Below are 56,891 nucleotides of genomic sequence, written 5' to 3' on the forward strand. Positions count from 1 at the left end.
GAGTAAGCGCGGCGAGACGAGTTGAATGTCCTCTTTATGAGGCTACAACAAAGACTGCTGATGGCGCAAAAGGGTGGTTCGGAATGACCGCTTTGCGGCCCCGCTTTGCTCGATTCACCCTCGCCGAAGCCGTCACGGTCTCTCGCGAGGTCGCGATTCCGCCCGGTCACTCCCAACCGCCGCCGAGCGCCAGGAACAGGTCGATCTGGCGGTCGATGAGGGTGGTTCGGGCTTTTGAAAGACTGACCTGGGCGTCGGCGTGACTGGCCTGAGCGTTCAGCACATCCAGGAAGGGCGTGCGGCCGAACTTTTGGAGAGTTTCGGCACCACCGACGGCCACGGCCGGGTCGCCGATTTGACCCTGGCCCAGATCAAGGCCCTGCGGCTCAGAGCCGGGGCGGGCGGACCCGATGCGCCCCCGACCGACGCGGCGCCCCCGACCTTTGCGGAAGCCATGCTGGCGGCGCGCGGCGGGGTCCTCGTCAATGTCGACGCCAAGGGAGAGGTCAACCTCCAGGCGGTCGAGGAGCTTGAACGCCTGGGTCTGGTCGATCACGCCCTGTTCAAAAGCGCCGCCCCGCCGGAGGACCGGGCGCTTCGCCAGGTGCTGGACGGTCGCGACCTGTTGTTCATGCCGATCCTGCCGAGGTCGATGGAACCTCCCTGGTCACCACGCCCGACCGCTATGCAAGACGGCTACCTGCTTTCGAGGTCACCTTCGATACCGAGGACTACTTCCGGCTCGGCGCACCGGGACTGCGGGCCCGCGGCGCGCGTGTCTGGGTCAATACTCTGGAGCCGCGCCACGCAGCCGGCCATGTGGATGCCGACGCCCTGATCGCGCCCGACGCCCATTGGGGCCGACTGATCGACCTGGGCGCCAATGTCATCCAGACCGACGAGCCCGGACGGCTCATCGACTACCTCAACGCGAGCGGTCGCCGCTGAACGACGGCTGACGGGCGCGGCCGGGGCTCAAGGTCAAAGGAAGAAGCCCTGCTGCAGGGACAGGACGGCGGCGCCGAGCGACACGGCGTCGCCGGGGGCTTCGGCCTCGATCACCACCGGAAGCGGTCTGGGGCGTTGACGGCGATCGGTTCCCGCGATGACGATGCGGTCGGCCAGGGCCCTGGCCAATGGCGGAGGGATACGCCCGCCCAGCACGATCGCCTCGCAATCCGCCACGGCGGAGATGGCCGTAGCCACGACGGAGAAGGCTGGTCCCGCCTCGTCGAGCCAAAGCGCTGCCCCGCGCCAGTTCATGTCGAACGCCTCGATCATGGCCGACACGGATCCAAGGGGTTCATCATGATCGCTGACGAGGGTGCGGAGCCGCTCCAGATTGGGATGAGGGATTCCCATCGCCTGCCATACGGCGGCGTATTCCCCCGCATTGCCGAAGGTTCCCCGGTGCGGTCGGCCGTTAAGCACCAGGCCGCCGCCGAATCCGTTGGTCACCTGCAGATAGGCGAAGGAGGCATGGCGTCGTCCTGCGCCGAGGTAGGCTTCTCCGACGCTGGCGACGTTGCCGTCGTTATCGACGCTGACCCTGACCCCAAGGGTGTCCTCCAGGACGGCCGCGATATCGACCAGGGCCCAGTCGTCGAGCAGGGCCGGCGGATTCATCAACGGCCCATCGCCGACGAAGAAGGCGGAAACCCCGACCCCTGCGGCGAAGATCCTGGCCGGATCGACGCGCGTCTCGACCAGCATCTCCTGACGATAGGCCGCCAACTGGGCCAGGACACGCGGCCGCGTCATGTCCGGCATGGCCCGGCTGCCTCGCCATAGCAGGCGACCGGCGAAATCGATCAGGTCCATCGACAGGGCGTCGCCGAGCAGGGACACGCCAAGGCCGAAGGCATAGTCCGGATTCAGGGTCAGGGCGGCGCTGGGATGTCCTCTTCCGTTCGCGGTCGCGGGGCCGAGCCGGATCAGGCCTTCGGCCGCGAGGCCTGTTACCAGGCGCGAAACCTGGGGCTGGGTCAGATCCATGGCGCGCGTGATTTCGGCTTGAGTCGCCCGGCCGCGCCTGTGGATCAGACCCAACAGGCGACGTTCGCTGTCGGTCGGGACGTGAAAGGTGTGCGGCGTCGGGATGTTCAAGACTCGGCCTCGCTTGTTCTCCTTCGTCATAGCCATGCCCTCGGCTGTTGTCGTCAAAAATTCATGCGTGACGCATTGAATGCATGACGCATAAATATCTACAAGACGGTCCAGGCGCCGGGGTGCGGCGCAAAGGGGAACCTGGACATGATCCGTATTTCGCGCGCACGCCGCTCCATCCTGCTCGCCACCTCAGCCATGCTGATCGCCACACCGGCCTTGGCCCAGCAAGGCCCGGCCAGCGAAGAGCCGACCCTGCTCGACGAAGTCGTCGTCCAGGGCGTCAGGGCCAGTCTCGAAGCGGCGCTTGAAACCAAGAAGACGGCGGAGGGCGTGGTCGATTCCATCGTCGCCGAGGACATCGGGCAGTTTCCGCAGTCGAACCTCGCGGAGGCGCTGCAGCGGGTCTCGGGCGTCCAGATTCGACGCGATTTCGCCGGCGGCGTCGGCAATGAGATCAGCGTGCGTGGAATGCCGCCCGAGTTCACCCAGGTGCTGATCAACGGCCAATCGGCGCCGTCCAACGCCGAAAGCCGGGTGTTCAACTTCAACGTCCTGCCGGCCGAACTCTTCCGCCGCGTCGATGTGTACAAGTCGATCACCGCAGACGTTGACGAGGGCGGCATCGGCGGCACGGTGTCTCTGGAAACCATCCGCCCCAGGGACTTCGGCGACAAGCGGATGATCGCCTCGCTGGAGGGGGTCTACAACGAGATCACAGGCGACGCCTCGCCGCGCGCGACCCTGGTCTACGGCCGCGCCGGTGACAGAGGCGGCGTCGTGGTCGGGGCCAGCTATTCGGAGTTCTCGGCCGCCTCCCAGTCCTATGACGCGGTGCGCTGGACACGACGGAATTTCGACACCAACGGCGATCGGGTGAACGACTTCACCAATGTCTTCCTGATGGATCTCCCGCGCTATGTGCAGGAGCAGCAGACAGTGGAACGATTGTCCCTGACCGCGACCGGCCAGTATCGCCTGGCCGACAATGTCGAGGTCATCGTGGACGGCCTCTATATCCGCACCGACCAGCTTCAGGATCGCCTCACGCCGATCTGGGATTTCGCCGGGGCGAAAGTGTTGAACAGCCTGGTCGTCGAGGATGGCGTCGTGGTCGCCGCCGACTACGACAACGTCCGCTATCGCAGTGAAAACAATACCGACGACCGAACCACCGACCTCTACAAGATCGGTTTGAGGGGCGACATCGACTTCGGCCCGTGGCGCTTCGAGCCCTATGTGACGACCTCGCGGACGGAATTCGCCGGGGAGGCCTATCGGTTTTTCGCTGATCGTCGCGGCCGCGCCTCCTATGACATCCGCCAGGACGACGACTATTTCACCATCGTCACACCCTATGACATCGCCGATCCGACGTTGTTCACCACCAGCGAAGCGCGCCGCAACACCACCTCGGTGGTGGACGACGAACTGGCCTATGGGTTCGATCTTCGCCGTCAGTTCGGCGATCTGAAGGTCAAGTCGGGTTTCAAGCTGCGGGATCGGTCCAAGGAACGTATCCGCTTCTCGCGCACCCTCAGCGGCCTGACCGACCCCTTCGCGCCGGTCTCCAGCCTGTTCAGCGGGTTCCTCGAAGACGAGGATCGCGCCACGGGGCCCTCGTCCTGGGCGACCTATGACTTCGACAAGGCGATTTCTCTCTATGCACCCAGGCTGAATCTGGAGACGTCCGAAGAACGGAACAACTTCTACAAGGTCGATGAGCGGACCTACAGCGGCTATGTTCGCGCGACCCTGGATCGCGGGCCGTGGTTGCTGGACGCCGGAGTCCGGGCGCAGAAGACCGAAGTGACCTCTTTCGGCGAAGAACGACTTCGCCCCGCCAACCTCTATACGGAGCGGACGGTCGAGAGCGACTATTCCGACATTCTGCCCAGCGCCAGCCTCCGTTATCGCCTGACGCCGACGGTCTATCTCCGCGCGGCGGCCGCCAGGGTTCTTACGCGCCCCGGCCTGGCCAGCCTGGCCGCCTATCGCGAGATCAATGAGTCCAACCTGAGGATCTCGGCTCAGAACCCGGACCTCGATCCGACCCGGGCGAACCAGTATGACCTCGCCGCCGAATGGTATTTCGACGAGGGCGCGATCCTGTCGCTCGGGTATTTCTACAAGGATGTGACCGGCTTCATCGCCAATGAGACGACCACGGTCGATTTCAACGGCGCATCCTATCGTCTGACCCGTCCGGTCAACCTCGATGACGCCACCCTCTCAGGGTTCGAGTTCAACTATCAGCAGACCTTCGACTTCCTGCCGGCGCCGTTCAACGGCCTGGGCGTGGCGGTGAACTACACCTACACCGACACTTCCTACGAACAGGTCCTGGCCGGCGGTGGATCGGTCACCTACGGTCTGCCGAACAACTCCAAGGACAGCTACAATCTCGTCGTCTACTACGAGAATGAGCGGTTCAGCCTGCGCGCCGCCCAGAACTTCCGCGGCGTCTTCCTGCGCGAAGTGCCGAACGAACAGGATGGACTGAAATATCGTGACGACTATGCGCCCGTCGATGTCGCGGTTCGCTACAAGCTGAACGATCAGGTTTCCCTGACGCTTGACGTGCAAAATATCCTCAACGCTGTGCAAGAGGAATATGTGTTCGAGCGTCGCCTGACCGACGGGACGTTTACGACCGGCAGAACCGTGCAGTTCGGTCTGCGTGGCAAGTTCTGATCTTCTGATCCCGGCGGAGTGCGATCATGACCCTGAAATCCCTATTCGTCACGGCGGCCGTATCGGTTCTCGCCGGCCTTCCCGCCGCGAGCTGGGCCCAGACCGACCGGCTGGCGATGTTGCGTCACGAGTTTGCGCCCAACTCCGCCGCCGATCGGCCCGTCCTGGTCGTGGCCCATCGGGGCTGCTGGACTGACACAGCGGAGAACTCGCTGGCGGCGATCGAGGCCTGCATCGCCCTGGGCGTCGATGTCGTTGAGCTGGATGCCCGGCGAACCGCCGACGGCGCGCTGGTCCTGATGCACGACGCCACGGTGGATCGGATGACCAATGGTCACGGTCGGGTCGAGGATCTGACCCTGGCCCAGATCTCGGCCCTGCGCCTGAGAGGCGGCTCCGGCGGGCCGGCCGCGCCTTTGACCGAAGCGGCTCCGCCGACCTTCGAGGCGGCGATGCGGGCGGCCAAGGGGCGTATTCTGGTCAACCTGGACGCCAAGGCGGACGTTTACGACGACGCCTTCGCCGTCCTGGAACGCACCGGGACGATCGACCAGGTCATCATGAAACGCCGGGTCGCGGCGGGTGATCCGGCTTTGAACGGTCAGCCGCCGTTCGACCGCGTCCTGGCCATGCCCATCGTCGATCAGGCCGCCGGATCGGCGGATGCGTTGCTGGCTGGCCAGATCGGCCACGGCGCCGCCGCCGTGGAGACGATCTTCACGGACCTGAACTATCTCGCCGCCGTACGACGCGATACGGCCGCAGACGGAACGCGCATCTGGGTCAACACCCTCCGGCCCGAACACGCGGCCGGCCTTCAGGACCAGGGCGCAAGGCTTGACCCCGACGGCGTGTGGGGCAGGCTGATCGCCATGGGGGTCACGATCATCCAGACCGACGAACCGGCGGCCCTGATCGCCTATGTGGAGGAAATGGGGCGCCGACCGGCTGTCAAGCCGATGGCGCACGACTGATCCTTCGCCTCCGTATCATCTGCGCGTCGCAATCCAGGTCTGCGATCCCCAGAGGCGCACGTTGCCGGTCATCGCCCTTCGGTCCACACCACGGTTGGGGCCATGGGCGCTGCCTCCCTGCCGATATCAAGGGATCGTCTGCTTCGTAGCGCCGCCCGGCTGTTGCTCCCTCCGGCGCGCATAAGGGTCGAAATCTCCGCGTCTTAATCCCTCTGTATAGGAGGCGGTCAGGATTAAACGGGAGGAATGACCATCGCTTTGGGCAGATCAGACGGCTGGCAGGCGACGGCGGTCTATGGCTTCGCTCATCTGGGCAAGAGCCTGTTCTGGTATGGCTCTGAGCTTCTGTTCGCCTTCTACCTGACCGAACTGGTCGGCCTGCCCGCCTCGCACATGGGGATGGTGCTTGCCCTGGGCTTGCTGGTCAGCGCGAGCATCGACCTTGTGGTGGGCGGACGATTCGCCAGCAGACTGTCGGACGCCGGCCGCGCGGCCCGCCTCCAGTTCGTGGGCTCGATCTGCTGCGCGGCGGCCTTCACCGGTGTGTTCCTCGGCTTCTGGGTTCCCGAGGGCGCCAGGTTCGCCTATGCCATCGGGGCCGGACTGGTCTTCAGACTGGCTTATGCGGTCTACGACCTGCCCCAGAACGCCCTGATGGCCTTGGCGACCGACGACGCCGCCGGTCGCGACCGCGTCGCCGCCACCCGCATCTGGTTCAGCGGCGCGGCGACCCTGCTGGTGGCGCTCTCGGTCGGTCCTCTGATCGCGCGACGTGGCGTCGAAGGGGCGACGCTCTATGTGGCCCTGGCGCTGGCCGTAGCTGTTCCCGCCATCGCGAGCGCGAGCCTTCTGGCGCATACCTTGGCCCAAAGCCCCAAGGATCCGCCAGCGCCGATCCCGGTCCCCGGCGGGCCGGGCCGACCGCTACGGCTGTTCTGGCTTCTCCTCTGTCTTATGGTCGTCACGTCTCTGGCGACGCCGGCCTTTTCAAAGGTCGAGCCCTTCTTCGCCGCTTACGCACTGCGTTCGCCAACCTGGGGCGGCATGATCGTGACGGCCATGGCTCTTGGCATCATCCTGGGTCAACCGGTCTGGAGGATCTTGTGCGGGCGTTTCTCCCGGATCACCACGCTTGTGGCGGCAGCGACGCTCCAGGTGGTCGCTCTGTCGGCCTTCTGGCTGCTGCCGATGTCGTACCCGCTCGCATTGGCGGGCGCGGCCTTCGTGTTCGGGCTTGGCAACGGCGGCGTTGGGATGGCCCAGTGGGCGGGCTTCAGCGAGGTCGTCGCAACGGCTGGAAAAGGGCGGGAAGGTTTGGCCTATGCGGTGTTCACGGCCGTCTCCAAAGCCTCCCTGGGTCTGGGAAGTCTGGGCCTCGGCGTTGTTCTGAGCGGGTTTGACTACCGTGGCGGTGACAACAGGGGGCTCGTGGCGTTGATGACCACGATTCCGGCGGTCGGGGCCATCTTGTGCCTGGTGATCGCAGCCTTTTGGTCATGGGCCGACCGACGCAGTCAGATCAAGGCCTGACACAGATGCGCCCAACTCTCGAGCCTGCCCTGGATTCTTCGTCACTCCAGAGATCGCTGATATCGTAACAGGAGCCGCCGCATCTGATGACGGGCATAGCGATCCGGCTCGCGCGGCTTGTCATGCCGCATGAGCCTTCTATCGCGACCCTTTCTGAAGAATGTCGGCCGCGTTTTGCATGACCTTATTCAAGGCTGCCGTCAGCGGATCGCGGGCGCCTAGCCCAGTGTTTTAGAGGAGGTCGCGGCGGTACGGATGAGGGCCATCGGGTCGAGAGCTGGAACGGGTAACGCCACCGCCTCAACCGGATCAATTGACAGACCTTCCAACGCTGATGTTCGATGCGGATAGCCTCCTCAGTGTTGTCAGCCACCCGAATGCCCACCTGTCGCCAGCGAAGGCGCCCACCTTACGCCAACGAACTTGCACACTGTCTGAGGGAGCGAGGGCCACGGCGGCGCAGCTTACATACCGCGCAGCCGTCGTGGCCCTCGCGGGCGCACGACGGCTTTCAGAAGAACTATTTCACTATTGACTTGGCCCACGCCGCTTGTCTGCGGCGGGGTCGTGTCCCATCGCGTGGTGTAACTGCACCGGCGTGATCACCACGATCTCCGGCGGGGCCGGATTGTTCAGGTTACCAAAGGCGATATTTGAGACCGATGAGGATCGCCTGCGATCCGTTCAATCTGCGCTCACGGCTGCGGAAGTCCTGCGTCGTGATTTCTGAAACCTCATAGGCGTTCTGGACGATCCGCTGCGCCGAGACCGACAGGCTCAGGTCATCTGACAACTTTCGCCGCCAGACCGCGCTGACGTAAGCGCCTTCGCCACGTATCCCCTGGGCGATCAGGCTCGGTCCCCGCGCGTTCAGTGTAACGTTCAACTGGTCGGAGGCAGATAGGGTCCAATCGGCCGACCCCTGAAGGGTGTAGGACCAGCGAGCTTCGTCGCGTAGCACACCCCCCTCAATCGAAGAAAGTTCGGCGTGGAAGAGGTTTGCGGTGACGCTAAGCTTGAGCGCATTGGTTACCTTGCCGGCCAGGGTCCACTCGGTGCCATAGGACTGCGACCGACCCGCGTTCTGTTTGCTTCTCACGAGCACGTCGTCCGCGTTCAGTGTATATTCCTCGACGATCGTGTGGTCCGTATTGCGGTAATAGACCGCCGTATTGACGGTCCCGTGGCCACGGGAGAGGTCGTAGGCCAGTTCCACGCTGGAGACCTCCTGAGGTCTCAGGTCCGGATTCCCGACGGAGACATTGTCCGCATCGTTGTAGACCGCCACCGGGCTCAAATCCCTCGGGTCGGGCAGTTGCTGGTTTCGTGCGGCCGTAAACCGGAGGCGGCCCATCCCGAGCTCTCGCAACACCGACAGGTTTCCGTTCACGCCGCCAATCGTTTGCTCTGTGGACGGGCCAACTTTCGTCTCGTCTACAATGCGGACATCGACGGTTCGGCCGCGCGCGCCTGCCTGAAGCGTCCATCCCGCGCGCTGCGCCTGGACATTGAGGTATGCGGCGGAGGCGTTCTGGATCACCGTGAACTGCGACATCGGCGGGCCGGGTTGAAGAGGAAGGAGGGTTTGAAGATCAAGATCGATCCTGTCGTCGAGATAGCGGTTCTCATCGCGCCGCCATTCGAATCCTGCTGCATAGAGGAAGCCGTTTTCGAAGGACCGCTCGTAATCCATAGCGACCCGGTCCAGGCGAGACGCGCTGTGGTGCCGAACCGTCTCGGCCTCGGATAGGGGGCCCTCGGCGTCTTGTCGCGTGCTGTGGATCCGGTCGGACCGCCGATCCTCCGCCCCGTTCTGAGCGACGACCTTGAGGCCTCCGTCGCCGTTGGGGCGCCGCCGCTCGAAATACACTGTTACGTCATGACTGCGTTCGGTCAAACCGCCGTCTCTGAAGCGGAGGTAGTCGTCCAGCAATTCACCGTTCGAGTCGAACTCCGTGTGCTCTTCGGTCACGAAATTATGCAATCGGGAGCGAGCCAGATCGAAGGTGAAGCCGACATCCGTCCGAGGCGTCACGGCATAGTTGAGGTCACCATCCAGGGACTGGGTGCGGGGATGCGTCGGCATGTAGTTCGAGACGATCCGACTCCGGCCAATGCCGCCGTCCGCAGCCTCGTCCTCAGTGAGGATATAGTCGCGATCTGTAACAATCCTCGTCAGACGAACATCGTCGCGCAGGCTTGCATTGAGGTTGATTGCGACTTGGCTCCAACCATAGGAGCCGTTGAAGGCGGCGTTTCCCCTTCCACGGTCTCCGGCGTTGGCCGTCACGGTCGCGTGTGGTCCCAGATCGGCGCTCCTCTGCAGCGTAATGTTCAAGATCGCACCGCCGTTAGAGTCCACCTTCGCCGAAGGATTGGTGGACACCTCGACTGTGGCGATGCGGTCGCCCGACATCGCCTGAAGCCCGGGGCCGCGCGTAACGCTGGAGGGGCGGCCATCCACGTAGATCTGGACATTGCCATCGCCTCTGACAGTCACAGCTCCATCGGCGGACACCGCGACCGAGGGAACGGTGTTCAGGAGGTCGGCGGCAGAGCCTGACTGGGCCTGCGGATGGTCCCGCACATCGTACCTGACGCCGTCGATCGTCCGGGTGACCGCGCGCCTGCGGCCTTCGACGACCACATCCTCCACGACCGAGATCTGCGCGGGCACCGCTGGGGCCGTCGGCGGCGGGGACTGTGTCTGGCCCGCGGCAACGGCACCCCACAGTCCGGCGCAGAGTGTCACCAGCGTTCCCAGGAAGATCTTCACGCGCTCGCTCCATGACGGTCCGACCGACGATCAATCGCTCCCTCAACCAGAGCCGCGATGAGCTGTAGTTGTTTCAAGAAGGAGAGCAGAGATTCGTCCTCCAGCCCCACTCATCAATCGAGCAAAGGCTGGTGGGGTTTTCTATTCCTGGTGTGGCGCTGCGGACAATTGATGATAATAGTGGCAAGCCATTCATAAAATTCATATCTGGAATGACCCGGTCTTCCCTTCCTCTGAACGCGCTGCGCGCCTTTGAGGCTGCCGCTCGCCACGGGAGCTTCACCAGGGCTGCGATGGAACTCTGCGTGACGCAGACGGCGATCAGCCACCACGTCAAATCGCTGGAAGCGCGCCTGGGGGCCACGCTGTTCAAACGCGTGCCCCGCGGCGTCACCCTGACCGCTGAGGGTGAGGCCCTGCTGCCGCCTTTGAGAGACTCCTTCGACCGGATTGACGCCCTCTTCGACCGGTTCCAACGCGGTGCCCTGCGCGAAGTGCTGACCCTGGGCGTGGTGGGGACGTTCGCGGTCGGCTGGCTGTTGCCGAGGCTGAACGGGTTCCGGGAACACAGCCCCCACATCGACCTGCGCCTATCCACCAACAACAACCACGTCGATATCGCCGCCGAGGGTCTCGATTACGCGATCCGGTTCGGCGACGGGGCCTGGCATGGAACCCACGCGGACCCCCTGTTCGACGCACCCCTGTCGGTGCTTTGCACACCTCGTACTGCCGAGGCAGTCCGCGCGCCCGAGGACCTTTTGGGACGATCTCTCCTGCGATCCTACAGGGCGAACGAATGGGACGCGTGGTTTCGGGCGGCGGGCGTGGACCAAAGGCCGTCGCCGATCCGGAGCATGACGTTCGACTCGTCGCTCGCCATGATGGACGCCGTCCTCCAGCACGCGGGCGTGGCGCTGGCTCCACCCCTGATGTTCGAGCGCCACCTGTCTTCCGGCGCGATCATCCAGCCGTTCGATATCGAGGTCCCGAGAGGCGGTTACTGGCTCACCCGCCTGCAGTCGAAGGCGGAGACGCCCGCAATGACGGGATTCAGATCGTGGCTGATGGATTCACTACCTGCGTTGTCAACGCCGGCCCGGGCGTAGCTTCATCGCGGGCATTGGCCCATAAGGGGGCGCTTCGAGGTTTGCTACATGGAAGGCGTTGAGCTGGACATACCATGAACAGGCCGAAGCTCAAGACGGATGGCGCCACCTCGGCCTGGCCCGACCACACACCGGCTACGACCGATACGCCCACACCTTCATGTCCGCCATAGCCATCGCCGCAACCGTCATCTTCTGGCTATGACGAATGAGTCCTGAGCCCAGGGCTGATGACGCGCTCAGATGCGCTTCGACGCTACAGAGCCAGCTTCATAGGGCGCTGCGCGAACCGTAGGCGACAAATCGCCCACAATCTTCTGAGCAGTCTCAGAGAGATCTAATTTTGTACTAGACGTGTTCCCGAACAGCTGGAGAACGAGCGACGTCCACGATGCTGTGGTGTTGTTCTCTGTCTTCCAAAGGCGCTCGGCTTCGGCGAATTTCGTATCGGATTTGGCTGAGGAACTGCCTTTGGCCTCACTCATATATTCCTTGAGTTGAGACTGTGCTGAAACATTAGCTTTCCAGCTCTCAACACTCTCATATCTCCTGACGTTTCCTTTCAGGTTAGGGCTGATAACACTGTCAAATAGTATTTTTTGCTCTTCGGCAGAGTGACTGTCGAAAATATCGACCATCACAACTCCTAGACCCCGACGATCTGACTCATTCTGAGCTGCTACCGCGCTTGTATAGCCTGCCTGAAGGTCATAGATCTTCTTTCCAAGCTCACTATAAGCGACTTTGTTGAGCAGGGCCCGTCCCTCAGCGCCAGAACCGTAGAATTGCCCATTAACACCCATGCGCTTAACCTGCACGTAGGCTTCGTACTTGGCGCTGGCGCTTGTTTTGCCGCTTTCATCCGTCACGACCTCAGCCAATCTGGCCAGCTTCACCAGGTTCTCGGCCAAATTCTCTGCAATCTGTGGACTGGCAGCTGCAGACTGAGCTTTGCTCCCCGCGGGAACCGCATCAATTGTGGCGGACATTCTTGGGCCCCGAAGCTAAAAAATAGACCGCAGGTTGTGGTCTCTTCACTTAAAAATTTACTAAGATCAAAAGCCCGACATCGTCGCATCTGCGTAGTACTTGCCGGTGGCGGGATTCGTCGATGTAGGGACGAACGTGCAGACCGTTGTCGCGCCGGTACCGTAGGGCGTAGCTGTGAATCTGAACGACCACCGTCCTGTGGAATTAGAGCGGATCATTGTCGTGGTGAATACGCATCCATTTCCAGTTTCCTGGCGCTCGTAGACAAAGCTGCCAAGGTAACTTGTTCGGCTGAGTTGTTGTATATGAAGTAAGTCCCTTCGGCTTGGGCAAGGGCGGCGCCCGCAACAGAAAGGCCGACGGCAAGCGAGGCTAACGCAATGACTAGTCGGCGCATTATGGCACTCCTCCAGGTTGAATGCGAACGACGTTCGCCGCAGGAATTAGGACGAAAGTCGCTTGCGAAGGCTCAGCTGAGCCATTGCGAGGCCAGGTCCGTGCGGCTCCGAACGAGCCCCGGCCGCTGCCGATAGTCGCAACGGCGAGGTCGTGTCCGGACAGCCGTCACGCCAGCTGCTCGTCTCGCGTCCGCAGCCTAGAGCGCCTAGGGCTGCGCGATGCGCCAAGCGCCGTTGAGGAAGCCGTCGCCGGTGATGTCGCCCGGCTTGGCGTCCTTGGTCCAGGTGTAGAGGGGGCGGCCCTGGTAGGCCCATTGACGGGAGCCGTCGTCCCGGATGACGACGCTATAGCTTCCGCTCGCTTGCGCATCCGCATCGACGGCGAAGGGCGGCCAGTTTGCGGCGCAGGGTCCATTGCAGACCGATTTGCCGTCGCTGTCCTTATCGAACGTGTAGAGGGTCATGCCCTGCGCGTTCGTGAGCGCGGGACCTTTTGCGGTTTCCCCCGTTCTGGCCGGATCAGCGGCCAGCGCGGCGGTGGATACGGACAGCGCGAGCACGGTTGCGATGATGGCGCGGGTTATCACAGGTCAACTCCTTCTGTGGGCTGGACCTGCAATAGACAGCCGACGCACGGCGATTATTCCCGACCCCCTGATTAAATCTCGCGCGGACTGGTCGACAGAGGTTTGAGAGCTGCCGGGAAATCCCCTTCCGCCGGCTGTCCGCCCCCATGGCGAGACCCGGCGTGGAGCTCCGCCAGCGCTCGCCCCCCCCCCACGTCAGCCCAACCCTCCCTAAGGCTGCGGCGACGTGCTCGTCACCACGGCCGTGCCGTTGGACGCCGCCGGCCGGACCGCCGTCGCCCGCTCCACAACAATCGGTTCCGCGGCCTGGGCTTCCGCAGCCCGCGCTTCCTGCGTGGCGCGGACGGCGTCGGCGCGCGCCTCCATGGCCTCGGCCTGGGCGATGGCCACACGATCATTCACAGTCGCGCTGGTCGCGGTCACGGCGTTCGCCGCCGTCGCCTGGGCCTCCGCTGCGGCGGCTTCGGCCTGGGCGAGGCGAAGGTCGGTCATATCGTCCGCGCCGTCCGGCCGCGTCAGCAGCCACACGGCGACGACCAGGACCAGCGAACACAGGATGCCGACCGCCCACCAGCCGGCGCTGCTTTCCCGCTGGATGACGATGGTTTCCTCGACCCGCGGCAATGTGCTGGTCAGCGGGATGATGACGTTCGGATCGTCTCGCTTGAACTCGTCCACGGCTTGTCTCCTCAGGTTTCAGCTCAAACCGCAGGGCGGCGGCAATGGTTCCGCTTGAGGCGACGCCGCCTTCCCGCCCCCATCGGCCTCAGCTCTGGTCCAGGTCGTCGACGTCCTCGTCCTTCGCGGTGGTCGGGACCGGCGTGCGGGGATCGGCGCTGAGGGGGCCCTGGGGCAGGTCGCCTTCGGGCTGGCGGCTGGACGACGGGCCTTCCTGCAGCCGCTGCGTCAGGGGGTCCGGCCCGATCTGGCCGCCCGGCCCTATTCCGCCGGCGCGCAGCCGCAGCTCCTCGGGCGGGGTGTTCAGCGATCGGCCCCGGGCGACGCCCTGGGGCAGGGCGTCCTCGGCCTGTTGCTCGCGGTTGCGGTCGGTCATGGTCTGTCTCCTGGGTTTCAGGAAATAAGACCCGCGCGCCGCCGATGTTCCCGCACCGCGGCGGCGGCTCAGCCCTCGGTCCAGCGCTCCACGTCGGGCTGGAGCCCGATCAGGGCCAGGCCGGCGGCGATGGATTCGAACTCGCCGCCGGTCTCGATCCGCGATGCGCCGAAGCGACGGTGGAACAGGGCGCGCACGGCCGGGGTCAGGGAGGTGCCGCCGGTCAGGAAGACCCGGTCGATACCCTCCAGCGGCAGGCCCGAGGCCTGAAGCGCCTCGTCCAGGGCGGTCTCGATGGCGGTCAGCTCCGGCGCGATCCAGGCCTCGAACTGGGCGCGGGCGACTGGAGCCTCGATCCGCACCCCGCCGGCGACGAACGAGAACTGGGCCGTCTCGGCGCGCGACAGGTCCTGCTTCAACGTCGAGACGGCGCGGTACAGGGCGTGGCCGTGGTTGTCGTCCAGCACCTCGATCAGCCGCTCGATCTTCTCGGGCTCCAGCGATGTCGAGGCCAGGCCCCGGATGTCGCGCATGTCGCGCGAGGCCCGCAGCAGGGCCAGCTGGTCCCAGCGGGCGAAGGCGGAATAATAGCGCTGGGGCGCCGGCAGGGTCTTGCCCAGGCTGGTGTAGAAACTGCCCTTGCCCAGTTCCGGCGACACCAGATTGTCGATGATCCGATAGTCGAAGGCGTCGCCCGCCACCCCCACGCCCGACCGGGCCAGGGGCGTGGACTTCAGCCCGTCAGGCGTGTGTTCGAAACGGATGATCGAAAAGTCGCTGGTGCCCCCGCCGAAGTCGGCGACCAGGACGGTGGCGTCCTGTTTCAGGGTCCGCGCGAAATAGAAGGCGGCGCCGACCGGTTCATAGGCGTAGCGGACGTCCTCGAAGCCCAGCCGCTTGAAGGCGGTCTCATAACGCTCCAGGGCCAGGGCCTCGTCGGGCCGGCCGCCGGCGAAGGTGACGGGCCGGCCGACGATGACGCGCGGCGGCAGGTCGGCCATGGCCGCCCCCGCATGGTGGCGCAGCTTCAGCAGGAAGGCGGACAGCAGATCCTCGAACGTATAGCGACGGTCGTGGATGCGGGTCTCGGTGAAGGCGGCGCTGGCGGCGAAGGTCTTGAACGACTGGATGAACCGGGTGTCGTGCGGATCCTCGACATAGGCCTCGATGGCCCAGGGGCCGGCCTCGACGATCCGTTCCGGCCGCCCCTCGCCCTCGGCGGCGTGGAACTGGAAGCTGAGGGCCGAGCGGAAGGTGGCGGTCTCGCCGCCCTCGATCGCGAACTGCACCAGGACGGCGCCCGTCTTCGGATCGGCCAGGGCGACCACGGAATTGGTCGTGCCGAAATCTATGCCGATCGTCAGCGGCTGTGGCGTGGTCATGACCCGGCTCCTCGAAGGGCGGGCTTCCTACAGCGTCCGGGCGCAATAGGAAACGCCGGATCGGCGCTTTACCGGCGGTTCGTCGCCTCGGCGTGTCGCGCCAGCAAGGCTTCGGCCTGGTCCAGGTGCAGGCGTTCGACCATGGCCCCCCCAACCCGGATCGCGCCCCGCCCCTCGGCCTCCGGCGCGGCGAAGGCTTCGACAATGTCGCGCGCCCGGGCGACCTCGGCCTCCGACGGCGAGAAGGCGGCGTTGGCGGCGGCGATCTGCGACGGATGGATCAGGCTCTTGCCGTCGAACCCGTACAGCCGCCCCTGCGCCGCCTCGGCCGCCAGTCCGTCCGCATCCTCGATCCGGTTGAACACCCCGTCCACCGCGAGCAGCCCATGCGCCCGCGCCGCGACGACCAGGGCCGCCAGCCACGGCTTGAACGGCTCGCGATCCGGCGAGGCCCCGGTCCCCAGCGCCTTGGCCAGGTCGTTGACCCCCAGCATCAGCCCGTCCAGCCGCCCGCCCGCTGCAGCAATGTCGTTCAGCGCGATCAGCCCGCGCGGCGTCTCGACCATGGCCCACAACGCAGCCTCCGGCGCACGAACCGAGATCGCGTAGACCGTCTCGACCGTCTCCACCTTGGGGGCGACGATCAGGTCGGCGCCCGCTTCAGCCAGGGCGTCCAGATCGTCTTCGCCCCAGTCGGTATCCAGGGCGTTGATCCGCACGCCCAGCCTCGGCCCAAACCCACCCGCCTTCACAGCCGCGACCGCCGCCGCCCGCGCTTCGCTCTTGGCCTCGGGCGCCACCGCGTCCTCCAGGTCCAGGATCGCCACGTCGCAGTCCAGCGTCCGCGCCTTCTCGACCGCCCGCCCGTTCGACGCCGGCAAATAGAGGACGCTGCGGACCAGATCGCCCCGCATCAGACCCGCCCGGTCACAGGCACCAGGGCCCCGGTCATGGCCCGGCTCTCGGGCGAGGCCAGGAACAGGATCACCGCCGCCAGATCGGCCGGCGCCACCCAGGTCGCCGGATCGGCGTCCGGCATGTCCTTGCGGTTGGCCGGGGTGTCGATGATCGAGGGCAGGACGGCGTTGACCGTCACCGACGTCGTCTTCAGCTCCTCCGCCAGGGCCTGGGTCAGGGCGTGGACGCCCAGCTTGGCCGCCCCATAGGCCCCCATGCCCGCGCCGGGCTTCAGCGCAGCGGCCGAGCCCACATTTATGATCCGCCCGTCCGGCGCCGCCTTCAGATAGGGCAGGGCCGCGCGGCTGGCGTTCAGGGCGGTGGTCAGGTTCAGCGCCTGCATCCGGTCCCAGGCCGGCGCCGCGTCGTCCGTCGTCTGCCACACGAAGCCCCCGGCGATATTGGCCAGCACGTCCAGCCGCCCGAACCGGCTGATGACCGAGGCCACGGCCCCCTCTGCCTGGGCCGCGTCGGTCAGGTCCACCCCGCCGATCTCCAGCACCCCGGCCGGAACCGGATGGCCCTCGGCGTGGTCGATGACGGCGACCGCCAGCCCCGCCGCCCGCGCGGCCTCCAGCACAGCCCGGCCCAGCACCCCGTGCCCGCCGGTGATCACCATCACCCGTTGCGTCATCTCGTCCTCCATCCCTTCCCCCTCTTGTTCTTCAACTCAGCCGGCGGCGAAGACCCTGGCCATCAGCCGCTCCAGCCCCGCCTGGTCCACGGCGTCGAAGGCGGCCGGCGTGGTCGCGTCCACGTCGAACACAGCGATCAGATCGCCCTTGGCGTCCAGCACCGGCACGACGATCTCGCTGGCCGAACGGCTGTCGCAGGCGATATGGCCGGGGAAGGCGTGGACGTCCTCGACGATCTGGGTCTGGCGCGTCGTCGCCGCCGTCCCGCACACCCCGCGCCCGAAGGCGATCCGCAGGCAGCCCAGCGTCCCCTGATAGGGCCCGACCACCAGTTCATCCGCCTTGTCCGGCACCACCACGTAGAAGCCCGTCCAGAAGAAGTCGTCGAAGGCGTCGGCCAGCATCGAGGCGACCGTCGCCATCCGCGCCGTCAGATTGGGCTCCCCCTCCAGCACGGCCAGCACCTCGGCCTCGACCTCGGCGTAACGGTCAGCCTTGTCGGCGGGGCGGTCGTCGCGGGCGACGTGGGACATGGGCGGCTCCTTCGATTCGCAGCCGATATAGGGGGCGGTCGTCTCCGACGCGAGCTTTCGTCTCAGGACCGAATTTTCTAAGCATCGGAAATCAAACAACAAGGTTCTCCGGCCTGAAAATAGGGGCTTGCTGCCGCACAGCTTTGTCGCAAAACAGCGTTAACCATGATGAACGATCGGACCTGTCGGCGCACGTGGGCGTCGTCCTGCGTCATGGCGTACACAGGATTACCGGGGGCGACAGCGACTGATGAAGGAGCACGACAAAACGGCGCACGACCCCTTCCGTCTCCAGCGGCATCGCACGCCCCTGGCCGGCGGCGCCCTGGCGATCGTGGTCCTTCTGATCGCCGTTCTGCTCCTGGCCAGTTGCGGCGACGGCCGGCCGGGCTTCTGGCGTCGGGGCGGCCAGAATGACGCCGCCCTCTCCTGCCCCCGCCCCGCCTCGGTGACGGGGTCCGAGTTCAACGCCCAGGAGGCCGGTCTGCGGGCCCTGCGCCGCGCCGCCTTCCGCGGCGACGTCTTCGCCCAGCTGGAGCTGGGCTCGCGCTACGCCGCCGTCCGCGCCACCGACAAGAATATCGAGGACCCGATCGAAAGCGCGGTCTGGTACGCCATGGCCCTGGCCAATGACGAGGGCTACGCTCCGATCAACCGGGTCGAACGCAACAGGGGCGGACTGTTCGGCGCCGGCGGCTGGCGCCCGCTGTCGCGCTACGACGACTGCCGCGCCTTCGAACGCCACCGCGCCTATCAGGTGCTGGACCGCCAGCTGTCGCGGATGAGCCGCGAGGAGCAGGAGGCGGTGCGCGACCGGGTCATCTACGTCCTCTCGACCCAGGACGCCGAGGGCTATCGCACCCTGGCCCGGCTGCATGACGGTCTGTACGGCCCGTTCGGCGAGCCCGAGGACAATCCCGAGGCGCGCGAGGCCCTGGGCCGCGCGCCCGACGGCCAGGGCCTCGGCCAGAAGCGTCCGCGCGGCGGCTACTGGGCCGCGATCAACCTGTTCCAGCGCAACGACGTCGACGCCTATCTGTACAACTATCTGGCGGTCCAGACCGGCGACGTCGGCGCCTATGTGCTGATGAAGGATTTCGAACGTTCCTCGCCCGGCCGCGCCCAGTACGCCGGCTTCGTCGAGGCCAAGGCGCGCCAGTGGACGCCGCCGTTCGAATTCTATCCGCTGGAGGCCCCGGCCTCGGGCGTGCCCTTCTCGGACGAGAGCCGCCCGCGCGGCGACGCCTATGAATACGCCCTGTCGCGGATGCAGGGCGAACTGCCCTTCGTCCACGTCGGCCGCGCCCTGCGCTATCTGGGCGTGACCCCCGAGGCCGTCACCGCGCCCGAGCAACTGTCCCGTCAGCAGATCGAGGCCTTCGAGGCCATGATCGGCCATGCGACCGAAAGCCGGCTGTCCCCGGTCGAACGGGTCCGCGCCATCCAGCTGGCCGCCGTCAACGGCTCGTCCGAGGCCCAGCTGGTGCTGGCGGTCATGTACGCCGAGGGGATCGGCCTGCCGGCCGACTACGCCCGGTCGTTCAAGTGGTTCGAAGAGGCGGCCCGCCAGGGCAGCCCCGAGGCCAAGTTCGCCATGTCCACCTATTTCGCCCTCGGCGTCGCCGGGGTGGCGGATCAGGACAAGGCCGACGCCGTCGCCTACCGCATCGAATCCGCGCTGTCGGGCTTCGGCCCCTCGGCCTCGCGCCTGCAGGCCCTGCTGTCCCAGGTGTCCCGCGCCCAACAACAGCGCCGTTAACAGGGAGGGTCTGGTCGCATGAACATCCGCTCGCTCGCGAAAGTCTCGCTCCTCGCGGCCTTCGCCCTATCCACCCTGGCGGCCCTGCCCGACCCGGTTCAGGCTCAGGTCGCCGCCAAGGTCGAGGCCCAGACCCGGCCCAACTTCGGCGTCCTGCTGGACCCGCCGACCCGCAGCCGCCCGCGCGCCCATCGCCGCTACGACTACGGCCGTTATCGCGGCCCCGACTGGCGGCCCCTGCCCCGCCCCCCTCATCAGGAAGAAGTCGTCCTGGTCGACTGCGGCGGCAATCCCGGTTCGGGCGCGATCGAAAGCGCGGTCCAGCGCGTGCGCCCCGGCGGCACATTGATCATCCGCGCCCGGGCCGGCGCCTGCGTCGGCTGGCTGAACATCGACAAGCCGATGACCGTCATCGGCGACAGCGGCTTTGATCCGCGCCGCTGGGATGCGGCGACGCCGACCCTTCAGGCGCCGGACGGCCTGCCCTGCCTGACCGTCGCGCCCGGCGTCCGGGTCGAGGTCCGCGACCTGGTCTTCGCCTCGCCCCGCGCCGGCGATGCGGCCTGCGTGGTCGGCTATAACGCCGAGATCGTCATGAGCCGGGTCGGCTTCCGTCATGTCGGCGACGAGGCCGCCCTCTATGTCGACGGCGGCCTGCTGGACCTGCGCGACGTCCTGATCGACGCCCGCACCGTCTCGGCCGCCATCGTCGCCGACGGCGCCGCCGTGACCCTGTACGAGACCGCGGTCGCCGGGGCCCAGTCGGGCGTCGACCTGACGCCGGGATCGGGCGCGCCGTCCACCCTGACCTCGGTCACCCTGATCGGTTCGGAACAGCCGAACAATTTCGGCCCCCGCGCCATCGGCCTGATCGTCCGCGCCGCGCGCGACTACGGCCAGGTGGCCGTCAGCAACGCCAAAATCTGCGGCTATGTCGAGGGCGTGGCGGTCGAGGGCGCCTCGGTCTCGGTCTCCAACAGCCGGATCTGCAAGGGCGACAAGGGGGCGGTCCTCTATAACGGCGAGCTGCTGTTCGATCAGAACCGCGTCCGCGTGAACCAGGTCGGGGTCGCGGCCGCCTCGGGCCGGGCCGTGGTCACGGGCAACAGTTTCGCCGGCGTCCGCGACGCCATCTACGCCGAAGAACGCGCGACCATCCAGGCGCGCGGCAACAGCGTCTGGTCCCGCGATCTGTGCCGCCCCCGCTTCGAGAACCGCTACCGCGACCGCTACGCCCCGTCCTGGAACGGCAACGACGGCGGGTACGACTGCCAGCAGACCCCCTACCCCCGCGACTGGTGGGAGGCGGAAGACGGTCCCTATTTCGACCAGGCCTACGTCCTCGACGGCTACGACCGCTACCAGCAGGGCTATGGCTGGTACGACCGGGACGGCCGCTACATCCCCGACGACCGCTACCGCGGCGACGACCGCTGGCGCCGCGGCGGCTGGTTCTAGGTCCGCGCCCCCTCCGTCTCGCCGGCTTCGCCGGCGATCCACCTCCCCCAAGGGGGGAGGAATGCGAGCACCGAAATCCTCCCCCCTTAGGGAGGTGGCGCGGCGCAGAGCGCCGTGACGGAGGGGGCCCGAACGGCGCCAACTGTCACAATGACGCTGGTCTCACTCCAATGATTCCAACCCCTTGCCAGATTCTCGCCCCGACTTTCCCGCCAGGGTTTCCCCACCCCCTATAGTCACGCCCGGTCTCGTCGCTTGGAGGGCTCGCTTGGCCTGCGACCTTGCGGCGGCGAGAGCGGATGGAACGGGAGCGGGGGTGTGATCCCTCCGCGCCGACGGCGTCTCAGGACGCCGTCGGAGGGTCGAGGGGGATACTCGGCCGCACTCGGGACGGTTCTTCGCAGGGACCGCCGACCCGTCGCAGGCTTATGGGGTTAGGCGATAAGACCGCCACCGCTCGGCGCCCCGAGCTTGCAGGCCAACCATTCGCGCGGGGCGTCAAACCTTCGTCGAAACGGTACTCAAAACACAAAACTCCGGGCGAAGGCCCGGCGCCCCGCCCAGCCCTCCATAACTTCGCAGCGAAAGCGCGAAGATGACGCCAATTCTACCCGACGCGACACTGCGTCATCTTGTCAGACGGGGCAAAGCGCCCCACCTGAACCTATCCAAAAATCACCCCTTCGCCCGCGACAGGAGCCTCGATGCCGCATGCCGACAGCCTGATTCTCACCCTGGTCGGAGGATTCGTCCTCGCCTTCGTGTTCGGCATGTTGGCCAATCGGCTGAAGCTGTCGCCCCTGGTCGGCTATCTGGTCGCGGGAGTGGCCGTCGGCCCCTATACGGGCGGTTTCGTCGCCGACACCGAACTGGCGCCGCAACTGGCCGAGATCGGCGTCATCCTGCTGATGTTCGGGGTCGGACTGCATTTCTCGCCCAGGGATCTGATGCAGGTGCGCAAGGTCGCTGTGCCCGGCGCCCTGGTCCAGATCGCCGTCGCCACCGTCCTGGGCTGGGCCCTGGGCCGGGTGGTGCTGGGCCTGGGGGATGTCGAGGCCCTGCTGATGGGCTTCGCCCTGTCGGTCGCCTCCACCGTGGTCCTGCTGCGCGCCCTGGAAGAGCGCAAACAGGTCAAGGGCGAGGTCGGCCGCATCGCCGTGGGCTGGCTGATCGTGGAGGATCTGGTCATCGTCATCGCCCTGGTCATGCTGCCCATGATCATCGTGCCCGCCGGAACCCAGACCGACCTCGCCGCCCTGGGCATGGGCATCGGCTGGACCCTGCTGAAGGTCGCCCTGTTCGTTGCCGGCATGCTGGTCGTCGGCGGCAAGCTGATCCCCTGGCTGCTGGTCCGCATCGCCCACACCCGCTCGCGCGAGCTCTTCACCCTGGGCGTCCTGGCCATCGCCCTGGGCATCGCCTGGCTGGCCTATTATCTGTTCCATTCGTTCGCCCTGGGCGCCTTCCTGGCCGGCCTAGTGATGAACGCCTCGCCGCTGGGCCACAACGCCGCCGAACGGTCCCTGCCCCTGCGCGACGCCTTCGCCGTGCTGTTCTTCGTCTCGGTCGGCATGTTGTTCGACCCGATGATCCTGGTGCGCCAGCCCTGGGCCGTTCTGGGCGTCCTCGGCATCGTCATCATCGGCAAGTCGCTGGCCGCCCTGGCCATCGCCCGCGTCTTCAGGCTGGACCGGTCCACCGGCCTGACCGTCGCCGCCTCCCTGGCCCAGATCGGCGAGTTCTCCTTCATCCTGGCCGCCCTGGGCGTCAGCCTGGGGGCCATGAGCCGCGAGACCCACGACCTGATCCTGGCCGCCGCCCTGCTGTCGATCTCGCTGAACCCCTTCGTCTTCCTGTTCACCGACCGGATGGGCGGCCGGCCCCGCCCGCCGGTTTCGGGCTCGCCCGAGGCCAAACAGGCCGCCATCGATCACAAGGCCGAAATGGCCGGCCCCAACCCGGCGACGGCGTGAAACTGTCCTTGGCCTCGAACCCCGATCATCGTTAACTGACCCCATGGACGCGACGAACACGACACAGGCCGCCCTCCACTATGGCGACGGCGAATTCGCGGTGTTGAAACCGGGACGGTTCGTGCGCTGCGCCGTCACGGAAAAGCCGATCCCGCTGGAGGTGCTGCGCTACTGGAGCCCGACCCGGCAGGAGGCCTATTTCGGCCCGGCCGAGTTCATCGCCCGGATGACCGCCCCTTGATCGGCCGCCGCCCGCTGCTGCTCGGCTTCGGCGCGGCCCTGGCGACCCCGCACAGGCTGGGCGCCTCGGCCCCGGCTCAGGGCGCGGTCGATCTGGTCCTGAACGGCGCCTGGCGTCAGGGCGGCTACGCCCTGGGACGCACCGAGCCGCGCGCCCTGATCCTCGTGGACGGCGAGGCCCTGTCCACCGCCTCGACCGACGGCCTCTTCATCGTCGGCTTCGACCGCGACGCCCCCGCCCTGGCCGAGATCGAGGTCCGATCCGGCGCCCGATCAACCCGCCGCGTCCTGGACGTCGCGCCCTACGCCTTCCCCTCGACCCGCGTGGACGGCCTGCCGCCCGCCACGGTCGAACCCAGCGATCCGGCGCTTCTGGACCGCATCCGCCAGGAGGTCGCCCTCAAGACCGAGGCCTTCGCCAGCCGGGCCGAGGCCGACGACTTCCGCGACGGCTTCATCTGGCCGCTCGAAACCTACCGCATCTCCAGCGAATGGGGCGCTCAGCGTATCCTGAACGGCACGCCGGCGCGGCCCCACTACGGCGTCGACCTGGCCGCCCCGGCCGGGACCGTGATCCGCGCCCCGGCCGACGGCCGCATCATCTTCACCCGCCCGAACATGCATTTCGAGGGCGGCCTGACCCTGATCGACCACGGCCAGGGCCTGATCAGCGCCTATCTGCACCAGTCGCAACTGGACGTGACCCCGAACCAGCCCGTCCGGCGCGGCGATCCCCTGGGCCGCGTCGGGATGACGGGCCGCGCCACCGGCCCCCATCTGTGCTGGCGCCTGAAATGGCGCGACCGCAATCTGGACCCGTCCCTGCTGGTCGGCGCCCGCGCGCCCCGGCGTCTGGCCTGATTTTATGGCTCAGCTTGCGAGAGTAAGGATAAACACGTAGTTTCCCCGCCTCGCTTCGGGGGCTCCGATGTCATCGCTTCAATCGCTGGCCGTTCTGCTGGTGGACGACAATCAGCATATGCGCGCCATCACCTCGGCCGTGCTGAATTCCGCCGGCATCCACAAGGTTCACGAAGCGCCCGACGGCGCCGTCGCCCTGGACATTCTCAGCCACCAGCCCGTCGATCTGGCCATCGTCGATTACAACATGTTCCCGCTGGACGGCGTCGAGTTCACGCGGCTGGTCCGCACCGGCCCGGACAGCGCCAATATCTACCTGCCCATCATCATGATGAGCGGCCATGCCGAAAAGAGCCGCATCTATGCGGCCCGCGACGCCGGCGTCACCGAATTCCTAGTCAAGCCGATCACCGCCAAGGCCATCCTCGACCGGATAAACGCGGTCATCCTCAAGCCCCGCGCCTTCATCAAGACGAGCGCCTACTGCGGTCCCTGCCGCCGACGTCGCGACGTCGAGGCCTATGCCGGGCCGTTCCGCCGCGCGGCCGATTCCAGGCGATCGCCCAGGGCCGCATAGACCCTGTCCGGCCAGCGCCGGTGAACCCAGAACCAGTCCTCCGGAACCTCACGAACCCGATCCTCGACGAAGCGGTTCACCGCCTGGACGCCCGCCAGCACGTCAGCCGCCTTGTCCGCGGTCTCGGGGATCATGATCGGCTCATGCGCCGTCACCCGGAACCGCACGCCGGGCAGACGCACCACCGACAGGGGCTGAATCACCGCCCCGAACTTCAGCGCCAGTCGCGCCGCCCCCGGCGAGGCGTTGACCGGCTGACCAAAGAACTCGACCTCCGGCCCCTGATTGTATTTCTGATCGACCAGAAGCGCGATGGAATCGCCCCGCTTCATCCCCGCCATCAGCTCGCGCGTCCCGTCGCCCTTGGGCGCGAACAGGCGAATGCCGTAGCGCTCGCGGCTCTGGCGGATCAGGGCGTCCACATAGGGATTGTTCGCCGCGCGATAGGTCACCTGGCACGGCAGGCCCGAGGCCATGATCACCGCCGCCATGACTTCGAAATTCGCCAGATGGCCCGAGATCAGCACAGCCGCCTTGCCGCTGTCACGCAGTGCGTGCAGCCGCTCCATCCCGACCACCTCGACCCGCCCGCCCTCGGGCGTCAGCTGATCCATGACCGCCAGTTCGGCGAAGGTCCGACCCGTCCGGTCCCACTGTTCCAGCGCCAGGGCCTCGCGCTGGGCGTCCGCCATGTCGGGGAAGGCGATCCGCAGATTGCGCATCACCGTCTTCTGGGTGCCCGTCTTCGGTCCCAGCGTCCGCAACAGCCACCCGCCCAGGCCCGAGGCGCGCTCGACCCCGAGCAGACGCAGGAACGAAAACAACGCCTGGAAGGCGACGGCCTGCAGGCGCCAGATCAGATCCTGCCGCACGCTTGTGGCGCTGCCGCCCTTCGGGCTGTTTGAGCGCGCCTCTGTGGCGCGTTCAAACTTCGGCTCTTCTCGCGTGTTTTCACCAGGCAATCGTCAATCCACCGTCCACCACAAGGGTCTGCCCCGTCACATAGGCCGAGGCGGGGCTGCACAGATAGACCGCCGTGCCGGCGATTTCATCCGGCTGGCCGATCCTTTTCAGCGGCGCGGGCTCCGTCACCGTCTTCAGCAGCTCGGGATTCTCCCACAGATATTTGGCGAAATCGGTCTGGACCAGGCCCGGCGCGATACAGTTGACCCGCACGTTCGACGGTCCCCACTCCACCGCCAGGTTCCGCACCAGCTGCATGTCGGCCGCCTTGGAGATATTGTAGGCGCCGATCAGGGCGTTGCCGCGCAGGCCGCCGATAGACGAGATCACCAGGATCGCCCCGTCCTTGCGCTCCACCATCTGCGGCGCGACCATCTGGATCAGCCAATGGTTCGAGATGACGTTATTCTGCAGGATCTTCTCGAACTGATCGTCGGCGATCCCGCCCATCGGCCCGGCGTAGGGATTGGTCGCGGCGTTGCAGACCAGGATGTCGATCTGACCGAAGGCGGCGTTCGTCTCGTCCACCAGCCGCTGCAAATCCTCCTTGGAGGCGATATTGGCGGGAACCGCGATGGCGCGCCCCTCGCCGTACTTGCCGTTGATCTCGGCGGCGACCTCGTCGCACGGCCCGGCCTTGCGCGAGGAGATGACCACCTTGGCCCCGTGTTCGGCCAGCCGCTCGGCGATCGCCTTGCCTATGCCCCGCGACGAGCCGGTGATGATGGCGACCTTGCCGGTGAGATCGAACAGTTCCATTGGGTTTCCCTTGAGTTCCGCCGGGTTATTTGCGCCCCGGCTCTAGCCGAACGACATTGATAGCCTGATACTCAGGCGATTCCATCCGGGAGTGGCCACCGCCAGCCGATGCGTAACCTGACCACGGGCTTTCTGTACTTCGCCTATCTGTTCCTCGGCATGACCGTGGGGGCCTTCCTGTGGCGTGCGGGCCTGGGCGCCGGCGCGGGCGTAGCGGGCGCGCTCGGGGCGCTGGGTCTGCTGGGCGCCTTCCACGGCATCGTCACGGGCGTCGCCGCCCGTCGCGCCCTGAAGAAGGAGATCGACCAGGTCCGCGAGGCCCACCGCCTGCTGGCCGATGCGATGGAGTCGACCCAGGGCGCCCTGACCGAACTGGCCCACGCCATCGAGAGCGGCGCCCTGTCAGACACCGACGCCCTGACCGGCGAAGTGCGAATGCTGGAGACCCTGGTCCAGCAGATGAGCGAGAGCATCGACCACCGGCTGTCGGCCGCCCCCAGCATCGGGGTCGAGACCTTCGAAGGCCGGCGCCAGGCCCAGTCGAACGTCCTGCTGCGCACCATCCACGAGGCGCTCAGCGAGGGTCGGGTGGACCTCTATCTCCAGCCCGTCGTATCCCTGCCCCAGCGCCGCACGATCTTTTACGAGAGCTTCACCCGCCTGCGCGACGCGACCGACCGGGTCATGATGCCGGCCGAATATCTGTCGCTGGCCGAGGGCGAGGGCCTGGTGCCCGCCATCGACAATCTGCTGCTGTTCCGCTGCGCCCAGATCGTGCGCCGGCTGGCGCGCCAGGACCGCAAGGTCGGGGTCTTCTGCAACGTGGCCCTGACCTCGCTGGGCGACGAGACCTTCTTCCCGCGTTTCCTGGAGTTCCTCAGCGAGAACCGCGATCTGAACCAGGCCCTGATCTTCGAGCTGGGCCAGGCCAATTTCGACGCGCGCGGCGCCGTGGAGGCGCGCAACATGGCGCGGCTGGCCGACATGGGCTTCCGCTTCTCGCTGGACAAGGTCCAGACGCTGGACCTCGACTTCGCTGACCTGCAGCGGGCGGACGTCAAGTTCATCAAGGTGTCGGCCGACCTGCTGATCGAACAGCTTCTGGATCTCGACGGCGGGGCGCCGCTGCGCTCCATGCCCGACATCCAGGCCGCCGACTTCGCCGCCCTGACCCGCCGCTACGGCGTCGAGGTCATCGCCGAAAAGGTCGAGAACGAGCGTCAGGTCGTCGACATCCTCGAGCTGGACGTCGCGATGGGCCAGGGCCACCTGTTCGGCGAACCCCGCGCCATCAAGGAACAGGTGCTGGCCGAGACCGACCCGCCCGCCGACTTCCTGCGCTCCACCCTGCGCAGCGCTGAACAAAGGCGTCGGTTCAGCTGAACCGGCCTGTCTGCCTCCTCCCCGTTTCATGGGGAGGAGACTTTCGTCATGGCGTCCGAGCGGCTACTCAGACGCCCATGACCCTCCCCCACGCCCTGCCCCACCTCGGCGCCGTCGCCGGCGATTATGACATCCTGCTCTGCGACGTCTGGGGGGTGATCCACAACGGGCGCGAAAGCTGGGCGACCCCGTGCGAGGCTCTGATGCGGTTCAACCGCGAGGGCGGGCATGTGGTGCTGATCTCCAACTCGCCCCGGCCGGCCTCGGACGTGATCGCCCAGTTGGACGGCCTGGGCGTGCCGCGCGAGGCCTGGAAGGCCTTCGTCACCTCCGGGGACGCCACGCGCGCCGAACTGGCCAAGCGGGCGCCCGGCCCGGCCTGGATCGTCGGGCCAGAGCGTGACGCCCCCCTCTACGCCGGGCTGGGTCTGGACCGCGCCGCCGGCGCAGAGGAAGCCGCCTTCATCTCCGTCACCGGCCCCGTGGACGACACGACCGAGACGCCTCAGGACTATCGCGAGCGGTTCGCGGTCGGCGCGGCGCGCGATCTGGAGCTGATCTGCGCCAACCCCGATCGGGTGGTTCAGCGCGGCGACAAGCTGATCTACTGCGGCGGGGCGCTGGCCGACCTGTACGAGTCGCTGGGCGGCCGGGTCGTCATGGCGGGCAAGCCCTATGCCCCGATCTATGATCTGGCGATCAAGGAGGCGCAGACGCTGCTGGGCCGGCCGGTCGATCGGTCGCGCGTCCTGTGCATCGGCGACGGCGTCGTCACCGACATCATGGGGGCCAACGCCCAGGCCCTGGACTGCCTGTTCATCGCCCAGGGCATCCACGGCGACCAGGCCCGGGGCGAGGACGGGACGCTGGATCCCGCCCGCGCCGGCGATCTGCTGAAGGCTGAAACAACATATGCGCGATACGCCGCGCTCGAACTCGCCTGGTAAGGCTCGCCATTTTGTCGCACCGCAGCTAAAGCCTGCAGCATGGTCGAATTGGTACAGCAGCATCCGTCCGGTGGTTACATCCTGGACGAACTTCACGTCGGCATGGCCGCCGAGAAAATCGTGGTCGCCACGGAGGACCGGATTCGGCTGTTCGCCGAGGCGTCCGACGACTTCAACCCTGTCCACCTGGACGAGGCCTTTGCGTCCAAGACCGCCTATCGCGGCCGGATCGCGCATGGCCTGCTGAGCGCCTCGTTCGGATCGGCCGTGGTCGGCACCATCCTCCCGGGCGCCGGGTCGATCTACATCTCCCAGACCCTGGCCTTTCATCAGCCGGTGCGGATCGACGACGTCGTCCGCATCCTGATTACGGTGATCGAGGTCGAGGCCGAGAGCGCGCGGGTCAAGCTGAGCTGCGAAGGCTTTGTCGGCGAGACCATGATCATGGACGGCGTCGCCGTCGTCCGCGTTCCGCGCCGGCGCAAGCCCTCCCAGCGCTGATGCAGATCGTCCGCGACTGGCGCGACCTGCCGAACGCCCTGAGAGGCGCAGCGGTCGCGGTCGGCGCCTTCGACGGCGTGCACCGGGGGCATCAGGCGGTCATTGCGGGCGCAAAGGCCGCCGCCGAACGGCTGGGCGCGCCGCTCGGCGTGGTCAGCTTCGATCCCCATCCGCGCCGCTGGTTCCAGCCCGAGGCGGCGCCCTTTCGCCTGATGACGGCGGACCAGATGGCCCAGGCCCTGGCGCCCCTGGGGGTCGACATCCTGTATCTGCTGCCGTTCGACGGCGAGATGGCGGGCATGAGCGATGCGGACTTCGCCGAAAAGGTGCTGGCGCGGGGGCTTGGCGTGCGCCATGCCGCCGTCGGCTTCGACTTCACCTTCGGCAAGGGGCGGTCCGGCTCGCCCGAAGCCTTGAAGACCTATGGCGAGCGGCTGGGCTTCACGGTTTCGGTGGCCGAACGCCTGGATGACGCCGATGGGCTGAAACTGTCATCCAGCGCCGTGCGGGAGGCCCTGAAGGCCGGGGACATGGACCGGGCCGCCGCCATCCTGGGCCGCCCCTTCGCTCTTCAGGGCGAGGTGATCCACGGCGACAAGCGCGGCCGCACCATCGGCGTGCCGACCGCCAACATCGCGCTGGGCGATTACATGCGCCCCGCCTACGGCGTCTATGCGACCCGCAGCCGTCTGGCGGACGGGCGGGTCGTCAACGGCGTCGCCAGCCTGGGCGTGCGGCCCATGTATGCGCTGGAGACCCCGCTGCTCGAGGTCTGGCTGTTCGATTTCGACGGCGACCTGTACGGCCAGGTCATCGAGACGGAACTGGTCGCCTGGCTGCGCGGCGAGGAAAGCTTCGACGGGCTAGGCGCCCTGAAGGCCCAGATCGACAAGGACGCCGATGCGGCGCGAAGGATTCTAGCCTCCTGATCCCGCGCATCCCGGCGCAAGCCGGGTTGAGCGGAGATTAGAGGGCGCGCAGATCCGCCGCGAACCGTTTCCAGTTCTGCACATAATGTTCGGCCGACATCTGCAGGACGGCGATCTGGTCGGAATCGCGCTCTCGCACCACCTTGCCCGGCTGGCCCACGACCAGACTGTTGTCGGGAATGATCTTGCCCTCGGTCAGCAGGGCGTTCGCGCCGATGATGCAATTGCGGCCGATCTTCACCCCGTTCAGCACCACCGCCCCGATGCCGATCAGGCTGTAGTCGCCGACCTCGCAGCCGTGCAGCATGGCCTGGTGCCCGACGGTGACGCCCCGGCCCAGCGTCAGGGGCGAGCCCATGTCGGTGTGCAGGACGCTGCCGTCCTGGATGTTGCTGTCGGGCCCCACAGTGATCGGCTCGTTGTCGCCACGCAGCACCGCGCCGAACCAGACGCTGGCGTTGGGGTGCAGAATCACGTTCCCAATCACCGATGCGCTCGGCGCGACCCAGTATTCGCCGGGCGCGGGAAACTGCGGTTTGCTGTCGCCCAATGTGTAAATGGTCATCAGAACGCCGCCTAATCTTCTAAAAACGAGGGCTTTAACAGATTTCTAACCACGTTAGCATCAGAGTGTTGATGCGATTCGTGGGTCGCCATTTCGGCCCCGGATCCGAAGCCGGATCAAGCCCGATCCGGTCATTAGTCGGGGCTTCGCGTGGCGCGTTGGGATCCGGGTTCGGTTGTTGGGCGGCGGGTCAGTCCCGTTTCTGACGGCCAAGCTGTCGATCCGGGCGGCCGTCACGACACGGGCCACGGCCTTTTCCTCCCCAAGACCAGCCAAGGCGGAACCCGTATGGGTCCGCCTTTTTTCATGCCCTGGAGACGTCCATGACAAAGCGTGCGGCAATGAAGCGTCAGTCCCGTGAAAACGGAATCCTGGATTCGCGGGAGTTCATGGAGGAGTCGAAGGTGCGTCGGCTCCACGCCCCCCATAACGAACGGTCGGGATGGTCGCCCCATTCCTCGAACGACGACCGCGAGCAGGGCTATCTGAAGACGCTGAAGCCGAAGTCGGAGGGCCAGACGGAAATGATGGCGGCCATCGACGCGCATAATCTGGTCATGGCGCTGGGCCCGGCAGGCACGGGCAAGACCTATCTGGCCGTGGCCAAGGCGGTCGAGGCGCTGGAGGCCGGCAAGGTCGGCCGCATCGTGCTGAGCCGCCCCGCCGTCGAGGCCGGGGAGTCGATCGGCTTCCTGCCCGGCGACATGGAGGACAAGCTGGCCCCCTATCTGCGCCCGCTTTACGACGCCCTTTCGGACCGGCTGAGCATGAAGCGGGTCAAGGCCCTGATGGCGGAGGGCCTGATCGAGATCGCGCCCATCGGCTATATGCGCGGCCGCACCCTGAACAACGCCTTCATCGTCGTCGACGAGGCCCAGAACTGCACCTATGTGCAGCTGAAGATGCTGCTGACACGGCTGGGCTGGCATTCGACCATGGTGGTCACGGGCGACCCCCAGCAGTCCGACCTGCTGCCGGGCATTTCCGGCCTGGCCGATATTTCGGCCCGTCTGGAGGCCATCGACGAAATCGCCGTGGTGCGCCTCGCCGAACGCGACATCGTGCGCCACCCGCTGGTGGCCTCGATGATCGGGGTGATCTGAGCCCGAACCGCCCTGCATCCAAGCTTCTCTATGTCGTCAGACGGACCGGCGAACCCAGGCGCAGTGCGCGCCTGGGTTTTACGCTTGGGTGCGCCCGGACGGACTTGCGCTGCGGCGTTTGACTGGACCTCTGACTGAAACGACTTGTGATCCGTTCATCAGGCATAACGCCGTTCCATTACATCCATTTCGTATTGTGAACGCTCTCAATCCGTGCTTTCCTTTGCCTGCGAGAGGACGAAGATCCTCCGTGCAGGGAGCGGAACGATCATCGGCCATTCGGGCCGGCGAACCACGGCGCGACAAACGCCATCCGCAAACATGATCGAAAAGCTCGCCTCGGCGAGCAACGATGTCGGCTGCCCGCCGTCATCCCCGATGGTGTGCGCCGCGTCCCAACTTCTGTTCTGACGGCCGTCGCCGTCTCTGGATGAGTTTGGGAGCCGGTATGAATTTCCTCTCGTTGTCGCTGATCAGTCGTCTCGCCCTGGCGACGGCCATCGGCATGACGCCTGTCGCGGTCTTCGCCCAGACGGACGGCCGGCCAGTCTCGAGCGAACCCGCCTCGGCCACCCCCGTCGCAACCGAAGTCGCCGCCCGGGCCGACGCCTTGCTGGCCCGGATGACGCGTGACGAGAAGCTGCAGCTGATCCACGGCTATTTCCCGCCGATGGCCGCGCAGACGCCCGGCGCCCCCGTCGCCGACATGATTCCTTCGGCCGGCCATATCCCCGGCATACCCCGCCTGGGCATACCGACCCTGCGCGAAAGCGACGCCAGCCTGGGCGTCGCCAACCAGGTCGAACAGCGCAAGGGCGACGTCGCCACCGCCCTGCCCTCCAGCCTGGCGACGGCCGCCACCTTCGATCCCGAGATCGCCTATGCCGGCGGGGCCATGATCGGGTCCGAGGCGCGGGCCAAGACCTTCAACATCCTGCTGGCCGGCGGGGTGAACCTCACGCGCGACCCGTGGAACGGACGGAATTTCGAATATCTGGGCGAGGATCCGCTGCTGGCCGGGGTCATGGCCGGGGACCATATCCGCGGCGTCCAGTCGAACAAGATCGTCTCGACCATCAAGCATTTCGCCTTCAACTCGCAAGAGACCGGGCGGATGATCATGGACGCGCGGCTGGACGAGGCGTCTCTGCGCGAAAGCGACCTGCTGGCCTTCCAGATCGCCATCGAGCGGGGAAATCCCGGCTCGGTCATGTGCGCCTACAACAAGGTCAACGGCGACTGGGCCTGCGAGAACGACTTCCTGCTGAACCAGGTGCTGAAGCGCGACTGGGCCTATGACGGCTGGGTCATGTCCGACTGGGGCGCGGTCCATTCGACCGAGAAGGCGGCGCTGGCGGGTCTGGACCAGGCTTCGGGCCAGGAACTGGACCGGGCCCTGTATTTCGACGCGCCGTTCCGTGCAGCCCTGGACGCCGGGCGGATTCCCGAGGCGCGGCTGGACGACATGGTGCGCCGTCTGCTGGTCGGCCTGATCGAGACCGGGGTTCTGGATGCGCCTGTGGTCACGACCCCGCAGCCCATCGACTACGCCCGGAACGCCGAGGTCGCCCAGCGTGCGGCCGAGGCGGGCATCGTGCTGCTGAAGAACCAGGGCGGGGTCCTGCCCCTGGCCAAGACGGCCAAACGGATCGTGCTGATCGGCGGCCATGCTGATGTCGGCGTGCTGTCGGGCGGAGGATCGTCCCAGGTGCGGTCGGTCGGCGGCGCGCCGGTCGAGATTCCGCTGACCTCAGGCGCTGCGGCGTCTTTCGCGCGGATGACCTGGCATGCGTCCTCGCCGCTGAACGCGATCCGCGCCGTCGCGCCGGACGCGACCGTGACCTATGTCGATGGCAGGGATGCTGCGGCGGCGGCCGCTGCGGCGCACGCGGCGGACATCGCGGTCGTCTTCGCCACCCAGTGGACCACCGAGGCCCAGGACGTCGAGAGCCTGTCCTTGCCGGACGACCAGGACGGACTGATCGAGGCGGTCGCGGCCGCCAACGCCAGGACGGTTGTGGTGCTGGAGACCGGCGGGCCGGTGCTGATGCCCTGGCTGGAAAAGACCCCGGCGGTGATCCAGGCCTGGTACCCCGGCCAGCGCGGCGGCGAAGCCATCGCCCGCATCCTGTTCGGCGAGGTCAATCCGTCCGGCCGCCTGCCGATCACCTTCCCCGCCTCGGCCGACCAGGCGCCGCGCCCGTCCGTGCCAGGCCTGGCCGAGATGAAGGCCGTGGACGCCGCCGCCGCCTCCAACCCCGGGGCGCCGCAGGGGGCCGTGCTGCAGCCCTTCGCCGTCGATTATGTCGAGGGATCGGACGTCGGCTATCGCTGGTACGAACGCGAGGGACGCAAACCCTTGTTCCCGTTCGGTTACGGCCTCAGCTACACAAGCTTCGCCTATTCCAACCTGGCGGTTTCGAACACCCAGGGTCTGAGCGTCGCCGTCGATGTGACCAACAGCGGCGACCGGGCGGGAGCCGAGGTGGCCCAGCTGTATGTCGCCTCGGCCAACCAGCCCAGGCGTCTGGCCGCCTTTGCGCGGATGACGCTGTCGCCGGGCGAGACGCGTCGCATCGTGCTGAAGGCCGAGCCGCGCATCCTGGCCGAATATGACACCGCACTGCCCGGCTGGCGCATCGCACCGGGCGATTACCGCATCACCGTCGCCCGCGACGCCGCCGAGGCGGGGTTGAGCGCGAACGTCACGCTTTCAGGGTCGATCATCAAGCCTTGAGCCAATGCCGCACAACAAAAACGCGGCGCCAATGAGGAGGGAAAACGAGATGAGAATCCACAAGAGGCCCATGCTGGCGGCCTTGATGGCGAGTTCGGCGCTTGTCGCGCCGGCCTATGCCCAGACCGCGGAACAGGCGCCGATCCCGGCGCCCCAAGACCCGACCGAGATCGGCGAAATCGTCGTCACCGGCATCCGCGCGTCGCAGACCCAGTCGATCAACGTCAAGCGCAACGAGACGGCGCTGGTTGATGCGATCTCGGCCGAAGACATCGGCAAACTGCCCGACGTCACCGTGGCCGACGCCCTGCAACGCATCGCGGGCATCCAGATCCGACGCACCGCCGGCGAAGGCTCGACCGTCAACATCCGCGGCCTGCCGCAGGTCGTGACACTGCTGAACGGCGAACAATATCTGAGCCCCGGTAACCTGGGGAGAGCCGAACCGAACCTGAACGACGTGCCGTCGCAGCTGATGAACTCGATCGTCGTGTTCAAGTCGCAGGACGTGACGAACGCTCAGTCCGGGATTTCGGGTACGATCGACCTGCGCACGCGTCGCCCGATGGACTTCAGCTACGGCACGACCGTCACGGGCGCGGCCGAATACCAGACGGGCGAACGCACTCGTCAGGACGACTATCTGATCAACGGCCTGCTGAATTGGCGGGGCGACCGGATGGGCGTGATGGTCTCCGGCGTCATGAGCGAGTCTAACCTGGGCAATAACTACGCCGGGGTCGCGGGCAGCCTGTTCGGCAGCAACGACTGGGGCGGCACGGGCAATGCCTGGCTTGCGCCGCACGGCTATGAAATGTTCAACCGTGTGGTCGAGCGTGAGCGGGTCGGCCTGAACGCCGCTTTCCAGTTCGATATCGAGGACGGCATCCGTCTAACGGCAGAAGCCTTTTACACCAAGCAGGACGAGTACAACCGCGCCGCCGGTCTGAACGTCTCCAACCGCTGGAGCGGCCTGGGCTGGCTGACGCCGACTGAGTCGATCGACACCGGCCTGGGCTGGCTGGACGTCGAGGAATACGACGTCGACGCCTGGTGGGTGAACTCCTTCACCGTCAACCGTGTCACAAACAACGAGTCCAAGAACTTCAACCTGGAGCTGGACTACGACAAGGGCGGCCCCTTCACCTTCAACGCGCGGGCCGTCAAGGCCGACGCCTCGCTGCTGAGCATGAACGGCCAGGTGCAGGGTGACCTGTCGAACTGGCAGTACGGAGCTGACAGGGCCTTTACCCTATTCCGTCAGGGCGCGGACCGCACGCGCGGCACCTTCTACCCCGCCTCCATCGCCGCCATGTACCCGGCCTCACAATACTCAAACGGTGTCGTGGGCAGCCAGGGCGGACGCTACATAAACCCCAACCCGCTAGGCTATGGAGCGGACCCTCAACTGCATATCGACACCGGCGGCTCGAAGCTGGCTTGGAGCGGCTTCGAGAACAACATTGTCGGCGGTTTAGGCAACGTCCCGCTAAGCCAATATATGTCGAACTTGGACTCCTATACAGTCGGGGCCTATTCGTCGGAAGGCAACCAGCGCAACAACTCGGACCTGACTGTGGTCCGGTTCGACGGGTCGTACGAGTTCCAGGAGGCGCCGGCGTTCGGCTTCCTGACCCGCGTCGACGCCGGCGTCCGCCACAGCGGCCGCGAGGTCGAGGTCACAAACTTCCACCTGTTCTCGGACTTCTACGCCGGACAGGGCGCAGGCAACCAGGCGGGTTGTTCGGCGCAGTGGAAAGCCATCGACGTCGTCATGGACAATCCGCAGTGCCAGGCCGGGGAGTTCGTCTCCAACCCCGGCTTCAACGCGGCCCTCGCCGTCGACCCCACCCCCAGCAGTTGCACCGCCGGCACGGTCGCCAACACCCCGACCTGCTTCCAGGGCTATACGGTCAATCGGCCCACGCTGCTGCGCGAGAACAACAACACCTACTTCCTGACCGACTTCGGTTCGGTCGCCTCGGGCATTCCCGGGGTGTGGGTGGCGGATCCGCGCGACTTCGACGATCCCCGCGCCTTCCAGCAGCGGGTGTTCGGCAACGCCTATGACGTGATCATCCCCGGCAACTCGTATGACGTCGACCTCTATGAGGACAGCGCCTATGTGAACGGGGCGATCGAGGTCGGCCAACTGCACGGCGACATCGGCGTGCGTATGGTCCGCACCGAACTCCGCGTCCGCCAGAACCAAACCGGCGACGTCCGCGCCTATGGCGACACGAATAACGACATCGGCGACACGATCGCGAGCCGCAGCTACACGGACTGGTTGCCGTCGGTGAACCTGGCCTATGACTTCAGCGACAAGCTTCGTCTGCGAGCCGCCTACGCCAAGACGATGATCCCGTTGGACCTGGGAAGTTACGGCGGGGGCGTCACCATTTCGACCGCCGATTCCAACGGCCCGACGCCATTGGATCCGACGGCTCCGCCACGCGGCATCCGTCGCGTGACCGGCGCCACCTTGGCCGGCAGCCCGGATCTAGATCCATGGCGCTCGAGCAACTTCGATCTGGCGCTGGAGTACTATTACGGCCCCGCGACGATGTTCAACATTGCGGCTTTCCGCCTGAACATCGACAGCTTCGTCCGTCGCGGCACCGTGACCTGCGGCGCTGAATACCCGGACGGCGACGGCGTTATCCGTCGTTGTGTGGATGTCAACCGTCCGATCCAGGCCGACGGCGGTGAGTTGCAGGGCATCGAGCTAGGCGCGAAGATCGGCCTGTCCGACTTCATCGACACCCCGATCTGGTCTGACTTCGGCTTCGATGGCAGCTACACCTTCTCCGATAGTTCGACGAACGACAAAGCGTTGGACGGAGATCTTCTGCCCTTCCAAGACAACTCCGAGCAGTCTTTGAACGCCGCCGTTTGGTATCAGGGCGACAAGCTTCAGGCCCGCGTGGCCTGGAACTATCGCACGCCTCGCCTGAGCAGCACCTTCGGAAACATCCCGATCTATCAGGACACCTCTCAGTACGTAGACGTCAACGTCACCTATGACGTCAACGACATGGTCACGGTCTACGCCAACGGCTCCAACGTCCTGGGCGAAATCGAGGAATACTACCTCGAGTTCAAGGACGGCGCGAAGCAGTTCCACAGCCGCAACGAGTTCGAGCCGCGTTACACCATCGGCGTTCGCGCTCGGTTCTGATCTCTTCCTGAGCAAACTGGCCGGCGACATTCGTGTCGCCGGCCTCTTTTTTTCGCGTATTGGTATTCGGCCATGGATGAGATCGACGATCCTCGCATCCGTTCTGTCGTCATAGTCGGCGGCGGCACCGCCGGCTGGATGACGGCTGCGGCCCTGGTTCAGCATTTCCGCACTACCCCGCTGAAGATCACCGTCGTCGAGTCGTCCGACATCGGCACCATCGGCGTGGGCGAGGCGACCATTCCCACCCTCCGCCGGTTCTATGCGCAGCTGGGTCTGCGCGACGACGACGTGATGCGCGCCACCCAGGCGACCTGCAAACTGGGCATCCGTTTCATCGACTGGTCCGGGTCGGGCTCGGATTTCATCCATCCCTTCGGCCTGTACGGTCAGGACGTGAAAGGGATCGGATTTCATCATTACTGGCTGAAACAGCGCGCTGCGGGCGACCGCTCGCCGCTGGCGGCCTATTCGCTGGGGGCGTCGCTGGCCGCCGGCGGAAAATTCACCCTGCCCTCGCCCAATCCGCCGTCGCAGTTGTCGGTGTTCGACTGGGCGCTTCATCTGGACGCCGGCCTGTTCGCCCAGCATCTGCGCGCCTATGCCGAGACCGGGGGCTGCGCCCGGATCGACGCCCGCATCCGCTCGGTGGAACTGCGGCCCGAGGACGGGTTCGTGCGCGCCCTGACGCTGGACGATGGGCGCGAGATCGAGGGCGATCTGTTCGTCGACTGTTCGGGCTTCAAGGGGCTGGCGATCGGCGAAGCTTTGGGCGTGGGGTTCGAGGACTGGGGCCGCTGGCTGCCCTGCGACGCGGCCTATGCGGTGCAGAGCGCCAACCGACCCGGCGACGCCCCCGCCCCCTTCACCCGCGTCACCGCCCGGTCGGCCGGATGGCAGTGGGGGATTCCGCTGCGCCACCGCGCCGGCAACGGTCTGGTGTTTTCCAGCGCCCATCTGAGCGACGATCAGGCCCTGGCCGAGCTCATGCCTCATCTGCTGGGCGATCCGCTGACGGAGCCGCGGCGCATTCCGTTCCGCCCCGGTCGGCGCACCCAGGCCTGGGCCAGGAACTGCGTCGCCATCGGCCTGTCGTCCGGCTTCCTGGAGCCGCTGGAAAGCACCAGTATCGCCCTGATCGAGACCGGGATCGAGCGGCTGAAGGCCCTGTTCCCCGACCGCCGCTTCGCCCAGCCGATCCTGGATGAGTTCAACGACCAGACCGCGCGCGAGATGGAGCGGGTCCGCGACTTCATCATCCTGCACTACAAGCTGAACCGGCGCACCAACACGGACTTCTGGCGCGACTGCCGCGCGATGGCGATCCCCGAGACGCTGGAGCGCAAGATCGCCCTGTGGACGGCGCGCGGCCAGTTCGTCCGCTATCGGTGGGAGATGTTCCACCCGGCCAGCTGGCTGGCGATCTATGACGGCTTCGGCCTGTATCCCGACGGCTACGACCCCGCCGTGGACGCCATGGACCCCGCCTATCTGGCGCGCAGCCTGGCCGAGATGCGCGCCAATATCGCCGACCTGGTCGCCCGCACCCCCGACCACGCCCATTTCCTGGCGGGGCTCGATCCCGCCGCCTCCGCCGCCCCCGCCTCAGCCGCATGAGACCCGACATGGACCAGCCCCGCCGCCCCCTGAAGAAGATCTGCATCGTCGGCGGGGGCACCGCCGGCTGGGTCGCCGCCGCCCTTATGGCTGAACATTTCAAGGGGCGGATGGCGGAGATCGAACTGGTCGAATCCGACGACATCGGCACGATCGGCGTCGGCGAATCCACCGTGCCGCCCTTCCTGGAAATGCTGAAGCGGCTGGGTATCGACGAGCGCGACTTCATCCAGAAGACCCAGGCCAGTTTCAAGCTGGGCATCCAGTTCGAGGACTGGACGCAGAAGGGCGAGAGCTATTTCCACCCGTTCGGCGCCATCGGGGCGCCCGTGGATGTCAGCGACTTCTATCCCGTCTGGCTGAAGGCGCGGATGAACGGCTATGACCGGCCGCTGATGGACTTCGCCGCAGCGGCGCGGATGGCGGCCCAGGGGCGGTTCATGCTGCCGTTCAAGGCCCAGCGCACCCCGATCGGGGGCGCCTCCTACGCCGTTCACGTCGATGCGAAACGGGTGGCGCGCTATCTGCGCGACTTCGCCGAGGCGCGGGGGGTGAAGCGCACCGAGGGAATCGTCGAGGATGTGGCGACACGGCCCGACGGCTTCGTCAGCAGCCTGAAGCTGAAGTCGGGTCAGACGGTCGAGGCGGACTTCTTCATCGACTGCACCGGCTTCCGCGCCCTGCTGATCGGCAAGACCCTGGGCGTCGGCTACACGGACTGGTCCGAATGGCTGATGTGCGACCGGGCCATCGCGGTCCAGACCGAGAATGTCGGCCCGCCCAAGCCCTATACATTGGCCCAGGCGCAGGATTGCGGCTGGCGTTGGCGCATCCCGCTGCAGCACCGGACCGGAAACGGCCATGTCTTCTGCAGCCGCTACATGTCCGACGACGAGGCGACGGCGCGCCTGTTGGAGCAGGTCGAAGGGCGGCCGGTGGTCAATCCGATGGTGGTGCCGTTCAAGACCGGGGTGCGCGAGAAGATCTGGCACAAGAACGTCCTGTCGCTGGGCCTGGCCAGCGGTTTCATCGAACCGCTGGAATCGACGGCCATCCACCTGATCTATCGCGGCATGGACTTCCTGTTCCGCCTGATGCCGGACCTGGATTGCGATCCGAATCTGATCGCCGAGTACAATCGGCGGATGACGGTGGATTACGAGGAGATCCGCGACTTCATCATCCTGCACTACGCCCTGACGCGACGCGACGACACGGCCTTCTGGCGCGCCTGCCGCGACATGGTCCTGCCCGAGGGGCTGCAGCACAAGCTGGAGGTCTTCCGCGCCAACGGCAGCCTGGTCGAGGCGCTGGACCCGCTGTTCCGCAATGTCAGCTGGTATGCGGTGATGGACGGGATGGGCGTGCGGCCCCGGTCCTATCCGCCGCTGGTGGACCGGATCGACTTCAACGGCCTGACCGACGAGATGGACCGCGCCGCCAATATCCTGAACGCCTTCGTCGCCGATCTGCCGACGCATCAGGCCTTCATCGACACCCACTGTCAGGCCCCGCCCGTGGAAGCGCCCGCGCCTTTGGTCATGCCGGCCTGATACCGGCGTGCTTGCCTTGGCGCGGCCAAGGCTGACACAATGGCTCAGGGGATAAGGGATCAGAGTTTGCGTCGCGCCGTCACCATCAAACACGTCGCCGCCGAGGCGGGCGTTTCGCTGCAGACCGTGTCGCGAGTCATCAACAACGAGCCGAATGTACGTCCGGTGGTGCAGGAGCGGGTGCGCGCCGCCGTGGCCAAGCTGGGCTATGTCCCCAGTCTGGCGGCGCGGCGGATGGGCGGCTCGCGGTCCTATCTGCTGATGGCGCTGAACGACCGGGACCGGACCATCGAGGGCTGGAAGTCCGGCGAAGGCACCGACTGGGTCGACCAGATGCTGATGGGCGGCATGCTGAAGTGCGAGGCCCACGGCTATCGGATGATCTTCGAACTGGTCGACACCCATTCGGACCACGTCGATGCGGCGGTGCGCGGGGCCATCGCCGCCCTGCACCCCGACGGCGTCATCCTGACCCCGCCCCACTCTGAGAACCCGGCCATCACCGGCCTGCTGAGCCAGCTGGGCCTGCCCTTCGCCCGGATCGCCTCGATCGCAGAAGGGGACGGATTCGCGGTGTCGATGGACGACGCCAAGGCGTCGGCCTTCGCCGTCGATCACCTGCTGGGCCTGGGCCATGTCCGCATCGGCTTCATCACCGGCAGCGAGGAATATGCGGTCAGCGGGGCGCGGCTGGAGGGGTATCGCCGCGCCATGTCGGCCTCGGCGCACGGCCTGGACGAGACGCTGGTCGCGCGCGGCGATTTTTCCTACGAGTCCGGCGTCGCCGCCATGGAGACCCTGCTGGCCCTGCCGTCGCGGCCCACCGCCGTTCTGGCCAGCAACGACCGCATGGCCCACGCGGCCCTGCGCACGGCCAGACGGAACGGCCTGGCGGTCCCTGCCGACCTGTCGGTCATCAGCTTCGACAACACGCCCCTGGCCCGGTTCGCCGACATGACCGCCGTCATTCAGCCTATCGCCGAAATGAGCGCCGTCGCCGCCGAACTGCTGATCCGCTCCACGGCCGGCGACGCCGACCTGCCCCGGCAGAGCATGGTCGATTTCGGCTTCGCCCCCAGAGGCTCCACGGCGCCGCCGAAGTCCTGATCCGTCGTCCGAACCCGCTCGGCTACACGCCCGACGCCGCTGTCGTCGCGGCCTGGGCGGTTAATGAAACGTACACGGCTTAATTGTCTTTCATCCGCCGCCTCAACGTCATGCATCGGCGTTCGCAGTGTCGCCTCGGCGACATCACCGCCGGTTACTGATCGCCGTTCAGGCCAAGCTTGGGGAAAAACGATGGCGAATGAATTCAAGACGCGGCTTATGGCTGCGGCGGCGCTGACCGGCGTGATGGCGGCGGCGCACGGGGCCCAGGCCCAGTCGGCGGAGCCGGCGACGCTTGACGAGATCATCGTCACGGCCCAATTGCGCGCACAGAAGACCATTGAGGTCCCGTTCGCCCTGACCGCCTATTCCGGCCAGTTCCTCGAGGACCTGGGCATCCAGGAATTCGAACAGCTGTCGGCCTTCGTGCCCGGCTTCCTGGTGCAGAACCAGTCGCCGAACAACCCCGGCTTCGTGATGCGCGGCATCACCTCGGACTCGGGCGCCGCCACGGCCGAGCCGCGCGTGTCGGTGTTCCAGGACGGCGTGTCGATCTCCAAGTCGCGCGGCTCCTATGTCGAACTGTTCGACCTGGAGCGCGTCGAGATCGCCAAGGGTCCGCAATCGACCCTGTACGGCCGCGGCGCCCTGATCGGCGCCGTCAACCTGGTCCAGAACCGCGCTCAGCCGGGTGAGACCGAAGCCTACGCCAATATCGAGGCCGGCAACGAAGACTACCGGATGGTCGAGGGCGCGCTGAACCTGCCCGTCGGCGAGACGGGAGGCCTGCGCCTCGCCACCCGCCTGAAGACGCGCGGCGGTTCGGTCGAGAACCTGCTGGGCGGCGAAGACTATAACGCCATCGAGACCAAGGCCGTGCGTCTGTCGGGCGCCTGGGCGCCGTCGGACGCCATGCGGTTCGACGTGATCGGCAACTATCAGAACGACCACGCCTCGGGCACCTCGTTCAAGTCGATCGCCTACGAACCGGCCGATCCAAACACCGGCGTCGTCCTGGGCGGCAAGGAACCCTGGGAGGGCGCGGCCCTGACGCCGGGCGGCGATTTCGACGGCGGCAAGTCGCTGGGCCTGAGCCGCGAAGTCTGGGGCGTGACGGGTCTGGCCCGGATCAATCTGAATTCGGCCTGGACCCTGAACTCGACCACCGCCTATCGCGAGTTCGACAACTACGAGACCTTCGACGCGGACGGCGTCTCCCTGCCCATCCTGACGGCGGCGGAAGAGACCCATGGCGAACAATGGAGCCAGGACCTGCGCCTGGGCTTCGACAACGGCGGTCGCCTGACGGGCTTCGTCGGCGCCGGCTGGTTCCACGAGGAAGGCTACCAGCGCACGCCCGCACAGTTCGACGAGCGTCTGGTCCTGGCGCAGCTGGCCGGGTTGCTGGACGGTTCACCGCTGGGCGTCGGTGACAACACCCTGCCGCTGGCGGTTTATCCGACCGTGGCGACGGGCGCGCTGGGCGCGCTGTTGGGCTCACTGTTGCCGTCTGCTGCTCAGCCGCTGGTGCCGACCCTGGCGGCCGGCATCGCCTCGAACCTGCAGTCGGCCTATATCGAAACGCCGATCAACAGCTCCGAGCTGGATTCCTACGACGTCTTCGCCGACGCCACCTACGCCTTCACCGACCGCTTCGAAGTGTCGGCAGGCGTTCGCTATACCCGTGATGAAAAGACCACCGGCTATGCAGCCAGCATCGACTCCGGCCGTTCGGCGCTGGGCACGCTTCTGGCGATCCAGGCGGGCGCGGTGCCGAGCTCATTCATCGTCAGTTCGACGGGCGTGCCCGGCTTCCTGGTTCAGCCGAACTATTCGACGCGCCCCGGCTTGCCGCTGCTCGGCTTGACGTCGCAGCCGACCGCCAACAACGGAGACTTCTCGTATTACGACTCGGAAGACGACGGCGTCACCTGGAGGGTCACGGCCCGCTACGAACTGACCGACGACACGAATGTCTACGCCAACTATGCACGCGGCCGTCGTCCGGAAGTGATCAGCGCCTCGGGTCCGTCCGCCCCCGGGGGCGCGCCGCGCTTCAGCTCGGTCGATGCCGAAACCGTCGACAGCTACGAAGTCGGCGCCAAGTCAGCCCTGTTGGACAGCCGACTGCGGATCGACGGCGCGGTCTTCATGTACAACTACGAAAACTTCCAGACGACCATCCAGCAAGGCACGACCTTCATCACCACCAACGCCGGCGAGGCCAAGTCCTACGGCTTCGAGGGCCAGGCCAACTTCGCCGTGGCGTCCAACTTCGACCTGTTCGCGACCTACGCCTACAACCACTCCCGCTTCGAGAACGGCATCTACGACGGCAACAAGTTCCGGCTGTCGCCGGACAACGCCGCGTCGATCGGCGCGACCTGGCGCCTGCCGGTGACCGGCGGCGAGATCGAGGTCCAGCCGACCTACACTTGGCAGTCCAAGGTCTTCTTCGAGGACGACAACGACCGCCCCGACCTGCAAACTGTGGCGAGCGGAGCCTTCGTCGCAGACCTGATCCAGGACGAATATCAGGACGCCTACGGTCTGTTGAACCTGCGTATCCGCTACACCCCGGACTCGACCAACTGGGGCGTCGAAGCCTTCGGCGAGAACATTCTCGACGAGGAATACATCAAGGACGCCGGCAACACCGGCGACGCCCTGGGCATGCCGACCTTCATCGCCGGTCGCCCGGCGGCGTACGGCCTGGTGTTCAAACTGAAACTCTGAGGATCGAACGATGAATCTGGATCGCCGCAGCCTTCTGGGACTGATCGGCGCGGGGGCGGCGACGCCCGCCGTCGCCCAGACCGCCCATGCCGGTCAGGTCGCCTTCCTTCACGGGGTGGCCAGCGGCGATCCGGATCAGCATTCCGCGGTCTTCTGGACCCGCGTCTCCCCGACCGATCCGTCGGTCGGGGAGATTGCGGTGGTTCTTGAAGTGGCCAGGGACGCCGACTTCACCGACATGGTGCGTCGCTTCACCGACCTGACCGCCCGGGCCGAGCGCGACTTCACCGTCAAGCACGACCTGCACGGTCGCGGCCTGGAGCCGGGTCGGGAGTATTTCTATCGCTTCATCGCCAATGGCGTGACCTCGCCGGCGGGTCGGGTCCGCACCCTGCCCCAGGGCGCGACGCCGCAGGTGAACCTGGCCGTGGTGTCCTGCCAGCTCTATCCAGGCGGCCTGTTCAACGCCTATGAGGCCATCTCGCAGCTGGACCGGTTGGACGCGGTCGTTCACCTGGGCGACTACATCTACGAATACGGCGCGGCGCCGGGCGACTACGGCATGGCGACGGGCGCGCCGCTGAACCGGGCGCCCCTGCCGCCCCACGAAATCGTCAGCCTGGCCGACTATCGGACGCGCCACGCTCAATACAAGACCGATCCCGATCTGCAGGCCGCCCACGCCCGCGCCGCCTTCATCTGCGTCTGGGACGACCACGAGGTCGCCAACGACGTCTGGATGATGGGGGCCGAGAACCATCAGCCGGCGACCGAAGGCGACTTCGCCACGCGCAAGGCGGCGGCCCTGCGCGCCTATTACGAATGGATGCCGATCCGCGAGGCCAAGGCCGGCGCGATGAAGGAAGCGATCAACCGCAGCTTCCACTTCGGCGATCTGGCCAGCCTGCACATGGTCGAAACCCGTCTGACGGCCCGCGCCGAACAGATGGACTTCGCCAACATCCCCAAGACCGCCGACGGCCGCCCGGACATCGCCGCCTTCGAGGCCCAGCGTCAGGAGCCGTCGCGCGACCTGCTGGGCGAGGGTCAACGCCGCTGGCTGGGCGAGGCCATGAGCCAATCCAAGGCCGCTGGTCGTCCGTGGCAGATCCTGGGCAACCAGGTCGTCATGGCCCGGGTCAAGGGCCCGAACATCGAACAGATGCTGCCGCCCGCCCAGGTGGCGCAGATGATCGCCAGCCTGCCCGCCGATATCCAGCCCCAGGTCGAGGCCGCGATCCAGCTGTTCAAGCTGGGCCTGCCGTTCAACCTGGACAGCTGGGACGGCTATCCGGCCGGTCGCGAGCGTCTGTACGAGACGATGAAACAGGCGGGCGTCGAGCCGATCGTCCTAGCCGGCGACAGCCACGCCTTCTGGGTCAACGAACTGTACGACAACGGCGGCCAGCGTCGCGCGGTCGAGTTCGGGACCTCGGCCATCTCCAGTCCGTCGCCCGGCGACATGGTCGGCGGCCTGCCGCTGGGCCTGGCGCTGGAAGCCGCCAATCCCGAGGTCAAGTTCTGCGACCAGGCGTCCAAGGGCTATGTCCTGCTGACCCTGGACCGGGATCAGGCGGTGGGCGAACTGCGCGCCGTCTCGACCATCCTGGCCAAGCCGTATCAGAACAAGACGGTGAAACGCTATCGGTTGGCTCAGACCGCGACCGGTCTGGGTCCGCTGGAAGACGTCACCGAACCCGCCTGATCGAGGCCACCGCCAGGGTCGCCCCGCCGAAACAGGCGGCGGCGGCCAGGAACAGGCTGCGGAAGTCCAGACCCAGGTTCTCCAGCAGGACCAGGGCGATCAGGGGCGCGATCGCCTGGGGCAGGGTCACGGCCAGATTGATCAGGCCCAGGTCCTTGCCCCGGTCCTCGACCGAGGGCAGGACGTCGGTCATCAGGGCGATGTCGATCGCGCCATAGCAGCCCTGGCCCACGCCATAGAGGGCGAAGGCGACGACCACGGTGGTCCAGTCCTGGGTGGTCGCCAGCACAGCCGCCGCGATGGCCAGCAGCACCCCGCCGGCGATGGCGAGCGGCTTGCGCCGCGTGATCCGCGAGCCGCCCATGGCGACGACGGTGCTGACCCCGACCACGCCCACGACGGCGATGGCGGTCAGCAGCGAATGGCCGGCCTCGGCCGAGCGGCCGGGAAACAGGATCGGAAAGCCGATGGCGTCGGCGATGTAGAAGAGCAGATAGAAGGCCACCAGCGAATAGCCGGTCACCACCAGGAACCGATAGGTCCAGGCCAGGGTGAAGTCGCGAACGGCGAAGGGGTGCAGCAGGCTGGGCAGAGAAAACCCTGACAAGGGCGCCCGCACCCGGTCGGCGGGCGCCGGATCCTCGCGCGACAGCAGGGCGAAGGGCACGGTCGCCGCCAGGACAACGGCGGCCAGGGTCGCGAACCGCGCGACCTCGCCCTGCGGCCCCCAGGCCATCACGACCGAACCGATCATGGCGGCCAGAGGATAGCCCATGCCCATGACCGCGGACATGGCGCTGCGCCGGTTCTCGGGCACACGGTCGGCGAACAGGGCGATCAGAGGGGCCAGCAGGATATTGAAGGTCAGCTGGAAAGCGACCAGGCCCAGCACCAGGCCCAGCGGGGTCGAGGACTGCTGGATGGCGGCGTAGCTGCCGATGGTCAGCACCGCGCCGACCACGATCCAGGGGCGCCGCCGGCCGTGCCGCGACCGGGTCCGGTCGCTGAGGGCGCCGCCGACGATATTGCCGAGCCCGGCGGCCATACAGCCCCAGAACAGGGCCTGGCTGAGCAACGGCCCCTTGGCCTGACCGTCGATCATCTCGGCGTGGAGGGGCGCGAGCACCTGAAGCAGGGGCGCCACGCCGATAAAGGCGCCGATATAGGCGACGGCGTAACCGATCAGGAAGGCCGACCCGACCGGCCGGGGAGACACGCCGGCGGTCATGCTGCGGGTCTCAGGCCCGGGCGGCCCGCGCCGTCTCGACGCCCAGAGCGCGCAAGGCGGCGGCGGCGATATGGTCCGCGTTGAGCCCGGCCAGAGCATACATGGCGGCGGGGGCGTCCTGGTCCTGGAAGACGTCGGGCAGGTTCAGGGTGCGGACCTTGAGACCGCGATCCAGCGCGCCCTTTTCGGCGAGCAGTTGCAGCACGAAGGCGCCGAAGCCGCCCATGGCCCCCTCCTCCACCGTGATCAGGGCCTCGTGCTCCCGCGCCAGGCGCAAGATCAGGTCGGCGTCCAACGGCTTGGCGAAGCGGGCGTCGGCGACGGTCGCCGACACGCCCCGGGCGGCCAGCAGATCGGCGGCTTTCAGCGATTCCTGCAAGCGCGTGCCCAGGGACAGGATGGCGACGGACGTCCCCTCGCGCACGATCCGGCCCCGGCCGATCTCGAACGGGGCTGCCAGTTCCGGGATCTCGACCCCGACGCCGTCGCCGCGCGGATAGCGGAAGGCGCTGGGGCGGTCGTCGATGGCCAGGCTGGTCGAGATCATGCCCGCCAGTTCGGCCTCATCGGCGGCGGCCATCAGCACCATGCCGGGCAAGGCGCCCATGAAGCCGATGTCGAACGAGCCGGCGTGGGTCGCGCCGTCTGCGCCCACCAGACCGGCCCGGTCCATGGCGAACCGCACCGGCAGCGACTGGATGGCCACGTCATGGACCACCTGGTCATAACCGCGCTGAAGGAAGGTGGAATAGATGGCGCAGACCGGCTTCATCCCGTCAGCGGCCAGGCCGGCGGCGAAGGTGACGGCGTGCTGTTCGGCGATGCCGACGTCATAGGTGCGGTCGGGGAAGGCCTGGCCGAACAGGTCAAGCCCCGTGCCCGAGGGCATGGCGGCGGTGATGGCCACGATCGAGGGATCCAGGGCGGCGTGCTTGATCAGCTCGGTCCCGAACACCTTGGTGTAGCTGGGCGCGTTCGACACGGACTTGGCCTGTTTGCCCGAGACCACGTCGAACTTGACCACCGCATGGAGCTTGTCGGCGCTGCTCTCGGCCGGGGCGTAGCCCTTGCCCTTCTGCGTGACGACATGGACCAGGACCGGCCGGTCCTCGATAGCCGCCGCCTTCTTCAGGATCGGGACCAGATTCTCCATGTCGTGCCCGTCGATGGGGCCGACGTAGTAGAAGCCCAGCTCCTCGAACAGGGTGCCGCCGGTGACCATGCCGCGGGCGTATTCCTCGGCCTTCTTGGCCGCGTTGCGGAACGGGCGCGGCAGGTGCTGGGCGACCGAGCGGCCCAGGCGGCGGACGTTCTGATAGGCGCCGCCGGACACCAGACCGGCCAGATAGGCGCTCATGCCCCCGACCGGCGGGGCGATGGACATGTCGTTGTCGTTCAGGATGACCATCAGCTGGCCATTGGTCGCCTCGGCGGCGTTGTTCATCGCCTCATAGGCCATGCCGGCCGACATGGAGCCGTCGCCGATGACCGCCACGACCTTGTTCTTCTCGCCCTTCTGGTCGCGTGCAGCGGCGAAGCCGAGGGCGGCGCTGATCGAGGTCGAGGCGTGGGCGGCGCCGAAGGGGTCGTACTCGCTCTCGCTGCGCTTGGTGAAGCCCGACAGGCCGCCGGGCTGGCGCAGGGTGCGGATGCGGTCGCGACGGCCGGTCAGGATCTTGTGGGGATAGCACTGGTGGCCGACGTCCCAGATCAGGATGTCCTTGGGCGTCTCGAACACATGGTGAAGCGCCGTAGTCAGCTCGACCACGCCCAGGCCCGCGCCCAGGTGGCCGCCCGTGACCGATACGGCGTCGATGGTCTCGGCCCGTACTTCTTGCGCCAGCTGTTTCAGCTGGGCGATGTCGAAGCCCCGCATGTCGGCAGGAAACTTGACGGTGTCGAGAAGCGGGGTGTCGGGCATCAGCCGGGAAAACCTTGAAAGTCTGATCAATCAACCCCTGGGGGAGATCAATGTTTCGTATCAGGACCGGCGCTTTAGCACAAAGTCCACGCTCGCCTTGAGGATTTCCGCCTCGTGCCCGAACGGCTCCAGGTGAGCCCTGGCCTGGTCAGACAGGTGCGCGACCCTCTGTCGCGCCGCCTCGAGCCCCAGCAGGGTGACGAAATTGGTCTTGCCCAGGGCGGCGTCCTTGCCGCCGGCGGCCTTGCCCATTTCTTCGGCCGAACCTTCCGCATCCAGAAGATCATCGACGATCTGATAGGCCAGGCCGACATCGTGGGCGAAGCTGATCAGGGCGTGCTGGTGCTGGGCCGAGGCCTCGGCGATGATCAGCGGAATCTCGAAGGCGTAGGCGAACAGGGCGCCGGTCTTCAGCCGCTGCATCCGGGCGACGCCGCCCAGATCGTCGCGCACGCCCAGCAGGTCGATCATCTGACCGCCGGCCATGCCCCGCGCGCCCGAGGCCATCGACAGCCGCGCCGCCAGTTCGCACCGCACGACCGCGTCTTCGTGGGTGTCCTCGTGCAGGATGATGTCGAAGGCCGCCGTCTGAAGCGCGTCGCCGGCCAGGACCGCCGTGGCCTCGTCATAGGCGCGATGGACCGTTGGGCGCCCACGCCGCATGTCATCGTCGTCCATGCACGGCAGGTCGTCGTGCACCAGGCTGTAGGCGTGGACGCATTCCAGGGCGCAGGCGGCGCGCAGCACCGACCGTTCGTCGATATTGAACAGGCGCGCGGCCTCAAGCGCGAAGAAGGGGCGCAGCCGTTTGCCGGGGCCCAGGGCCGCGTAACGCATGGCCTCGGTCAGGCGGGCTTCCGGTCCGTCGGCGCGCGGCAACAACTGGTCCAGCGCGACCGTGACCAGATCGGCGACCTCGGCCACCCGGTCGATCACGGCCTGTTCGGGCGAATTGGCGGCGAGCATAGGGGTCAAAACAGTCGCCCGCCCAGCGGCAGGTCGCGGTCCACCCCGACCAGCACCACCTCGCCGTCCGCATCGGGAAAGCCGAGTGTCAGCACCTCGGACTTCACCGGCCCGATCTGGCGCGGCGGAAAGTTGACGACGGCGGCGACCTTGCGGCCTTCCAGTTCTTCCAGCGTGTAGTGGCGGGTGATCTGGGCCGAGGATTTCTTGACGCCGATCTCGGGACCGAAATCGATCTGGAGCTTGAACGCCGGCTTGCGCGCCTCAGGAAACGGCTCGGCCTTGACGATCCGGCCGACGCGAATATCGACCTTCATGAAGTCGTCGAAGGCGATGGTCGGGGTCATTCGAACGACGCCGCCTCGACGCCCTTGGCCTGGCCGTCGGGTCCGACGACGATCTTCTCGACGCGCAGCTGGGCCGCCTTCAGACGGGCCTCGCAATGGGCCTTCAGCCGAGCGCCCTCTTCGTACAGGGCGATGGATTCCTCCAACGGCGCCTGGCCTGATTCCAGGCGTGACACGATGGTCTCCAGGCGCTGCAGGGCGTCTTCGAAGCTGAGGTCGGCGGGGATGGCGGCGGCGGTATCGGTCATGGCGCGGACCCTAGAGGGGGTCGAAGCCTGCATCAACGGTGGATGCGGCTATCGCTTCTCGTATCGGCGCTGGGACCAGTATTTGAAGCCCTGGTTATGCACCAGTTTCCAGCCGTCGGCCTTCAGACGGGCGCCGACCATGTGATTGAAATAGCCGTGGGCGAAGACCAGCACGTCCTGGCCGGTTTCGGCGCGGGCGATCAGCTTGCGCGCCGCCTGTTCGGCGCGGGCCTCGGCCTCGGCGCGGGTTTCCTGGCCGCCGTGGTGGTCGAAGGCGTGCCACCAGAAGCGCGACACCACGCCCCACCATTTCGGCGACAGCTTGATCCAGTCGGGAATTGGCGGCGGCGGCAGGGGCGCCTCGATGAACAGGACGTCCGACATGACCTCACGCCCCGCGGCGGCGGCGGCGGCGGTCTCCTGGGCGCGCTGGCGGGTCGAGGCGTAGATGGCGCCGGCGCCCTGGGCCGTGGCGACCAGCTCGGGCGGCGGAGTCTGGCCGGCCAGCAGGCCGCCGATCTCGTATTTGGCCCACCAGTCGCCGTACTGACGCGCGGTGATCAGGCATTTGCGCGACAGGGCGGGCTCGCCGTGACGCGTCAGGGTGATGGCGCCCGGGCGCAGAGCCGTTACAGCGCCGGACTCAGTCGATCCTGCGGCCTGCGGCGCAGGCTGATCGGTCGAATCGAGGGACAGGGCGGGGGATGACATGGCGATCGGACGGCCCTTAAGTTTCAAGGCTTTAGACGTCCTATTCCTCCCCGAGCGCGGCGACGTGTGCGACCGCGGAGCGGCCTAGTCCTTCAAGGTCGTAACCGCCCTCGAGCGCGGACACAACCTTGCCTGCGCAGGTCCGGCGCGCGACTTCCAGAACAGCGCGGGTCGCCCAGGCGAAATCCTCCGCTTCCAGCGACTGGTGCGCCAGCGGGTCGCGACGATGGGCGTCGAAACCGGCCGAGATCAGGATCAGGTCCGGCCGGAAAGATTCCAGCGCCGGCATCAGGCCGCCGGCGAAGGTCGCGCGCCACGCCTCGCGCGCCGCATGGGGCGCCACCGGCGCATTGACGATATTGCCGACGCCGACCTCATCCCCCGCGCCCGTGCCGGGATACAGCGGCATCTGGTGGATGGAAGCCAGGAACAGGCTGTCGTCATGCTCGAACGCGGCCTGGGTGCCGTTGCCGTGGTGAACGTCGAAATCGACCACAGCCACCCGGGCCATGCCCTCGGACTGGGCGACCCGCGCCGCGACCGCCACGGAGGAGAACAGGCAGAAGCCCATGGCGCGATCCGGCTCCGCATGGTGGCCGGGCGGACGGACGGCGGCGAAGGCGCGGTTCATCTCGCCGCGCGCCACGGCCCGGACCGCGTCGATCGCCGCCCCCGCCGCCAGCCGCGCCGCCGGAACGCTGCCGGGAGACAGCACGGTGTCGGCGTCGAGCCGGTTCAATCCCTCGGCAGGGGAAGCCTCAAGCAGGCGGCGACATAGGCGGCCGGATGCACCCGCTCCAGATCCGCGACCTCGGCCAGGGTCGCCGCGCGGCGGTCACCGGCCAGACCGGCGTCCTCCAGCGCCTCCAACACCGCCTTCAGCCGCGCCGGGCTCTCGGGGTGGCCGGCGCCGGGCGTATGATCCAGCATGGACGGATGGGTGAAGAGCGGCGCGGACATTCCGACGACGATACGCCGTCGGCCGGACCTTGTCGCCGGTGACGCGCGACGCGGCGCAATGTAGAGCCGAGCCATGACCGAGACCGTGATCCGAGCCGCCCGACCCGAAGACGCTGAAGCCTTGGGCGCTTTGGGCCGCCAGACCTTCATCGACACCTTCGTCACCGGCTTCGGCATCCCCTATCCGCAGGACGACCTGAACGCCTTTCTCGACGCCAGTTTCGATCCCGAACCGACGTTGAAGAAGCTGACCGAACCCGGCTCCGCCTGGTGGGTGGCCGAGCGGGACGGCGAACTGCTGGCCTTCGCCAACGCGGGTCCCAACGGCCTGCCCCACCCCGAGGCGCACCCGGAGCACATGGAGTTGCGCCGCCTCTATGTGTCGAAGGCCGCGCAAGGCCTGGGCCTGGGCACGAAACTGCTGACCCTGTCGCTGGACTGGATGGAGGCCCATAACCAGGGGCCGCTTTGGATCGGCGTCTGGAGCGGAAATGAAAAGGCCCAGCGTCTGTACGCCGCCTATGGGTTCGAGAAGGCGGGCGAATACGAATACCCGGTCGGCGCCTGGCGCGACCACGAGTTCATCTTGCGACGCGGATAGACTATGGTGCGGGCATGACCCGCGCCGAACTGCTGGAAAAGCTGCGTGAGCTGAAGCCCTGGCTCGAGGAGCAGGGCATCGTGAACCTGCGCCTGTTCGGCAGCTATGCCCGCGACGAGGCGGGACCCGACAGCGACGTGGACCTGCTGGTGGATACTTCCAGGCCCATGGGCATCGAGTTTCTGACCACGGAACGCCTGCTGGCCGAAAGACTGGAGACGCCGGTCGAGTTCTGTTCCTGGGAAGTCATGCGGCCCTATGTCAGAACGAAGGTCGAGAAAGACCTGATCCTTGTCTGACGAAGCCGACGCGAACCTGATCGCGGAAATCCTAGACGCCGCCGGTCGTGTAAATTTCTACATCGCATCTGAAGGCCGGGAGGGCTTCATGCGTCAGACGCTGGTTTATGACGCTGTCTGCATGAACCTGTTGCGGACGGGAGAATGCGCACGCTTCCTGAGCGACGGCATAAAGACGCGCCTCCCAGACATTCCGTGGCCCGACATCGTCAATCTGCGGAATCGTGTGGCGCACAGTTATGAGACGCTGAAGCCGGACGTTCTATGGCTGATCGCCAGCGTAAGCTTGCCCGAACTGGACCAGGCGCTTCGCAGCCTGAGCGACATCTGATGCTCCTCCCCTTCTTCACCGCCCTGCGCGACGCCAAGATTCCGGTGTCGATGAAGGAATGGCTCCATCTGATGGAGGCCATGGATCGCGATCTGGCCGGGCGCGAGATCGAGGCCTTTTATCACCTGTCGCGCGCGGTGCTGGTCAAGGACGAGAAACACTATGACCGGTTCGACCAGGTGTTCGGGACCGTGTTCAAGGGCGTGGAATCGATCGGCGCGGGCGAGGATCTGACCACCGACATCCCCGAGGACTGGCTGCGGCTGCTGACCGAAAAATATCTGACCGACGAGGAGAAGGCGCAGATCGAGGCGCTGGGCGGCTTCGACAAGCTGATGGAGACGCTGAAACAGCGGCTGGAGGAGCAGAAGGAACGCCATTCCGGCGGATCGAAATGGATCGGCACGGGCGGGACCAGCCCCTTTGGCCACGGTGGCTATAATCCTGAGGGGGTGCGGATCGGCGGGCCGGGCAAGCATGGCCGCGCGGTCAAGGTGTGGGAGAAGCGCGAGTTCCGAAACCTGGACGACACGGTCGAACTGGGCACGCGCAACATCAAGGTGGCGCTGCGTCGCCTGCGCCGGTTCGCGCGCGAGGGGGCGGCGGAAGAGCTGGACATCGACGGCACTATCGACGGCACGGCGCGCCAGGGCTGGCTGGACATCCAGATGCGGCCCGAGCGGCGCAATACGATCAAGGTCCTGCTGTTCCTCGACATCGGCGGGTCGATGGACGGCCATATCAAGCTGGTGGAGGAGCTGTTCTCGGCCGCCCGGACCGAGTTCAAGAACCTGGAGTTCTTCTACTTCCACAACTGCCTCTACGAGGGCGTCTGGAAGGACAACCAGCGGCGTCACACCGAGCGGATCCCGACCTGGGACCTGCTGCACAAGTATCCTGGGGACTGGCGGGCCATCTTTGTCGGCGACGCGACCATGTCGCCCTATGAGATCACCATGCCGGGCGGCTCGGTCGAGCACTGGAACGAGGAGGCCGGCGCGGTCTGGATGAAACGCGCCCGTCAGCAGTGGGAGAAGTCGATCTGGCTGAACCCGGTGCAGGAACGATACTGGAGCTACACCGCCTCGGTCGGCCTCCTGCGCGAGGTGATGGACGAGCGGATGTTCCCCCTGACGCTGGAAGGCCTCGACAAGGCGATGCGCGCCCTGACAAGGTAGATTTCGCGTTCGAAGCGAACGCGCCCCATTACGAAGGGCCTGACCGATGATCGCCGCCGCCTTCGCCCTGCTGTTGCTGCAACAGACCGCCCCCTCGGTCGTGTGGGAGGCGCCCGCCGCCGAGACCGCTGCGGAGACGCCGGTCGCGGCGCCCCGACATACGGTGCCGGAATGGGGCCTGGCGGATCCCTTCGGCTATGAGCGCGCGCGCTGCAGCCCCCAACTGCGCGGCGCCAGGACGCTGGAGGACTGTCAGGCCGAGGTGCGTGGACAACTCGCCTTGGCCCTGGGTGAGGATTTGCCGGATGCGCTGCGACCCGTCGGCATGGCGGGCGATTGCCAGATGACGCAGGCGACGGAGCGCGGATCGCCCTATGGGTTGCAATGCGGGCCGCAGTCGCGGACGCCCGCCGCGTCGTCCACCCCGCAGGAAATGGACTGTCGCCCTCGTCCCGTCGAAGGCGGGTTCAGCTCCGAGTGCCGGCCGGTCGATGAGGCCAAAAACAAGGGTCTGTCGCTACGTCTTTGGGGTGGCAAGGACGACTGAAAACAGGGTCCGCCCAAACCGAAACGCCGCCCGCTTTCGCGGACGGCGTTCGGGCGGTTACGGATCGGGGGAAGGCTTACTTATCGTCTTTCAAGCTGTCCTTCACGCCGCCGACGGCGTTCTGGACCTTGCCCTCAACCTGATCGGCCTTGCCTTCGGCCTGCAGCTTGGAATCGCCGGTCAGCTTGCCCGCGCCTTCCTTGATCTTGCCGCCCATGTTCTTGGCGGAGCCTTCGATACGGTCATGATCGGCCATGCTAATTCTCCTGTTCGAGCGACGTCGTCATGACGTCGCGACTCACAGAAGAAACGGGAAAGCCGTCGGGCTTGTTCCGTAAGGCTCAGCTTGCGCGACGCAGCCAGACCGCCACCGCCCAGGCGTGAGCGTCGTGCCGCAGGCGCGACAGGGCGACGGTCGGGTCCAGCCAGACCAGGGTGTGATCGTCCTCGCATTTGGCGTCAGGATTTTCGCCCGTGACCACGCCGGTCCAGAAACCGCCGATGTTGCACAGCGGCTCGCCATTGCTTTTCAGGTGATACTGGCCCGCCTCGGCGATGCGGTTCAGCGGCTTGACGTCCAGGCCGGTCTCCTCGACGAATTCTCGCACCAGGGCCTGAACCTCGCTCTCGTCCCCGTCCACGGCCCCGCCGGGCAGGTCGAAATAGGCTCCGGTCGTCCGCTCGACCCGCACGCAGGCGATCAGGCCGTCGCGTTCGACGACGCCGAACGCCGTCGCCCGGTGGCGGTAGTCGATTGCAGGATTGCGAACGCCGAACTGAAGCATGACTAAACTGACCCTAGAGGTCGAAGGCCAGCCGGGCGCGCACGCCCTTGTGGGCGGCGTCGAACTCGACGGCCGAACGCAGTCCCGAGGCCATGGCCGAGATGATCTTGCCGCCCAGGCCCGTGCCCTTGGGCGCGCCGTCGCCCAGGCCCGGGCCGTCGTCCTCGACCGTCAATATGGCGCGATGTTCGCCCTCGGGCTGCAGCTTGATGCGGATCTCGCCGCCCTGCCCCGGCAGATAGGCGTATTTCACGGCGTTGGTGACCAGTTCGGCGACGACGACGCCCAGGGACACGGCCTGATCTGTCGTCACCCACATCGGCGCGGCGTCCACGACCAGGCGCGGCGAGCCTTCGCCCGGACCGACGGACTTGGACAGTTCGTGCATCA

Annotated in this window: 55 protein-coding genes (2 of these 55 cut by a window edge); 30 read left to right on the forward strand and 25 right to left on the reverse strand. The window is 66.7% G+C overall.

The genetic code is table 11. From position 1 onward, the window contains the following. Positions 1–6 carry the end of a sensor histidine kinase gene (locus ACW18C_RS12540; protein WP_492071200.1) on the forward strand. The gene continues 1,242 nt to the left of window position 1, outside the view, so the window shows 6 of its 1,248 coding nt (coding positions 1,243–1,248); its start codon lies beyond the left edge, outside the window; it ends in the stop codon at positions 4–6. Positions 7–166: 160 nt separating this feature from the next. On the opposite strand, the gene ACW18C_RS12545 is transcribed toward ACW18C_RS12540, so the two are convergent. Continuing rightward, positions 167–556, reverse strand: a complete 390-nt coding sequence (locus tag ACW18C_RS12545; RefSeq protein ID WP_492071201.1) for a hypothetical protein — start codon at positions 554–556, stop codon at positions 167–169. A gap of 107 nt (positions 557–663) precedes the next feature. Here ACW18C_RS12545 and ACW18C_RS12550 point away from each other — a divergent pair, with 107 nt between their 5' ends. Then, positions 664–948, forward strand: coding sequence for a hypothetical protein (locus ACW18C_RS12550; RefSeq protein WP_492074025.1), 285 nt, complete (start codon positions 664–666; stop codon positions 946–948). A gap of 33 nt (positions 949–981) precedes the next feature. Here the strand turns inward: ACW18C_RS12550 and ACW18C_RS12555 are convergent, their stop codons facing one another. Beyond that, on the reverse strand, positions 982–2,106 hold the full coding sequence (locus ACW18C_RS12555) for an ROK family transcriptional regulator (RefSeq protein WP_492071202.1): 1,125 nt from the start codon (positions 2,104–2,106) through the stop codon (positions 982–984). A gap of 147 nt (positions 2,107–2,253) precedes the next feature. On the opposite strand from ACW18C_RS12555, the gene ACW18C_RS12560 reads away from it, so the two are divergent. The 3 genes from ACW18C_RS12560 (at position 2,254) to ACW18C_RS12570 (ending at position 7,304) form a co-directional block, all read left to right on the forward strand. Next, positions 2,254–4,800, forward strand: coding sequence for a TonB-dependent receptor (locus ACW18C_RS12560; RefSeq protein ID WP_492071203.1), 2,547 nt, complete (start codon positions 2,254–2,256; stop codon positions 4,798–4,800). 26 nt (positions 4,801–4,826) lie between these two features. Next, positions 4,827–5,774: a glycerophosphodiester phosphodiesterase family protein gene (locus ACW18C_RS12565; protein ID WP_492071205.1), complete on the forward strand. Its 948-nt coding sequence runs from the start codon at positions 4,827–4,829 to the stop codon at positions 5,772–5,774. Between the two features lie 246 nt (positions 5,775–6,020). Continuing rightward, positions 6,021–7,304, forward strand: a complete 1,284-nt coding sequence (locus ACW18C_RS12570) for an MFS transporter (RefSeq protein WP_492071207.1) — start codon at positions 6,021–6,023, stop codon at positions 7,302–7,304. Between the two features lie 637 nt (positions 7,305–7,941). Here ACW18C_RS12570 and ACW18C_RS12575 read toward each other — a convergent pair. Then, positions 7,942–10,080 carry a TonB-dependent receptor gene (locus ACW18C_RS12575; RefSeq protein WP_492071208.1) on the reverse strand — a complete coding sequence of 713 codons (2,139 nt, stop codon included), beginning with the start codon at positions 10,078–10,080 and terminating at the stop codon, positions 7,942–7,944. A gap of 68 nt (positions 10,081–10,148) precedes the next feature. Here ACW18C_RS12575 and ACW18C_RS12580 point away from each other — a divergent pair, with 68 nt between their 5' ends. Both ACW18C_RS12580 and ACW18C_RS12585 read left to right on the forward strand, forming a co-directional pair. Then, positions 10,149–11,189 (forward strand): LysR family transcriptional regulator, encoded by a 1,041-nt coding sequence (locus tag ACW18C_RS12580; protein WP_492071210.1) that lies wholly within the window; start codon positions 10,149–10,151, stop codon positions 11,187–11,189. A gap of 58 nt (positions 11,190–11,247) precedes the next feature. Next, complete coding sequence (locus ACW18C_RS12585) at positions 11,248–11,394, forward strand: hypothetical protein (RefSeq protein WP_492071212.1); 147 nt, start codon at positions 11,248–11,250, stop codon at positions 11,392–11,394. Positions 11,395–11,428: 34 nt separating this feature from the next. Here the strand turns inward: ACW18C_RS12585 and ACW18C_RS12590 are convergent, their stop codons facing one another. The 8 genes from ACW18C_RS12590 to ACW18C_RS12625 all read right to left on the reverse strand — a co-directional run bounded on the left by ACW18C_RS12590 (position 11,429) and on the right by ACW18C_RS12625 (position 17,725). Further along, positions 11,429–12,178, reverse strand: a complete 750-nt coding sequence (locus ACW18C_RS12590) for a hypothetical protein (protein WP_492071214.1) — start codon at positions 12,176–12,178, stop codon at positions 11,429–11,431. Between the two features lie 605 nt (positions 12,179–12,783). Next, positions 12,784–13,164: a COG4315 family predicted lipoprotein gene (locus ACW18C_RS12595; protein ID WP_492071215.1), complete on the reverse strand. Its 381-nt coding sequence runs from the start codon at positions 13,162–13,164 to the stop codon at positions 12,784–12,786. 210 nt (positions 13,165–13,374) lie between these two features. Then, the gene (locus ACW18C_RS12600; RefSeq protein ID WP_492071216.1) at positions 13,375–13,842 is read right to left on the reverse strand and encodes a hypothetical protein; all 468 of its coding nucleotides are present in this window, start codon (positions 13,840–13,842) and stop codon (positions 13,375–13,377) included. An 88-nt stretch (positions 13,843–13,930) separates the two neighbouring features. Further along, positions 13,931–14,218: a hypothetical protein gene (locus tag ACW18C_RS12605; RefSeq protein ID WP_154725489.1), complete on the reverse strand. Its 288-nt coding sequence runs from the start codon at positions 14,216–14,218 to the stop codon at positions 13,931–13,933. Between the two features lie 68 nt (positions 14,219–14,286). Further along, positions 14,287–15,600 (reverse strand): Hsp70 family protein, encoded by a 1,314-nt coding sequence (locus tag ACW18C_RS12610; protein ID WP_008259600.1) that lies wholly within the window; start codon positions 15,598–15,600, stop codon positions 14,287–14,289. 68 nt (positions 15,601–15,668) lie between these two features. Then, a complete protein-coding gene (locus ACW18C_RS12615) occupies positions 15,669–16,514 on the reverse strand; it encodes an HpcH/HpaI aldolase/citrate lyase family protein (protein ID WP_492071218.1) in 846 nt (281 codons plus the stop codon). After that, positions 16,514–17,191, reverse strand: coding sequence for an SDR family NAD(P)-dependent oxidoreductase (locus ACW18C_RS12620; protein WP_492071219.1), 678 nt, complete (start codon positions 17,189–17,191; stop codon positions 16,514–16,516). Before ACW18C_RS12620 ends, ACW18C_RS12615 begins: the two co-directional genes overlap by 1 nt. Before the next feature lie 36 nt (positions 17,192–17,227). Next, entirely contained in the window at positions 17,228–17,725 is a 498-nt protein-coding gene (locus ACW18C_RS12625; RefSeq protein WP_492071220.1) for a GAF domain-containing protein, read from the reverse strand. 250 nt (positions 17,726–17,975) lie between these two features. Between ACW18C_RS12625 and ACW18C_RS12630 the strand changes: the two genes are divergently transcribed. The 6 genes from ACW18C_RS12630 (at position 17,976) to ACW18C_RS12655 (ending at position 24,593) form a co-directional block, all read left to right on the forward strand. Next, complete coding sequence (locus ACW18C_RS12630) at positions 17,976–19,484, forward strand: tetratricopeptide repeat protein (protein WP_492071222.1); 1,509 nt, start codon at positions 17,976–17,978, stop codon at positions 19,482–19,484. Positions 19,485–19,502: 18 nt separating this feature from the next. Next, on the forward strand, positions 19,503–20,942 hold the full coding sequence (locus tag ACW18C_RS12635) for a right-handed parallel beta-helix repeat-containing protein (RefSeq protein WP_492071223.1): 1,440 nt from the start codon (positions 19,503–19,505) through the stop codon (positions 20,940–20,942). Between the two features lie 704 nt (positions 20,943–21,646). Further along, the gene (locus ACW18C_RS12640; RefSeq protein ID WP_492071224.1) at positions 21,647–22,915 is read left to right on the forward strand and encodes a cation:proton antiporter domain-containing protein; all 1,269 of its coding nucleotides are present in this window, start codon (positions 21,647–21,649) and stop codon (positions 22,913–22,915) included. Positions 22,916–22,958: 43 nt separating this feature from the next. Next, complete coding sequence (locus ACW18C_RS12645) at positions 22,959–23,156, forward strand: DUF2093 domain-containing protein (RefSeq protein ID WP_008261088.1); 198 nt, start codon at positions 22,959–22,961, stop codon at positions 23,154–23,156. Beyond that, positions 23,153–24,016: a M23 family metallopeptidase gene (locus tag ACW18C_RS12650; protein WP_492071227.1), complete on the forward strand. Its 864-nt coding sequence runs from the start codon at positions 23,153–23,155 to the stop codon at positions 24,014–24,016. Before ACW18C_RS12645 ends, ACW18C_RS12650 begins: the two co-directional genes overlap by 4 nt. Before the next feature lie 67 nt (positions 24,017–24,083). Then, positions 24,084–24,593, forward strand: coding sequence for a response regulator (locus ACW18C_RS12655; RefSeq protein ID WP_035305571.1), 510 nt, complete (start codon positions 24,084–24,086; stop codon positions 24,591–24,593). Here ACW18C_RS12655 and ACW18C_RS12660 read toward each other — a convergent pair. After that, complete coding sequence (locus ACW18C_RS12660) at positions 24,536–25,465, reverse strand: lysophospholipid acyltransferase family protein (RefSeq protein ID WP_492071229.1); 930 nt, start codon at positions 25,463–25,465, stop codon at positions 24,536–24,538. The two genes, ACW18C_RS12655 and ACW18C_RS12660, sit on opposite strands and share 58 nt — an antisense overlap. Positions 25,466–25,544: 79 nt before the next feature. Next, positions 25,545–26,315, reverse strand: a complete 771-nt coding sequence (locus ACW18C_RS12665; protein WP_008260395.1) for an SDR family NAD(P)-dependent oxidoreductase — start codon at positions 26,313–26,315, stop codon at positions 25,545–25,547. 108 nt (positions 26,316–26,423) lie between these two features. Here ACW18C_RS12665 and tipF point away from each other — a divergent pair, with 108 nt between their 5' ends. The 4 genes from tipF (at position 26,424) to ACW18C_RS12685 (ending at position 30,075) form a co-directional block, all read left to right on the forward strand. After that, the gene (tipF, locus tag ACW18C_RS12670) at positions 26,424–27,698 is read left to right on the forward strand and encodes a flagella assembly cyclic-di-GMP phosphodiesterase TipF (RefSeq protein WP_008258738.1); all 1,275 of its coding nucleotides are present in this window, start codon (positions 26,424–26,426) and stop codon (positions 27,696–27,698) included. Between the two features lie 77 nt (positions 27,699–27,775). Then, positions 27,776–28,645, forward strand: coding sequence for a TIGR01459 family HAD-type hydrolase (locus ACW18C_RS12675; RefSeq protein ID WP_492071232.1), 870 nt, complete (start codon positions 27,776–27,778; stop codon positions 28,643–28,645). 39 nt (positions 28,646–28,684) lie between these two features. Then, a complete protein-coding gene (locus ACW18C_RS12680) occupies positions 28,685–29,146 on the forward strand; it encodes a MaoC family dehydratase (RefSeq protein ID WP_008263736.1) in 462 nt (153 codons plus the stop codon). After that, entirely contained in the window at positions 29,146–30,075 is a 930-nt protein-coding gene (locus tag ACW18C_RS12685) for a bifunctional riboflavin kinase/FAD synthetase (RefSeq protein WP_035305580.1), read from the forward strand. Before ACW18C_RS12680 ends, ACW18C_RS12685 begins: the two co-directional genes overlap by 1 nt. 37 nt (positions 30,076–30,112) lie before the next feature. Here ACW18C_RS12685 and ACW18C_RS12690 read toward each other — a convergent pair whose 3' ends face one another. Further along, positions 30,113–30,640: a gamma carbonic anhydrase family protein gene (locus tag ACW18C_RS12690; protein ID WP_492071234.1), complete on the reverse strand. Its 528-nt coding sequence runs from the start codon at positions 30,638–30,640 to the stop codon at positions 30,113–30,115. A 311-nt stretch (positions 30,641–30,951) separates the two neighbouring features. Here ACW18C_RS12690 and ACW18C_RS12695 point away from each other — a divergent pair, with 311 nt between their 5' ends. The 8 genes from ACW18C_RS12695 (at position 30,952) to ACW18C_RS12730 (ending at position 46,379) form a co-directional block, all read left to right on the forward strand. Next, a complete protein-coding gene (locus ACW18C_RS12695) occupies positions 30,952–31,743 on the forward strand; it encodes a PhoH family protein (RefSeq protein ID WP_154725752.1) in 792 nt (263 codons plus the stop codon). 448 nt (positions 31,744–32,191) lie between these two features. Further along, complete coding sequence (locus ACW18C_RS12700) at positions 32,192–34,480, forward strand: beta-glucosidase (RefSeq protein WP_492071236.1); 2,289 nt, start codon at positions 32,192–32,194, stop codon at positions 34,478–34,480. Between the two features lie 49 nt (positions 34,481–34,529). Next, complete coding sequence (locus ACW18C_RS12705; protein ID WP_492071238.1) at positions 34,530–37,661, forward strand: TonB-dependent receptor; 3,132 nt, start codon at positions 34,530–34,532, stop codon at positions 37,659–37,661. A gap of 72 nt (positions 37,662–37,733) precedes the next feature. Continuing rightward, positions 37,734–39,278 (forward strand): tryptophan halogenase family protein, encoded by a 1,545-nt coding sequence (locus ACW18C_RS12710; protein WP_492071240.1) that lies wholly within the window; start codon positions 37,734–37,736, stop codon positions 39,276–39,278. An 8-nt stretch (positions 39,279–39,286) separates the two neighbouring features. Then, on the forward strand, positions 39,287–40,831 hold the full coding sequence (locus tag ACW18C_RS12715) for a tryptophan halogenase family protein (protein WP_492071241.1): 1,545 nt from the start codon (positions 39,287–39,289) through the stop codon (positions 40,829–40,831). A 66-nt stretch (positions 40,832–40,897) separates the two neighbouring features. After that, positions 40,898–41,938, forward strand: coding sequence for a LacI family DNA-binding transcriptional regulator (locus ACW18C_RS12720; protein ID WP_426024895.1), 1,041 nt, complete (start codon positions 40,898–40,900; stop codon positions 41,936–41,938). Positions 41,939–42,130: 192 nt separating this feature from the next. Further along, positions 42,131–44,674, forward strand: coding sequence for a TonB-dependent receptor (locus ACW18C_RS12725; RefSeq protein WP_492071243.1), 2,544 nt, complete (start codon positions 42,131–42,133; stop codon positions 44,672–44,674). Between the two features lie 10 nt (positions 44,675–44,684). Then, positions 44,685–46,379 carry an alkaline phosphatase D family protein gene (locus ACW18C_RS12730; protein WP_492071245.1) on the forward strand — a complete coding sequence of 565 codons (1,695 nt, stop codon included), beginning with the start codon at positions 44,685–44,687 and terminating at the stop codon, positions 46,377–46,379. Here the strand turns inward: ACW18C_RS12730 and ACW18C_RS12735 are convergent. The 8 genes from ACW18C_RS12735 to ACW18C_RS12770 are packed head-to-tail and all read right to left on the reverse strand — an operon-like array spanning position 46,363 to position 52,760. After that, positions 46,363–47,607: an MFS transporter gene (locus ACW18C_RS12735; RefSeq protein WP_292147753.1), complete on the reverse strand. Its 1,245-nt coding sequence runs from the start codon at positions 47,605–47,607 to the stop codon at positions 46,363–46,365. The two genes, ACW18C_RS12730 and ACW18C_RS12735, sit on opposite strands and share 17 nt — an antisense overlap. A 10-nt stretch (positions 47,608–47,617) precedes the next feature. Then, on the reverse strand, positions 47,618–49,531 hold the full coding sequence (gene dxs, locus ACW18C_RS12740; protein WP_196066344.1) for a 1-deoxy-D-xylulose-5-phosphate synthase: 1,914 nt from the start codon (positions 49,529–49,531) through the stop codon (positions 47,618–47,620). A gap of 57 nt (positions 49,532–49,588) precedes the next feature. After that, positions 49,589–50,494, reverse strand: a complete 906-nt coding sequence (locus tag ACW18C_RS12745; protein WP_008261771.1) for a polyprenyl synthetase family protein — start codon at positions 50,492–50,494, stop codon at positions 49,589–49,591. Positions 50,495–50,499: 5 nt separating this feature from the next. After that, entirely contained in the window at positions 50,500–50,841 is a 342-nt protein-coding gene (locus ACW18C_RS12750) for a tRNA-binding protein (RefSeq protein WP_035305605.1), read from the reverse strand. Beyond that, positions 50,838–51,089: an exodeoxyribonuclease VII small subunit gene (locus ACW18C_RS12755; protein WP_035305608.1), complete on the reverse strand. Its 252-nt coding sequence runs from the start codon at positions 51,087–51,089 to the stop codon at positions 50,838–50,840. The genes ACW18C_RS12750 and ACW18C_RS12755 overlap by 4 nt, the downstream gene beginning before the upstream one ends. A gap of 48 nt (positions 51,090–51,137) precedes the next feature. Further along, positions 51,138–51,800, reverse strand: coding sequence for a histidine phosphatase family protein (locus tag ACW18C_RS12760; RefSeq protein ID WP_008258932.1), 663 nt, complete (start codon positions 51,798–51,800; stop codon positions 51,138–51,140). A gap of 40 nt (positions 51,801–51,840) precedes the next feature. Further along, the gene (locus ACW18C_RS12765; RefSeq protein WP_492071247.1) at positions 51,841–52,539 is read right to left on the reverse strand and encodes a histone deacetylase family protein; all 699 of its coding nucleotides are present in this window, start codon (positions 52,537–52,539) and stop codon (positions 51,841–51,843) included. Beyond that, positions 52,536–52,760 (reverse strand): hypothetical protein, encoded by a 225-nt coding sequence (locus ACW18C_RS12770; protein ID WP_492071249.1) that lies wholly within the window; start codon positions 52,758–52,760, stop codon positions 52,536–52,538. The genes ACW18C_RS12765 and ACW18C_RS12770 overlap by 4 nt, the downstream gene beginning before the upstream one ends. A gap of 73 nt (positions 52,761–52,833) precedes the next feature. Between ACW18C_RS12770 and ACW18C_RS12775 the strand changes: the two genes are divergently transcribed. Genes ACW18C_RS12775 through ACW18C_RS12795 form a run of 5 tightly spaced genes read left to right on the forward strand, consistent with a single transcriptional unit; the run spans position 52,834 to position 55,716 of the window. Continuing rightward, a complete protein-coding gene (locus ACW18C_RS12775) occupies positions 52,834–53,361 on the forward strand; it encodes a GNAT family N-acetyltransferase (protein WP_492071250.1) in 528 nt (175 codons plus the stop codon). A gap of 14 nt (positions 53,362–53,375) precedes the next feature. Further along, positions 53,376–53,660 carry a nucleotidyltransferase family protein gene (locus tag ACW18C_RS12780; protein ID WP_154725757.1) on the forward strand — a complete coding sequence of 95 codons (285 nt, stop codon included), beginning with the start codon at positions 53,376–53,378 and terminating at the stop codon, positions 53,658–53,660. Beyond that, positions 53,653–53,991 (forward strand): HepT-like ribonuclease domain-containing protein, encoded by a 339-nt coding sequence (locus ACW18C_RS12785; RefSeq protein WP_492071253.1) that lies wholly within the window; start codon positions 53,653–53,655, stop codon positions 53,989–53,991. The genes ACW18C_RS12780 and ACW18C_RS12785 overlap by 8 nt, the downstream gene beginning before the upstream one ends. Then, positions 53,991–55,169 (forward strand): vWA domain-containing protein, encoded by a 1,179-nt coding sequence (locus ACW18C_RS12790; protein ID WP_492071255.1) that lies wholly within the window; start codon positions 53,991–53,993, stop codon positions 55,167–55,169. Before ACW18C_RS12785 ends, ACW18C_RS12790 begins: the two co-directional genes overlap by 1 nt. Before the next feature lie 46 nt (positions 55,170–55,215). Next, a complete protein-coding gene (locus ACW18C_RS12795) occupies positions 55,216–55,716 on the forward strand; it encodes a hypothetical protein (protein WP_292147760.1) in 501 nt (166 codons plus the stop codon). 76 nt (positions 55,717–55,792) lie between these two features. Here the strand turns inward: ACW18C_RS12795 and ACW18C_RS12800 are convergent, their stop codons facing one another. The 3 genes from ACW18C_RS12800 to ACW18C_RS12810 form a co-directional block, all read right to left on the reverse strand. Continuing rightward, positions 55,793–55,972, reverse strand: a complete 180-nt coding sequence (locus tag ACW18C_RS12800; protein WP_008260033.1) for a CsbD family protein — start codon at positions 55,970–55,972, stop codon at positions 55,793–55,795. A gap of 85 nt (positions 55,973–56,057) precedes the next feature. Further along, a complete protein-coding gene (locus ACW18C_RS12805; protein WP_008262403.1) occupies positions 56,058–56,501 on the reverse strand; it encodes an NUDIX domain-containing protein in 444 nt (147 codons plus the stop codon). A gap of 13 nt (positions 56,502–56,514) precedes the next feature. Then, on the reverse strand, positions 56,515–56,891 hold the final stretch of the coding sequence (locus ACW18C_RS12810) for a sensor histidine kinase (protein ID WP_008260327.1). It continues 664 nt past the right edge of the window; only the last 377 of its 1,041 coding nucleotides appear in the window; the start codon falls outside the window, past its right edge; it ends in the stop codon at positions 56,515–56,517.

Source organism: Brevundimonas sp. FV1ye7S, from assembly GCF_058680995.1.

What these genes read in the sequence shown, in the direction of transcription:
- ACW18C_RS12755 (WP_035305608.1), bottom strand. Translation starts at nt 51,089, where the DNA reads ATGACCGATACCGCCGCCGCCATCCCCGCCGACCTCAGCTTCGAAGAC.
- ACW18C_RS12685 (WP_035305580.1), top strand. Translation starts at nt 29,146, where the DNA reads ATGCAGATCGTCCGCGACTGGCGCGACCTGCCGAACGCCCTGAGAGGC.
- ACW18C_RS12775 (WP_492071250.1), top strand. Translation starts at nt 52,834, where the DNA reads ATGACCGAGACCGTGATCCGAGCCGCCCGACCCGAAGACGCTGAAGCC.
- ACW18C_RS12690 (WP_492071234.1), bottom strand. Translation starts at nt 30,640, where the DNA reads ATGACCATTTACACATTGGGCGACAGCAAACCGCAGTTTCCCGCGCCC.
- ACW18C_RS12795 (WP_292147760.1), top strand. Translation starts at nt 55,216, where the DNA reads ATGATCGCCGCCGCCTTCGCCCTGCTGTTGCTGCAACAGACCGCCCCC.
- ACW18C_RS12790 (WP_492071255.1), top strand. Translation starts at nt 53,991, where the DNA reads ATGCTCCTCCCCTTCTTCACCGCCCTGCGCGACGCCAAGATTCCGGTG.
- ACW18C_RS12805 (WP_008262403.1), bottom strand. Translation starts at nt 56,501, where the DNA reads ATGCTTCAGTTCGGCGTTCGCAATCCTGCAATCGACTACCGCCACCGG.
- ACW18C_RS12625 (WP_492071220.1), bottom strand. Translation starts at nt 17,725, where the DNA reads ATGTCCCACGTCGCCCGCGACGACCGCCCCGCCGACAAGGCTGACCGT.
- ACW18C_RS12620 (WP_492071219.1), bottom strand. Translation starts at nt 17,191, where the DNA reads ATGACGCAACGGGTGATGGTGATCACCGGCGGGCACGGGGTGCTGGGC.
- ACW18C_RS12565 (WP_492071205.1), top strand. Translation starts at nt 4,827, where the DNA reads ATGACCCTGAAATCCCTATTCGTCACGGCGGCCGTATCGGTTCTCGCC.
- ACW18C_RS12700 (WP_492071236.1), top strand. Translation starts at nt 32,192, where the DNA reads ATGAATTTCCTCTCGTTGTCGCTGATCAGTCGTCTCGCCCTGGCGACG.
- ACW18C_RS12640 (WP_492071224.1), top strand. Translation starts at nt 21,647, where the DNA reads ATGCCGCATGCCGACAGCCTGATTCTCACCCTGGTCGGAGGATTCGTC.
- ACW18C_RS12675 (WP_492071232.1), top strand. Translation starts at nt 27,776, where the DNA reads ATGACCCTCCCCCACGCCCTGCCCCACCTCGGCGCCGTCGCCGGCGAT.
- ACW18C_RS12665 (WP_008260395.1), bottom strand. Translation starts at nt 26,315, where the DNA reads ATGGAACTGTTCGATCTCACCGGCAAGGTCGCCATCATCACCGGCTCG.
- ACW18C_RS12715 (WP_492071241.1), top strand. Translation starts at nt 39,287, where the DNA reads ATGGACCAGCCCCGCCGCCCCCTGAAGAAGATCTGCATCGTCGGCGGG.
- ACW18C_RS12710 (WP_492071240.1), top strand. Translation starts at nt 37,734, where the DNA reads ATGGATGAGATCGACGATCCTCGCATCCGTTCTGTCGTCATAGTCGGC.
- ACW18C_RS12780 (WP_154725757.1), top strand. Translation starts at nt 53,376, where the DNA reads ATGACCCGCGCCGAACTGCTGGAAAAGCTGCGTGAGCTGAAGCCCTGG.
- ACW18C_RS12630 (WP_492071222.1), top strand. Translation starts at nt 17,976, where the DNA reads ATGAAGGAGCACGACAAAACGGCGCACGACCCCTTCCGTCTCCAGCGG.
- ACW18C_RS12680 (WP_008263736.1), top strand. Translation starts at nt 28,685, where the DNA reads ATGGTCGAATTGGTACAGCAGCATCCGTCCGGTGGTTACATCCTGGAC.
- ACW18C_RS12615 (WP_492071218.1), bottom strand. Translation starts at nt 16,514, where the DNA reads ATGCGGGGCGATCTGGTCCGCAGCGTCCTCTATTTGCCGGCGTCGAAC.
- ACW18C_RS12705 (WP_492071238.1), top strand. Translation starts at nt 34,530, where the DNA reads ATGAGAATCCACAAGAGGCCCATGCTGGCGGCCTTGATGGCGAGTTCG.
- ACW18C_RS12645 (WP_008261088.1), top strand. Translation starts at nt 22,959, where the DNA reads ATGGACGCGACGAACACGACACAGGCCGCCCTCCACTATGGCGACGGC.
- ACW18C_RS12635 (WP_492071223.1), top strand. Translation starts at nt 19,503, where the DNA reads ATGAACATCCGCTCGCTCGCGAAAGTCTCGCTCCTCGCGGCCTTCGCC.
- ACW18C_RS12570 (WP_492071207.1), top strand. Translation starts at nt 6,021, where the DNA reads ATGACCATCGCTTTGGGCAGATCAGACGGCTGGCAGGCGACGGCGGTC.
- ACW18C_RS12590 (WP_492071214.1), bottom strand. Translation starts at nt 12,178, where the DNA reads ATGTCCGCCACAATTGATGCGGTTCCCGCGGGGAGCAAAGCTCAGTCT.
- ACW18C_RS12735 (WP_292147753.1), bottom strand. Translation starts at nt 47,607, where the DNA reads ATGACCGCCGGCGTGTCTCCCCGGCCGGTCGGGTCGGCCTTCCTGATC.
- ACW18C_RS12800 (WP_008260033.1), bottom strand. Translation starts at nt 55,972, where the DNA reads ATGGCCGATCATGACCGTATCGAAGGCTCCGCCAAGAACATGGGCGGC.
- ACW18C_RS12605 (WP_154725489.1), bottom strand. Translation starts at nt 14,218, where the DNA reads ATGACCGACCGCAACCGCGAGCAACAGGCCGAGGACGCCCTGCCCCAG.
- ACW18C_RS12750 (WP_035305605.1), bottom strand. Translation starts at nt 50,841, where the DNA reads ATGACCCCGACCATCGCCTTCGACGACTTCATGAAGGTCGATATTCGC.
- ACW18C_RS12745 (WP_008261771.1), bottom strand. Translation starts at nt 50,494, where the DNA reads ATGCTCGCCGCCAATTCGCCCGAACAGGCCGTGATCGACCGGGTGGCC.
- ACW18C_RS12725 (WP_492071243.1), top strand. Translation starts at nt 42,131, where the DNA reads ATGGCGAATGAATTCAAGACGCGGCTTATGGCTGCGGCGGCGCTGACC.
- tipF (WP_008258738.1), top strand. Translation starts at nt 26,424, where the DNA reads ATGCGTAACCTGACCACGGGCTTTCTGTACTTCGCCTATCTGTTCCTC.
- ACW18C_RS12560 (WP_492071203.1), top strand. Translation starts at nt 2,254, where the DNA reads ATGATCCGTATTTCGCGCGCACGCCGCTCCATCCTGCTCGCCACCTCA.
- ACW18C_RS12760 (WP_008258932.1), bottom strand. Translation starts at nt 51,800, where the DNA reads ATGTCATCCCCCGCCCTGTCCCTCGATTCGACCGATCAGCCTGCGCCG.
- ACW18C_RS12655 (WP_035305571.1), top strand. Translation starts at nt 24,084, where the DNA reads ATGTCATCGCTTCAATCGCTGGCCGTTCTGCTGGTGGACGACAATCAG.
- ACW18C_RS12610 (WP_008259600.1), bottom strand. Translation starts at nt 15,600, where the DNA reads ATGACCACGCCACAGCCGCTGACGATCGGCATAGATTTCGGCACGACC.
- ACW18C_RS12730 (WP_492071245.1), top strand. Translation starts at nt 44,685, where the DNA reads ATGAATCTGGATCGCCGCAGCCTTCTGGGACTGATCGGCGCGGGGGCG.
- ACW18C_RS12770 (WP_492071249.1), bottom strand. Translation starts at nt 52,760, where the DNA reads ATGTCCGCGCCGCTCTTCACCCATCCGTCCATGCTGGATCATACGCCC.